Origin of the sequence: Photobacterium profundum (genome assembly GCF_003026285.1) — a bacterium.
GTDB classification, from domain to species: Bacteria; Pseudomonadota; Gammaproteobacteria; order Enterobacterales; family Vibrionaceae; genus Photobacterium; species Photobacterium profundum.
Genome location: NZ_PYOD01000008.1, coordinates 1 through 57671 on the forward strand (window position 1 = coordinate 1; position 57671 = coordinate 57671).

At 42.8% G+C, this 57671-nt stretch carries 46 protein-coding genes and 1 tRNA gene; 42 read left to right on the plus strand and 5 right to left on the minus strand.

The annotated features are described in order from the left end of the window. The first annotated feature begins 133 nt into the window (after positions 1–133). The 39 genes from C9J48_RS17725 (at position 134) to C9J48_RS17915 (ending at position 47523) form a co-directional block, all read left to right on the plus strand. On the plus strand, positions 134–577 hold the full coding sequence (locus C9J48_RS17725; RefSeq protein ID WP_146151660.1) for an acyltransferase family protein: 444 nt from the start codon (positions 134–136) through the stop codon (positions 575–577). 16 nt (positions 578–593) lie between these two features. Then, positions 594–1754 carry a hypothetical protein gene (locus tag C9J48_RS17730; protein ID WP_006232913.1) on the plus strand — a complete coding sequence of 387 codons (1161 nt, stop codon included), beginning with the start codon at positions 594–596 and terminating at the stop codon, positions 1752–1754. A 75-nt stretch (positions 1755–1829) separates the two neighbouring features. Further along, positions 1830–2939 carry a glycosyltransferase gene (locus C9J48_RS17735; RefSeq protein ID WP_006232914.1) on the plus strand — a complete coding sequence of 370 codons (1110 nt, stop codon included), beginning with the start codon at positions 1830–1832 and terminating at the stop codon, positions 2937–2939. Continuing rightward, on the plus strand, positions 2932–3942 hold the full coding sequence (locus tag C9J48_RS17740; protein WP_006232915.1) for an ATP-grasp domain-containing protein: 1011 nt from the start codon (positions 2932–2934) through the stop codon (positions 3940–3942). The genes C9J48_RS17735 and C9J48_RS17740 overlap by 8 nt, the downstream gene beginning before the upstream one ends. 3 nt (positions 3943–3945) lie before the next feature. Further along, a complete protein-coding gene (locus C9J48_RS17745) occupies positions 3946–5043 on the plus strand; it encodes a CapA family protein (RefSeq protein WP_006232916.1) in 1098 nt (365 codons plus the stop codon). Between the two features lie 2 nt (positions 5044–5045). Further along, on the plus strand, positions 5046–5873 hold the full coding sequence (locus tag C9J48_RS17750; protein WP_006232917.1) for a glycosyltransferase: 828 nt from the start codon (positions 5046–5048) through the stop codon (positions 5871–5873). 4 nt (positions 5874–5877) lie between these two features. After that, positions 5878–6882: an NAD-dependent epimerase gene (locus C9J48_RS17755; RefSeq protein ID WP_006232918.1), complete on the plus strand. Its 1005-nt coding sequence runs from the start codon at positions 5878–5880 to the stop codon at positions 6880–6882. 18 nt (positions 6883–6900) lie between these two features. Continuing rightward, on the plus strand, positions 6901–8067 hold the full coding sequence (locus tag C9J48_RS17760; RefSeq protein WP_006232919.1) for a nucleotide sugar dehydrogenase: 1167 nt from the start codon (positions 6901–6903) through the stop codon (positions 8065–8067). 270 nt (positions 8068–8337) lie between these two features. Further along, complete coding sequence (galU, locus tag C9J48_RS17765; protein ID WP_006232920.1) at positions 8338–9258, plus strand: UTP--glucose-1-phosphate uridylyltransferase GalU; 921 nt, start codon at positions 8338–8340, stop codon at positions 9256–9258. Between the two features lie 91 nt (positions 9259–9349). Then, on the plus strand, positions 9350–10450 hold the full coding sequence (gene wecA / locus C9J48_RS17770) for a UDP-N-acetylglucosamine--undecaprenyl-phosphate N-acetylglucosaminephosphotransferase (protein WP_006232923.1): 1101 nt from the start codon (positions 9350–9352) through the stop codon (positions 10448–10450). Positions 10451–10554: 104 nt separating this feature from the next. Then, complete coding sequence (gene glmU / locus C9J48_RS17775; RefSeq protein WP_006232924.1) at positions 10555–11913, plus strand: bifunctional UDP-N-acetylglucosamine diphosphorylase/glucosamine-1-phosphate N-acetyltransferase GlmU; 1359 nt, start codon at positions 10555–10557, stop codon at positions 11911–11913. 45 nt (positions 11914–11958) lie between these two features. Next, positions 11959–13299 (plus strand): phosphoglucosamine mutase, encoded by a 1341-nt coding sequence (gene glmM / locus C9J48_RS17780; RefSeq protein WP_006232925.1) that lies wholly within the window; start codon positions 11959–11961, stop codon positions 13297–13299. Between the two features lie 687 nt (positions 13300–13986). After that, positions 13987–14553, plus strand: a complete 567-nt coding sequence (locus C9J48_RS17785; protein WP_006232926.1) for a hypothetical protein — start codon at positions 13987–13989, stop codon at positions 14551–14553. 8 nt (positions 14554–14561) lie between these two features. Then, positions 14562–16871, plus strand: a complete 2310-nt coding sequence (locus tag C9J48_RS17790; protein WP_006232927.1) for a hypothetical protein — start codon at positions 14562–14564, stop codon at positions 16869–16871. Next, positions 16864–19839, plus strand: a complete 2976-nt coding sequence (locus C9J48_RS17795) for a tyrosine-type recombinase/integrase (protein ID WP_006232928.1) — start codon at positions 16864–16866, stop codon at positions 19837–19839. Before C9J48_RS17790 ends, C9J48_RS17795 begins: the two co-directional genes overlap by 8 nt. After that, entirely contained in the window at positions 19836–21068 is a 1233-nt protein-coding gene (locus tag C9J48_RS17800) for a hypothetical protein (protein WP_006232929.1), read from the plus strand. Before C9J48_RS17795 ends, C9J48_RS17800 begins: the two co-directional genes overlap by 4 nt. 86 nt (positions 21069–21154) lie before the next feature. Continuing rightward, positions 21155–21246 (plus strand) — tRNA-Sec (locus C9J48_RS27955). A 94-nt stretch (positions 21247–21340) separates the two neighbouring features. After that, complete coding sequence (gene selA, locus C9J48_RS17810) at positions 21341–22711, plus strand: L-seryl-tRNA(Sec) selenium transferase (protein ID WP_006232931.1); 1371 nt, start codon at positions 21341–21343, stop codon at positions 22709–22711. A 7-nt stretch (positions 22712–22718) separates the two neighbouring features. Continuing rightward, positions 22719–24569 carry a SelB domain-containing protein gene (locus C9J48_RS17815; protein WP_006232932.1) on the plus strand — a complete coding sequence of 617 codons (1851 nt, stop codon included), beginning with the start codon at positions 22719–22721 and terminating at the stop codon, positions 24567–24569. A gap of 328 nt (positions 24570–24897) precedes the next feature. Continuing rightward, a complete protein-coding gene (locus tag C9J48_RS17820) occupies positions 24898–25512 on the plus strand; it encodes a 4Fe-4S dicluster domain-containing protein (RefSeq protein WP_006232933.1) in 615 nt (204 codons plus the stop codon). Further along, positions 25509–27449, plus strand: coding sequence for a proton-conducting transporter transmembrane domain-containing protein (locus C9J48_RS17825; RefSeq protein ID WP_006232934.1), 1941 nt, complete (start codon positions 25509–25511; stop codon positions 27447–27449). The genes C9J48_RS17820 and C9J48_RS17825 overlap by 4 nt, the downstream gene beginning before the upstream one ends. 2 nt (positions 27450–27451) lie before the next feature. Further along, entirely contained in the window at positions 27452–28405 is a 954-nt protein-coding gene (locus C9J48_RS17830; RefSeq protein ID WP_006232935.1) for a respiratory chain complex I subunit 1 family protein, read from the plus strand. 9 nt (positions 28406–28414) lie between these two features. After that, positions 28415–30169 carry a hydrogenase large subunit gene (locus tag C9J48_RS17835; RefSeq protein ID WP_006232936.1) on the plus strand — a complete coding sequence of 585 codons (1755 nt, stop codon included), beginning with the start codon at positions 28415–28417 and terminating at the stop codon, positions 30167–30169. Positions 30170–30180: 11 nt separating this feature from the next. Next, the gene (locus tag C9J48_RS17840; RefSeq protein ID WP_006232937.1) at positions 30181–30729 is read left to right on the plus strand and encodes a formate hydrogenlyase complex iron-sulfur subunit; all 549 of its coding nucleotides are present in this window, start codon (positions 30181–30183) and stop codon (positions 30727–30729) included. After that, a complete protein-coding gene (locus tag C9J48_RS17845) occupies positions 30726–31559 on the plus strand; it encodes an NADH-quinone oxidoreductase subunit B family protein (protein WP_006232938.1) in 834 nt (277 codons plus the stop codon). The genes C9J48_RS17840 and C9J48_RS17845 overlap by 4 nt, the downstream gene beginning before the upstream one ends. Beyond that, positions 31556–32005, plus strand: a complete 450-nt coding sequence (locus C9J48_RS17850) for a formate hydrogenlyase maturation HycH family protein (RefSeq protein ID WP_006232939.1) — start codon at positions 31556–31558, stop codon at positions 32003–32005. Before C9J48_RS17845 ends, C9J48_RS17850 begins: the two co-directional genes overlap by 4 nt. A 26-nt stretch (positions 32006–32031) precedes the next feature. Beyond that, positions 32032–32490, plus strand: a complete 459-nt coding sequence (gene hycI, locus C9J48_RS17855; RefSeq protein ID WP_036804128.1) for a hydrogenase maturation peptidase HycI — start codon at positions 32032–32034, stop codon at positions 32488–32490. A gap of 225 nt (positions 32491–32715) precedes the next feature. Beyond that, the gene (locus C9J48_RS17860) at positions 32716–33264 is read left to right on the plus strand and encodes a 4Fe-4S dicluster domain-containing protein (RefSeq protein WP_006232941.1); all 549 of its coding nucleotides are present in this window, start codon (positions 32716–32718) and stop codon (positions 33262–33264) included. 25 nt (positions 33265–33289) lie between these two features. Beyond that, positions 33290–35434 carry a formate dehydrogenase subunit alpha gene (fdhF, locus tag C9J48_RS17865; protein WP_081450125.1) on the plus strand — a complete coding sequence of 715 codons (2145 nt, stop codon included), beginning with the start codon at positions 33290–33292 and terminating at the stop codon, positions 35432–35434. 211 nt (positions 35435–35645) lie between these two features. Then, positions 35646–37715, plus strand: coding sequence for a sigma 54-interacting transcriptional regulator (locus C9J48_RS17870; RefSeq protein ID WP_006232944.1), 2070 nt, complete (start codon positions 35646–35648; stop codon positions 37713–37715). Positions 37716–37798: 83 nt separating this feature from the next. Continuing rightward, positions 37799–38623: a formate dehydrogenase accessory sulfurtransferase FdhD gene (gene fdhD, locus C9J48_RS17875; protein WP_006232945.1), complete on the plus strand. Its 825-nt coding sequence runs from the start codon at positions 37799–37801 to the stop codon at positions 38621–38623. A 36-nt stretch (positions 38624–38659) separates the two neighbouring features. Further along, positions 38660–39250 carry a HupE/UreJ family protein gene (locus tag C9J48_RS17880; RefSeq protein WP_006232946.1) on the plus strand — a complete coding sequence of 197 codons (591 nt, stop codon included), beginning with the start codon at positions 38660–38662 and terminating at the stop codon, positions 39248–39250. Positions 39251–39302: 52 nt separating this feature from the next. Continuing rightward, on the plus strand, positions 39303–41630 hold the full coding sequence (hypF, locus tag C9J48_RS17885; protein ID WP_036804019.1) for a carbamoyltransferase HypF: 2328 nt from the start codon (positions 39303–39305) through the stop codon (positions 41628–41630). Between the two features lie 36 nt (positions 41631–41666). After that, positions 41667–41924 (plus strand): HypC/HybG/HupF family hydrogenase formation chaperone, encoded by a 258-nt coding sequence (locus tag C9J48_RS17890; protein WP_006232948.1) that lies wholly within the window; start codon positions 41667–41669, stop codon positions 41922–41924. Further along, complete coding sequence (gene hypD, locus C9J48_RS17895; RefSeq protein ID WP_006232949.1) at positions 41921–43039, plus strand: hydrogenase formation protein HypD; 1119 nt, start codon at positions 41921–41923, stop codon at positions 43037–43039. Before C9J48_RS17890 ends, hypD begins: the two co-directional genes overlap by 4 nt. Before the next feature lie 11 nt (positions 43040–43050). Continuing rightward, positions 43051–44043, plus strand: a complete 993-nt coding sequence (hypE, locus tag C9J48_RS17900; protein WP_006232950.1) for a hydrogenase expression/formation protein HypE — start codon at positions 43051–43053, stop codon at positions 44041–44043. Between the two features lie 44 nt (positions 44044–44087). Further along, positions 44088–44429: a hydrogenase maturation nickel metallochaperone HypA gene (gene hypA, locus C9J48_RS17905; protein WP_006232951.1), complete on the plus strand. Its 342-nt coding sequence runs from the start codon at positions 44088–44090 to the stop codon at positions 44427–44429. Between the two features lies 1 nt (position 44430). Continuing rightward, positions 44431–45444, plus strand: a complete 1014-nt coding sequence (gene hypB / locus C9J48_RS17910; protein ID WP_036804022.1) for a hydrogenase nickel incorporation protein HypB — start codon at positions 44431–44433, stop codon at positions 45442–45444. Between the two features lie 564 nt (positions 45445–46008). Next, on the plus strand, positions 46009–47523 hold the full coding sequence (locus C9J48_RS17915) for an EAL domain-containing protein (RefSeq protein WP_006232954.1): 1515 nt from the start codon (positions 46009–46011) through the stop codon (positions 47521–47523). A gap of 258 nt (positions 47524–47781) precedes the next feature. On the opposite strand, the gene C9J48_RS17920 is transcribed toward C9J48_RS17915, so the two are convergent. The 4 genes from C9J48_RS17920 to C9J48_RS17935 all read right to left on the minus strand — a co-directional run bounded on the left by C9J48_RS17920 (position 47782) and on the right by C9J48_RS17935 (position 52152). Next, entirely contained in the window at positions 47782–49278 is a 1497-nt protein-coding gene (locus C9J48_RS17920) for a glycoside hydrolase family 18 protein (RefSeq protein WP_006232955.1), read from the minus strand. A 649-nt stretch (positions 49279–49927) separates the two neighbouring features. Continuing rightward, entirely contained in the window at positions 49928–50221 is a 294-nt protein-coding gene (locus C9J48_RS17925; protein WP_006232956.1) for a hypothetical protein, read from the minus strand. 144 nt (positions 50222–50365) lie between these two features. Further along, complete coding sequence (locus C9J48_RS17930) at positions 50366–50998, minus strand: hypothetical protein (protein WP_006232957.1); 633 nt, start codon at positions 50996–50998, stop codon at positions 50366–50368. After that, on the minus strand, positions 50998–52152 hold the full coding sequence (locus tag C9J48_RS17935) for an Arm DNA-binding domain-containing protein (RefSeq protein ID WP_006232958.1): 1155 nt from the start codon (positions 52150–52152) through the stop codon (positions 50998–51000). Before C9J48_RS17935 ends, C9J48_RS17930 begins: the two co-directional genes overlap by 1 nt. 970 nt (positions 52153–53122) lie before the next feature. Here C9J48_RS17935 and wecA (C9J48_RS17945) point away from each other — a divergent pair. Beyond that, positions 53123–54229, plus strand: coding sequence for a UDP-N-acetylglucosamine--undecaprenyl-phosphate N-acetylglucosaminephosphotransferase (gene wecA, locus C9J48_RS17945; protein ID WP_036804135.1), 1107 nt, complete (start codon positions 53123–53125; stop codon positions 54227–54229). A gap of 126 nt (positions 54230–54355) precedes the next feature. Here the strand turns inward: wecA (C9J48_RS17945) and wecA (C9J48_RS17950) are convergent, their stop codons facing one another. Further along, on the minus strand, positions 54356–55432 hold the full coding sequence (gene wecA, locus C9J48_RS17950) for a UDP-N-acetylglucosamine--undecaprenyl-phosphate N-acetylglucosaminephosphotransferase (protein WP_006232961.1): 1077 nt from the start codon (positions 55430–55432) through the stop codon (positions 54356–54358). A gap of 356 nt (positions 55433–55788) precedes the next feature. Here wecA (C9J48_RS17950) and C9J48_RS17955 point away from each other — a divergent pair, with 356 nt between their 5' ends. Together C9J48_RS17955 and C9J48_RS17960 are read left to right on the plus strand one after the other, a co-directional pair. Further along, positions 55789–57144 carry an MBL fold metallo-hydrolase RNA specificity domain-containing protein gene (locus tag C9J48_RS17955; RefSeq protein WP_006232962.1) on the plus strand — a complete coding sequence of 452 codons (1356 nt, stop codon included), beginning with the start codon at positions 55789–55791 and terminating at the stop codon, positions 57142–57144. Between the two features lie 103 nt (positions 57145–57247). Beyond that, on the plus strand, positions 57248–57541 hold the full coding sequence (locus C9J48_RS17960) for a hypothetical protein (RefSeq protein WP_242610865.1): 294 nt from the start codon (positions 57248–57250) through the stop codon (positions 57539–57541). Positions 57542–57671 lie beyond the last annotated feature (130 nt).

Here is a 57671-nt window from a genome sequence, read left to right on the forward strand (position 1 = left end):
AAAGTACTGATCTCTTGTCTTTAATTTCTTATGATTTCTTTGCTGTATTTTTATTTTATCCTACTGTATCCAGCATTGATTACTTCGGTCGAAGATACGTGAGAAGAGTCATATGTGTATAAGAGACTGCTATTTGTATAGGAATTTTTTATTTTTTGGATTGCCATTTTTTATTTTAGGTAATGTGTTAGCTGAATATGAGGTTTTTTTTCGTAAAATAAAACCATTAGTTTTACCAATGCTAATTGTAAGTTTTATAATAATGCTTATTGAAACTTATTTTAACTATAAACTTTATGGGGATGTAGTTGGTGTTGATATCTTATTGTCATTACTAATATTATGTCCTTTTATTTTCCTGTTTGTATTGATGGGGAATAGCATAAACACTGAAGTTTTTTTAAATTTAGCTCAATTATCATCTGCAATTTATTTTATACATCAGTTTGTTTTGATTGTGGTGCGAAAAACATTCATCTTTGATGAATCAATGATTTCATTAATCGCCATTTTCATATCAGCAGTAGTTGGTGTTATAATTGTGAAAGTTAATAAGATTGTGAAAATATTAATCTAAATGCAACGGGGCTAAAATGCTATTGCTTAAATCACCAAAGTTTGTATTGGAGCTTTTGATTCTATTTTTTTTTACATTAATAAATTACGGAAAGGAAACTCCATTAATATCGTTACTTCTGTGTATTTTCTACATGTTAATTTACAGGAAGAGTTACAGTGTTAATTTTAAAGTGATTGTTTTTTTATCATTTCTATCGCTTGTTACTTTGTTTTACACTGCTTTGAGTTTGTTTTTTCCTGATTATTTCTTAATTATGGATTTTGATAAGGGGCTTTTACTTAATAAGTATTTAGGACGTGTTGTCTTAATTGTTAGTATTTTAATGATATTTGTAGTGTTTGATAAAAATAGACTAATTCAAGCTATTAAGGCTTTGTTGATTTTTCATGTTACTATATTTTACATACAAGTGTTAGCGTTCTATATTTTTAATATTCAAATTGACATAGTTGGTTTTTTTACTGGTGAGTCACAACGAAGTCTTTTTTTAGGTTATTATAGAGCAACTGGTATTTTTACCGAACCGTCTAATTATGGGCTGGTTGTTTTGTCCTTATTGTCAGCCCTTTTTATTATTGGTTATAATCAGACTAAATTTTATGCATTCGTCCTATTTTCGGTTTTTCTTACATTTTCTACAGCGTCACTAATCAGTGCTTTGTTTTTTTTATTCGGCTATTTAGTCAAGGTTAACGTATTTAAAAAGCCAAAGTTATTAATTATCATGTTTATGCTTTTAGCTCCTATTATAGTAGCATCGTTTAATTTTCAGCAGGAAAGATATTCTTCAGTAGATAATGTATCTGAAGCGGGCTCGTTCATGATTAGGCAGTCTATTGTAAATATGATTTTAACCAGAAGTATTGATGATCCTCGTTTTTATTTCGGGGAAGGGATGTATTCGTATGACTTAAATAAACTTATAAACCTTTCAAAATTTAAAGATGTAACTGCTGCAATAGATGATGCCGGTTTGTTTATTTCATTTATTTTAAGGTTTGGTTTGTTAGGCGTGGCGTTTGTATTAGGTATCTATTTTATCTTGCTTAAAAATATCTCTAGCCGTATTGTTTACACATCTTTAATTTTTACTAAAATGAGTATATTTAGTGGTATTTTCTTTATTCCGTTAATATCATGTTTGTTTTTCTATAAAGAGAATGGGGATGATTGAATATATCATTTTTATTCTTTTTAGGTTAGTGAGTTTAAATCTAATTGTCAATTATAAACATTATAAAGTGTATGTATGAAAATAATATATTTAATCAATTCTTTCGGTACTGGTGGTGCTGAAAAACAAGTTTTTTCCCTTTGCAATGAAATGCATAAAGGTAATCAAGTCCTATTAATAAGGCTCAAAGATGATCCTTCTGATTTAGTTCAATGCCTTGATAGGATAGATGTTAAAACGATAAGTCTTAATATGAACACAATTAAAGGGCTATTGTTATTCTTTTTTTCTTTAGCTAAAGAAATTAAAGCTTTCTCTCCGGATGTAATTCATGCTCATTTACCACACTCAATCATTGTTGCTAGATTGTATAAGTTAATATTTAATTCATCTGTTAGATTGATAAGTACTGCTCACACATCAAATATTGGTTCTAAACATTTTAAAATGTTATATAAAATGACAGAACGATATTCTGATTTAAATACAAATGTTAGTAAGTTAGCATTAAATCGATATGTTGATAGTGGTATTTTTAATGGAAATAAAAGTTTTTCTGTTCCAAATGGTTTCCATATTCCTGATGTTGATAAATATGATAGGAGGGAATTAAGAAAAGAGATTGTTGAACGGTATGCCTTTAATGATAATGACTTTATATGTTTAGCAATTAGTCGGTTAGCTAAAGTTAAAAATCATGAATTTATGATTAAATCTATCAAAAAAGCTTTAAATGATAATAAGACAATAAGGTTGTTGATATTAGGTGATGGACCAGAATTGAAGAATATTAAAAAGATGATTTCAGAGTTAGATGTTGGGAATAATGTCAAGCTTGTTGGTAATGTGACTGATATATATAGATATTCATTGGCTTGTGATTTGTATTTAATGTCTTCAACCTATGAGGGAATGCCTCTTACTATATGCGAGGCTATGCTCTCGAATTTACCTATACTAACAACACAATTTGATGGGTATGAAGAGTTTATTTGTGATTTTTATCCTTCTGTTGCTCAAGGGGATCTAGAGAAATATTCAAAATTTATTAATGAGTTTTCTCTTGGGATGTATAGAGATAATATAAATATAGCTAAAGAAAATGTACAGAATAAGTATGATATTAGGTCAATATCTAAATATTGGTTAACAAAATTTTATCAGAAGGAATGTAGTAATGAATAAAGTAGTATTTGTAACCAATTATAATAATATAATACCGCAGAAGCTTCATGAAACTATTGGTATTGACCCTTCTGTTATGGTTAATTTTTTTTCTAATGATATTTCTAGTGAAGTATTATCATTTGATGACATTGCAAATAAAGTAATAAATAATTCAATTGATATTGATGGTGTTTATTTTTTCTTTTGCTCATCTCAAATTGAGCAGTATAAATTGGCTGTTATTGATGTTGCTTTTGAAATAAATGCCCGTGGTGGAATATTATTACCAAGTATTGAACATTATCTTTCTCATGAGAATAAGTATTATCAAGAACTTTATAAATCTAGAGTTGGAATTTCAACTCCAAAGTCAAAAATACTATCTCATTATAATAGTGAAAAATTAAAGTCAAATCTACCTGTTGTTGTAAAACCTTATGCTGGTTTTGGTAGTAAAGGAGTTACTTTGGCTAAAACGTCAGGTGACTTGAAAAAATCGATACGAACTAATATGGGGTACTATATATTCCATAATAAAAGTATCATTGAAATAGCAAGAAGCTTTATAAAGCAATATATTAAGCACCCACAATCTTACCCTTTAAAGTTTGGTCGTGTTGTTCTTCAGGAATTCATTCCTGATTTAAAATTTGATTGGAAAGTTCTTGTTTTTGATAATAAGGTTTTTGTTTTAAAACGCTTTACTAGAGATGATGATTTCAGAGCATCTGGAAGTGGGAAGTTTGATTATCACTGTGTTGCAGATGATAAACTCATAAAGTTTGCAGTTGAAACTCGAAAGAAGTTAAATACCCCGTTTGTTTCCTTGGATATATCAGAATCTAGTTTAGGATACTCAATAATTGAATATCAATCTGTTCATTTTGGTCTGGCTACAGCTATTAATGCACAATATGAATATGTCTATAGCCATGAATCAATAATAAAAAGAGATAAAAGTTTTGATAATGTTGAGATGTTGTTTGCTCAATCAATATCTTCATTTATTAGAGGTCGATAGGCTATGAAAGTATTATTTATAGGTGATATCTGTACTGATTCATATTCAATTGATGATATTGACAAATTTAAAAAAACCAAATTGTATTTTTTTTTGAAAAATTATGATGGTTATATTGTGGCAAATTTGGAAGCACCTCTTCTTAATAACAAGATTTTTGATAACAAAAATAAATTTTCACTTGTTAATCTCAAAGAGCTTTCTAGTTTATATGATTTCTGTGATTTCTTTAATCTTGCAAATAACCATATCCTTGATCAAGGTGAACAAGGATTAAAAGAATCGATAGAAGAGATAGATAGGTTGTCTTCCAACTTTTTTGGAGCTGGCAATAATATAAATGAAGCTAGAAAGCCAGCTATTCTTGATCTGGGAGGGAAAAAAGTAGGTTTACTCAGTTATTGTTGTTATTCTTCTAACTCAGAATCATATGCAAATATTAATACCAGTGGACCTTCCCCATTAATATTCGAAAATATAAAGGAAGATGTAATTAACTTAAAAAAACATGTTGACTATATTTATATATTACCACACTGGGGAGTTGAAAATGAATTTTTCCCTACGTATGATCAGGCATCCTTGGCAAGGAAAATAATTGATTTAGGTGTGAATGGAATTATAGGCGGTCATACGCATACAATTCAATGTTTTGAGAGATACTCTAATCAGTCTATATATTATTCGTTAGGTAACTTTTTATTTAATGATTTTATAATTAGTGATGTGGATAAATATTATCAAGGTGCCTTTAATAAAGAGGGTTTACTAGTGGAAATTGATTTTAGTGATATTTCTCCTAAGTATAATGAATATTATGTTTCGTTATCAAAAAAAATGATTCCTGAGTTTAAATCTGTAGATAATTTAATAACTCCTGTAGGTTTGAATAATTTAAAGCTAGCTGATTCTCTAAAGGGGTTTAGCCACAAACCTTTGCTGGATAATTTAAATTTATTATTAAAATACAATGGAAAATCAATGCAAGTAATTAATGATAGCCCATTTGTTGGTTCTTCATTTAAACCAAGACTGGAATCTTATAAATCTAAGATTAAACGTGTTACAATGTTCACATTAAAACGATTGTTTTTAAAATAATTATGAATATATCTAATAAAATCGCAGTTGCTATGTCTATATATAAATCAGACAGTGTGAACTTTGTCGAAGCTTCAATCGATAGCATACTTCATCAGTCATATTCTTCTTTTGATTTATTTATTGAGGTTGACGGTGAGGTTTCAAATGAACTAAAGAAGTTATTAATCAGATATAGTTGTTTTAGTAATGTTTTTATTAACTTTAATGTAACTAACTTAGGGTTAGCCTATCGATTAAATGAGATAATAGAAAAAGTAATCCTAAAAAATTGTTATACTTTTCTTGCTCGTATGGATGCTGATGATATTTCAGTGACGAAACGTTTTGAAAAACAAGTGCAATTTTTGTTAGATAATCCAGATATTTCTGTTGTTGGCTCTGATGTTGTTGAAATAACAAATGATGGAGTTGAGATTTTCTACAAAAAAATGGCATCGAAGCATGAAGATCTTAGTCGGAATATAATAAGAAAATGTCCCTTTAATCACCCTACAGTTATGTTTAATTTGCGAGTGTTTAATGAAGATGGGTATAGATATAAATCTGAATTAAAAAACACTCAGGATTTCTATCTTTGGGTTGATTTACTATCTGGTGGTAAGCGTTTTGCTAATATAAACGAACCCTTATTAAAATTTCGTATTGACGCTGATTTCCACCATAGACGAGGTTTTAATAAGGCCGTTAATGATTTTAATTCGCGCTTGTATGCTTTTAAAAAGCTAAATGTTTTAACAGTTAGAAATATCTTTCATACAGGCTTATTATTTATATTAAGGATCTCTCCTGCATTCATCAAATCTCTAGCTTATAAATATATGAGGTGACATTGTGAAATATTTAGTAACTGGTGCATCTGGTTTTATTGGAAGTCGCGTTATTGAGATGCTGATTCATAGAAAACATTCCGTTGTCGGCATTGATAATAACAATGATTACTACGATACTTGTTTGAAGTTTGCACGACTAGAACGAATAAAAAATGATAACTTTGAATTTGTAAAAATAGACTTTTCAAATAAAACTCCTTTAGACGCTTTGTTTGAAGAACATGAATTTGACCGTGTGATTCACTTAGGGGCCCAAGCTGGCGTGCGTTACTCTATCGAAAATCCAATGGCTTACGCAGACTCAAATCTTATTGGTCATTTGAATATACTTGAAGCATGTCGTAATCATAAAATTGAACACCTTGTGTATGCATCATCAAGCTCTGTCTATGGTCTTAACGATAAAACACCTTTTGAGACATCGGACTCTGTTGATCATCCTGTATCTTTATATGCAGCGACGAAAAAGTCCAATGAGTTAATGAGTCATTCGTATTCACATCTTTATGGTATCCCAACGACTGGTCTTCGTTTTTTCACGGTTTATGGCCCTTGGGGCCGCCCTGATATGGCACCTTTTATCTTTACTAAAAAGATTCTAGACGGTGAAGCAATTGATATTAATAACAGTGGTAATATGTGGCGCGATTTCACCTACATCGATGATATTGTCGAAGGTGTAGTACGTATTGCTGATGTTATTCCTATGCGCAATGATGAATGGAAGGTTGAAACAGGTACACCGGCATCAAGCTCTGCGCCTTATGCTGTATACAATATTGGCCATGGTAGTCCGATCAACCTTATGGAGTTTATTTCTGAGATTGAAAATGCGCTCGGTATTGAAGCGAAGAAAAACTATCGCGGAATGCAAGCTGGCGATGTTTATAAAACCTATGCTGATACTTCTGATTTGTTTAAAGCTACGGGTTACACACCCAAAGTGGGTGTGAAAGAAGGCGTTGCGGCGTTCGTGAAATGGTATAAAGAATTTTATGACAAATAAAAACTAGGCTAGGTTTAAATGAAAATTGCTATTGCGGGAACAGGCTATGTGGGTCTGTCTAATGCTATGCTGCTTGCGCAACATAATGATGTTATTGCTGTTGATATTATCGAAGATAAAGTTAACATGCTTAACGATCGTACTTCTCCGATTGTTGATGTCGAAATTACCGAGTTTCTAAATAATGATGCGCTTTCTTTTATCGCAACGTTAAATAAAGAACTTGCGTACAAAGACGCTGAATATGTGATCATCGCGACGCCAACCGATTATGATGTTGAAACCAACTACTTCAACACCTCATCAGTAGAAGCCGTCATTAAAGATGTGATGGCAATTAATCCTACAGCGGTGATGGTGATCAAATCCACGGTACCTGTGGGTTATACCGCGCGTATTAAAGAAGAGTTGTGTTGTGACAACCTGATGTTCTCCCCCGAGTTCTTACGTGAAGGGCGTGCATTGTATGATAACTTGCACCCGTCTCGTATTGTCGTTGGTGAACGCTCAGAGCGCGCCGAAGTCTTTGCAAATTTGTTAGTGCAAGGTGCGATTAAACAAGACATTGATGTGTTGTTTACCGATTCAACGGAAGCAGAAGCGGTTAAGCTGTTCTCGAACACGTATTTGGCATTGCGGGTCTCGTACTTTAATGAGTTAGATACATACGCAGAAAGCCATGGTTTAAATTCCCGTCAAATCATTGAGGGGGTGTGTTTAGATCCACGTATTGGTAGTCACTACAATAACCCATCCTTTGGTTACGGTGGTTACTGCTTACCAAAAGATACCAAGCAGCTGCGTGCTAATTTCGCGGATGTACCTAATAATATTATTGGGGCGATTGTCGATTCAAATACCACGCGTAAAGATTTTATTGCCGATTCGATTATTAAACGCAACCCACGACGTGTCGGTATTTACCGCCTGGTCATGAAGTCAGGCTCCGACAATTTCCGTGCCTCAAGTATTCAAGGCATCATGAAGCGCCTTAAAGCGAAGGGCATTGAAGTCGTGATCTTTGAGCCGGTAATGAACGAAAAAGAATTCTTCCGTTCGTTAGTACTAACCGATTTAGAGCAGTTTAAATCATCGTGTGATGTGATTGTCTCGAATCGCATGGCCGAAGAGTTGGCAGATGTGGTCGACAAAGTCTACACCCGCGATTTATTTGGTAACGACTAAAACACTGCGTGCCGCCGCCAATAGTTGAATCTATTGGTATCGATACTATTAAGTAGCTAGCCCCTTGTTATATTTCCCCCTAATAACAAGAGGGCTTTCTAGTGAGTCATTCTTGAGACACTTTCATTGTCTTAAAAAACAATATTCTTTATAATCTCGACAGGTAAGTGAATGCTTGCCGGTAGTCATATCTCACATTAAAACAGTATGCTGATAAGCACCTTATTAATAGAGTGCAGCAGAGCTGTTATCCCTCAAAAGGATTTATACATGCACCACATCACCAAAGCCGTTATTCCTGTGGCAGGACTCGGCACACGTATGCTACCTGCAACTAAAGCTATCCCCAAAGAAATGCTGCCCATCGTTGATAAGCCGTTAATTCAATATATTGTCAATGAATGTGTGGCGGCAGGCATTAAAGAAATCGTGTTAGTGACGCACTCATCGAAAAATGCCATCGAGAACCACTTTGATACGTCGTATGAGTTGGAAGCCACGCTTGAAAAACGCGTCAAACGTCAATTGCTTGACGCCGTCCAATCGATTTGCCCGAAAGATGTAACCATCATGCATGTGCGCCAAGGTCATGCAAAAGGGTTAGGCCATGCGGTCTTGTGTGCAAAACCGTTAATTGGGGATGCGCCGTTCGTGGTGGTATTACCGGATGTGATCTTAGATGAATATACCGCGGATCAATCACGTGAAAACTTAGCGGCGATGTTAGCACGCTATGAAAGCACCCAAGCCAGTCAAATTATGGTGGAGCCAGTACCGATGCACGACGTGTCGAAGTACGGTGTGGTCAATTGTAATGGTGCTGCTCTAAAAGGTGGCGAGTCTCATCCAATGACGGCGATGGTTGAAAAGCCGGCGATGGAAGAAGCACCGTCGAATTTAGCTGTGGTAGGACGTTACGTCTTATCGGCCAAAATTTGGGATAAGCTGGCGATGACGCCTCCTGGCGCCGGTGATGAAATTCAGCTGACTGACGCGATTGATATGCTAATGGCCGATGAAACGGTGGAAGCGTTTCACATGACGGGTAAATCTCACGATTGTGGGGATAAATTAGGTTACCTGAAAGCCTTCGTTGAATACGGGGTGCGCCATGAGTCATTAGGTGATGACTTTAAACAGTACCTACAAACGTTAATGAAAGAAGATGACACCTTAAAACTGGTCAGCTAACAACCATTGTTGAATTAATAATGCGTTTCTAGTGTCTAGTTTCGCGTTATCACAACCTTTACCCATCTCCCTTTTTAGTAAGTTCACTATTATGATTAATGCATTTATCTTTGTTTTTATAACATCGTTTTGCAGTTTGTTTGTATTTCGAAAAGTCGCCAAGGTTGTAGGGTTAGTGGATAAACCCAATGCCCGTAAGCATCACCAAGGCGTGGTGCCGTTAGTCGGTGGGGTGTCTATCTTCTTTACGCTCGCCATTACTTTTTTGCTCTTTACGGAAATTGATTCTGGCCTCGTGCTGTTTTTGATCTGTGCCACGATTTTAGTCGTGATGGGCGTGATTGATGACCGTTATGACATCAGTTTTAAAATCCGTTTGGTGATCCAAGCGGGGGTCTCGCTCGCCATGATACTCATTGGTGATAAGAGCTTACACAGCCTGGGTTACCTCATGGGCAGTGAAGCGATTGAACTATCACCCATTGCCAGTGCATTTATTACTATTTTTGCTGTTATTGGAGCCATCAATGCGTTCAACATGGTAGATGGTATCGATGGTTTACTGGGGGGATTAGCGTCAGTGACGTTTGGTGCCCTAGGTTATTTATTCCTTATCGACGGTAATACCGAATTGGCCTTGGTCTGTGGTTTATTGGTGACCGCGATGATCCCGTATATTTTATTGAACCTTGGTTTTCCATTGGGTCGCCGCTTTAAAGTCTTCATGGGCGATGCGGGCAGTATCTTTATTGGCTTTACCGTTATTTGGTTGCTAATTGAAGCTACTCAAGGGGTGAATTCGACGCCGATCCGTCCTGTGACGGCATTGTGGGTTATCGCCCTACCGTTGATGGATATGGCTACCATCATGGTACGTCGTATTCGTAAAGGACAATCACCGTTTAAGCCGGATCGTGAGCACCTGCACCATATTTGTCAGCGTATTGGTCTGTCATCACATATGTCATTGTTTGTGATTTGCCTGTGTGCGTCAATCATGGCCGGTGTGGGGATTTGGTCTGATATTACTCAAATTAATGAAACCGTGATGTTTGGTAGTTTCTTAACGGTATTTGCGGTGTATTTTTGGACGATCAGCCACATTTGGAAAGTCACCACTTGGGTACACAAACTATTCGGTAAAACAGGGCCTATCCAGCTTAACCTTGATGAGAGTGAAGCGAGCAAATAATCACAGAGTGTGAAATGGGTAATGAAAGAGCGATAAACCGTATAGGGTTATCGCTCTTTTTGTTTTATAGCGTTTTATAGTTGAAAGCGAATGAAGGATTAAATATGAGCTTTAGCGCGGTTATTCTTGCGGCTGGCAAAGGCACGCGGATGTATTCAGACTTGCCAAAGGTTTTGCATACTTTGGCGGGTAAGCCTATGGTCACGCATGTGATGCAAACCTGCCGAGAATTACAGGCCAATCAATTGCATTTGGTTTACGGTCATGGTGGTGAACAGATGGAGGCTACTTTATCTGATCAACCTGCAAATTGGGTGCTACAAGCGGAACAGCTCGGAACTGGGCATGCGGTTGATCAAGCGTCCCCGTATTTAGCCGATGATGAAAAAGTCCTGATCTTGTACGGTGATGTACCGCTTATTAGCTGTGAGACGTTACAAAACTTGTTGGATGCACAACCAACAGGTGGAATTGCGTTATTAACCGTGGTGCTTAATGATCCGCAAGGTTATGGACGCATTATTCGCCGTAATGGCCCTGTAGTTGCGATCGTTGAACAAAAAGATGCAACAGAAGAGCAAAAATTAATTAATGAAGTGAATACCGGTGTACTGGTTGCCAATGGTGGTGACTTAAAGCGTTGGTTATCACAATTGAGCAATGATAATGCCCAAGGCGAGTATTACCTGACGGATATTATAGCCATTGCTCATGATGAAGGTCGTGCGATTGATGCGGTTCATCCTGTTAACCCAATTGAAGTCGAAGGAGTAAACAATCGCGTTCAGTTAGCGAGATTAGAACGCGCCTACCAAAGTATTCAAGCAGAGCGTTTATTGGCTACAGGTGTGATGTTACGCGATCCTGCCCGCTTTGATTTACGCGGTGAATTGATCTGCGGCACTGATGTTGAGATTGATATCAACGTGGTCATTGATGGTGCGGTTACCCTCGGTCATAACGTACACATTGGTGCAGGCTCTATACTGAGCAACTGTACTATTGCTGACAATACGATAGTGCGTCCATACAGTGTGATTGATAGTGCGACGGTGGGGCAATCTTGTACTGTCGGACCTTTTAGCCGCCTACGACCTGGCACGAAGTTGATGGATAATGCGCATGTGGGTAATTTTGTGGAGACCAAAAATACGCAGCTAGGCAGTGGCTCTAAAGCGAACCATTTAACGTATTTGGGTGATAGTCATATCGGTGAGCGTGTCAACATCGGTGCTGGGACGATCACCTGTAATTATGATGGCGTGAATAAATTCAAAACCACGATTGGCAATGATGTCTTTGTTGGTTCTGATTCTCAATTGATTGCACCTGTTACCATCGCAAGCGGTGCGACTATTGGTGCGGGCGCCACGATCAGTAAAAATGTCGGTGAAAATGAATTGGTGATCACCCGTATTCCTGCTCGAACGATTCAAAATTGGCAAAGACCGATTAAGAAATAACGTTAGATGGCAATTAACATTCCACATGAAGAATAGATAATTATTATGACTAGAAAATATTTTGGCACTGATGGTGTTCGCGGAAAAGTGGGTGACTACCCAATCACACCTGATTTTGCATTAAAGCTTGGCTGGGCTGCTGGGCGTGTTCTATCTCGATTAGGCACAAAGAAAGTTATCATCGGTAAAGATACCCGCATTTCAGGCTACATGCTGGAATCAGCATTAGAAGCTGGTTTAGCCGCCGCTGGGATTAATGCGGTGTTAACGGGACCATTACCCACGCCTGCAGTGGCGTATTTAACCAAAACATTCCGTGCGGAAGCGGGCATTGTGATCAGTGCATCACATAACCCGTATTATGATAATGGCATTAAATTCTTTTCTGCGTTGGGCGAAAAGTTACCGGATGAGATTGAGTTAGCGATTGAAGCGGAACTTGATAAGCCAATGACGTGTGTGAGCTCTGATCTGTTAGGTAAAGCCATGCGAATGGATGATGCCGCAGGTCGTTACATTGAATTCTGTAAAGGGACATTCCCCTCAGAGCTTTCGTTAGCTGGATTAAAACTGGTTGTCGATTGTGCGCATGGCGCGGCATACCATATTGCACCAGCTGTCTTTAGTGAGCTAGGCGCTGATATTCACGTTATTGGTAATCAGCCGAACGGCTTGAATATCAATGACAACTGTGGGGCGACATCGTTGGGCTTATTACAGGCAACGGTCGTTGAAAAGGGTGCAGACCTAGGCATTGCAGTCGATGGTGATAGCGATCGCATTATGATGGTGGATAGCCAGGGCAATGTGATTGATGGCGATCAGCTGTTATTTGTATTGGCAAAACAAGCGTTGATCAAAGGTGAGCTTAAAGGCGGCGTGGTAGGCACCTTGATGTCGAACATGGGCTTAGAAGTGGCGTTATCGAAACTGGGTATTCCTTTTGTTCGCGCGAATGTCGGCGATCGGTATGTCATGGAACAACTGCTGGAAAGACAGTGGTGGTTTGGTGGTGAGAATTCCGGTCATGTAATTTGTCGTCAGCAAGTGACAACGGGGGATGCCATTGTGGCGGCACTACAAGTGTTAGCAGTGATCATGAGCAGCGGCAAAACGCTGGATACCTTGGTCGCTGAAATGCCAATGATGCCGCAGGTATTGGTGAATGTTCGATTCAGTGGTGATACTGATCCATTAAGCTCTGAAGCGGTACAAACTGCGTTGCGTGAAGCAGAAACAGCGTTGGAAGTGGGGACTGAGACACCTACAGGTCGCATTTTGTTACGCAAATCAGGAACCGAACCCTTAATTCGCGTAATGGTTGAAGCGGAATCTGATGCGCAAAAATGGGCGCAACATATTGCTGATCAAGTTAGTGCTGCCTAAATAGCATTGAATCATTAAAAAGCGGTGTCTTCGAGAGAAGGCGCCGCTTTTTTCGTTTCAGAGGGAGAAATTTCTGATGTCTAATAAGAATGGCTTAACTGCTGGATAAGCACTCGTCATTATACTTGCCTTAGAATTGTTAGGTATCATAACTGTAGGCTAGCGCGCTTAGCGTACGAGTGGCATGTTGATGACTGATATTTCTGCTGCTTCATAATGTTTAAACAGTGTTGATAAGAGCATTGTTTCTACAACGTCATTTATTCATATTAAAGATGGTAGGAAATTGATTCAATGATGAACAAACAAGATAGTAAACTTATTCGAGATAAAATTAAAAGTCAGTCACAGCGTCATATCTCACTCGTACGTGTTAAGTTTTTGAAGTCATTATCAACGAAATCTTGTTAATACGCGTGATGATTGAAGTAGAACCTGATACTCAAATGGACGCATTATATTGCTAACCAAATAAATACAATTTAAATAACATCGAATTATTGAAAAGCGGTGTCTTCTTTGAAGGCGCCGCTTTTTTGCTTTAAGGGGGACTTGCTTTTACTTTTATTCATTAACGCGTAGAAATCGATATTTTTCTCACAATAATCACAATTTTCCATATCGGCATTGCAACGTGTTGACTATTGTCCTATCTGTTAATATATGGGGCCTTTGTAAGAGGTAGTTATGGGAAAACTGGTAATCAAAACATTATCTGTGAGTAAGCTCGAATTATTACCGTCGTCACTGCGTGATGAGGTCCATGTTGACCGTCTAATGTCCGCTTTTCGTGTATCTCCCACATTGTTTTTTGAGCGTTTGCTTGATGCTATTACTCCCGTCCCTGTGATGACATTTAATCGGCACTATTACCCCGTGCGTTATCTTGCCGAATTAGCAGTTCTGACCCAATATCACCCCGATGAACAGCTATCTGTGGTGGTAAAGGGAAAGGCACAAAGCTTACAACAAATCCAACAACATAGTGCATCAACTCAATGGATTGATTTGCTTCATAGTCATCGCAGTATGGACTTAGGCAGGCTTGATAGCGAGTGGGAGCAGGCGTTTGATTACCAGCCCATCTTGAGTAAAACAGAATTATCTCTTCTACTGAACTGTGATCGTTCCTCACTTTACAAACATCCTCAGAAGCTAAGACCGCGCTGTCAGCCGAGTCGTGATGAAATGTGGCCTGAACCTCCATCGAAAGTGGATTTTTCAACCTCGACCAATAATATTCCTGATAAATAGGGGGGAATATGTACCCGAGTCAGCACGATGCTACTGAATGTCGCGAGCAGCCCCATGACGGGATTTATATTGATGTTCCAGAGGGTACCTTACTGTGGTCGCTGTTTCGAATTCCCCCCGATTGCCCATATATCTCCCACGCGATTTCACTATATCAACACTTCCATCATTATTGCTGCGTCTTTGAGCCGGAGGTCAATGTTTACTATCAACGCCAACGAGAACAGTTGGCGTTACAGCTTGAAGCTTTATTACCTGATGAGCTTGATGAGTGTTCCTCACTCCCCCAAGATCGTCGCCAACTTCATGCTTATCTAACACATTACCCACTTTTCTGTAGTCTGCTGTTGATTGGCAATGAAGACGAAATGATGCAGGTGTTCTGGTTATGTTTGCTAGTCAGAATTTTTCGTGCGCTAGGTCCTGATGTATATGAAGCCTATTTATTGTTTGATAAGTTGCGAGCAGCATATCCTGCAGATGTCCCCTTCATTGATGTAGGCGTGCTGACTCATGGTAGCCAACATGGATTGATACAAGCATTAAATACGCATTCTTTTCTTGCTCCTCTAACACCGTATGTGAAAAATCGAATAAAACGTACACGTCAATTCCCGTATCAGGGAGTCAATATTCATACTGCTACCGTAGTGGATAATGAGGATCTGACCGTAACGCTGAATACTGCCTGTGACAAAGAAGGGAATGAGGGAGAAAGTTGGATAACATTGACGGCTAATCAGGTGTTGAATGATAAGGCCGCCAAACGGAAATTTTCGAATCAAGGAAGAGGCATCGTGCGTGCTATTGGGCGAGCGAATAAAGCGTTACCTGCCAGTCAAACTGTTTTGACCCCTAGCGAGTGCCGCGTTTTTCTTACCTTGACATGTCCCCCCTTGTTGGAAGGGAAGTGGCTGTCAATAACCAAAGCAGAACGTAAATATTGGCTGCTGTTTTGGCTTAATCTATTGGGGCATTCTAGTTGTGATACCCCGCTACATAATCGTCGTAGCACTACGGGTAATGAGCCGTCGCCGCCTTATTTTAGCTATGAATTTGACACCCGTGAAGGCTGTAATGTGGTCTTGCAATTACCTGCGGATCTCGTCAAGGGAAAACAACCAGAGGTAGGGGATAAACGGTATTATACTCATCAACCAAGCTTTTCTTTGTCCCTACCTTGGCCATTGCAGAGTTTGTTTAATCTGGTTTTACGTGATGTACCGAGCCATCAACGTCACGGTACCTCTTTAACGAAGACGTTGTCTATTTCATCCGAGCAATACCGTAAGTGGCTGAGCATGCATATTCGGGCAGTAAAGCCGCTGGTGCCTTTTCATCTCACGATATCGGCTTTACACCGGACGTTTCTGCATTTTTCTCATGGGCAGGTACCTGATTCCACGCTAGGTCAGTTGATCAGTCAAGGTTGCATGCAGTCGTATTATATCAACCAAGAAGCGACTGCCTCTAATCAACAAATTCGCCGGTATTGGCAAGTATTCTTGGATGAGATAGGTGCGACGAAAGCGTTTGATTCAAGCCGTGAAACTCATACGAGTGAGAGGCTGGGAATGGGGAGTTTTCATGATCAGGTCGGTTCGGCGTTGACGTTACGCGAAGAGCTTCTTCCTCTCATATTGTCTGCTATCTTAATGCCGCTGCAACACCGCCCTTCGTCTTATTTACAGTTACCTTCTAATCACCGGCAGATGTGGAGTGAACGTTTAACGCTTTATCTTCATCTACGCGCGGCGATGACACTCGCATTAAGACCAGTAGAACACCCGTACCCGACGTTGGATCATATTGCGTTCCAGACCGGATTGCTCACGGTGCAAGATAAACGAAGTCATCATCATGATGAACGACGGGTATTAGTGGCGGATCCCAAATTATTGCAGCTACTGAGTCAATATCAGTGTTGGCAGCAGCGATTGCTTCCGCTTAGTCAATCTCGAGCACTGGTTGGTTTAAATGTATTTGATGGTGAGCAATGGCAACCCCTTGATCAAAATATCGTTAAACGCTTACTTAATACATATGTTGGAGAGTTGGATCTAGGCGGTTTACGCCATATAAGTGCATCTTTGTGGCTTAAAGCAAATCAATCTCATTTTGCGCAAACGGATTTAAATGTCTTGATGAACCACTTTCAGCGCGGACAAAGTCCGATAGGGCTGTTCTCATTGCTTTCTCTTAACCAATTAGCCTACCACCAACAGCTGCGATTAAAACGGGTGGTCGCGAGATTTGAAGAATATGATGAGCAAGCTGAAGCGGCTCTAGATTGGCTGTTAGGGGGGAGAGATGCGTGATTGGTTGGCGTATTTTGAGGAGCGTTTAGCCCGTGAGCCACGGCTGGTACGTGAAGCGCTCCCTGCTGCCTTGACCTGGCTTACCCAGAATGCCTCGAAAACTCTCGGTGAAGTGCCACTGCCAGATAATGCACTTGTAAAAGTGGCGGGCGATTTCTATCGCACGGCAGCGACCAGTGACGCGTTAACGGCTTATCACCAAGTACTGCTGTTGCTGTGGGAGCAACAAGTCTTGACGAATCCATTACTGCGTCAGCCTGCGGTTTGGCGTCCTCTCCCTTTGGATACGCCGACAGTGGCCCAATATCACCTGCCTGTAGGGTGTGTTGAACGTTTGACCGCAGACTTGTTACGCTCACCCATTGAAGGAAAAGAGCAAGATACGGATGAAGCAGCTTGTGGGCGGTGGTTGTTATTGGTGGCTTGGGAAAGTGGGATAGAGTCGCTAGGTACCCTCAAGGCAATGTGCCAAGCACCATTATCACAATGGATCGGGCTACAATCACCTGCGGCGTTAACCCTTTATTTGCCCGATGAAGTGACACGTATTTGGTTGGGACCGATCGGCAGTGCTTTACTGAGTTATTTATCCCCACAGCCTATTTGGACGACACTCAAACGTGATCCCCAACGCTGTATCAAGGCTTGGCTTAAGCGTGTTATTCAACGTACTGTCGAATCGTGGGAGCGAAAGCTGCTGGGTCGTATTCGGGTGAGTGAGCTAGTGAGGGATATTGGTTTGCTAACCCGCAGTATTGGGTTACGTGGAGTATGGGCGAGCTATACCCCCTTGCTAGACCCTATCATGGTCCGTGCCTTTACTGGGCATTGTTTACCGGTGTCAGCCATTAAAGGGCATACTTTATCTGTTACGCCATTACCAGCTATTGAGGGATCCTATTCTTTCCAACAAGAGGCGGCTCTCCATCATCAATTTCGTATTTGCCTTTCTGACTATCAACGACTTAACCCTAAAGATAACCGTCAAAAGCGATGTTACCGACAAACTCAACAACAACTTATTGCACTGACTCAACAGCCAATGTCTCGTGCGAGCCTATTGGTACTTCGTTGGCTGACGGCATTGTTTGCACATGGCTCGGCATGGAAATCAAAATTGGCCGCCAGTACCTTGCTGACTTACCATTCTAGCCTGAGTACTTTTATTAGAACGACTTGGGATGAGGATGCTGTTTTTGAGTTATCTTCCGAGGGTTTTACCGAATGTTGCCAGAGTGGGTTAACGCAGTTTGAACAAACAGACTCTCAGTATACGGTGCTACGATTTTTACAGTTTTGCCAACAGCATCAGGGTTTGCCTATATTAGATTTGGATGAATTGACGGTGTTGAATTCACTGGGGCGGGTACGTGCTAATTATTTACCTCCGGCTCTTTTTGATGAGGTCTGCCTGCATTTTGTGATGAACAAAGGGCGATATGAACACCAAATTGTGTTGTTTATGCAGCTCTGTTATTACGCTGGATTGCGTGAAGATGAAGCATTATCACTGAATTGCAATGAGATCTGTTTTGATGCTGGAATGCTCTATATTACGAACGCCAAACGTCGTAAGTCACCACATGCAGAGCGTAAAATCCCGTTGGCGTTATTGCCGCCCTTTGTGGTGAAGGCGTTAAGTGCTCAGTGCGACAAACAATGGGAACGACATGCCGCCATGAGTACACCATTGTTTGATGATTGGCATTATGCAAGCCTAGAGACACAGTTTATCGACTTTCTCCGTCAGGCGATGAATGATCCAACAATAGTGACGCATAGCTTGCGTCACAGCGGTGCAAATAACTGGTTGGTGATGTTAAGTATGCTGGCATTTGATTTTAAACCGCCATCTCGACCGTACTTTTTGCGTCATGCTCTGTTTGAGTCGCCTCAATTGGAGGAGATTCGAGCGATGTTAGTGTCACTTGGTTCACCTGTGTCACTGTACTTCCCCATTTTAGAGTGGATCAGTGAACGTATTGGACATGCGGGACCGGCAACAACCCTGACAGTCTATCTACATTTACTTGACTGGCTAGCACTACAGTTGACTGCAGCGTCATGTCAATTAAGTAAACGTGAGGTGCGACGTTGGCTATCGAATTCTAATTATTCTTTTACACAGCAAAAGCATGTTTTTGTCTCTCCATTGATAGGTGAAGAAGAAGTCGTAGGCTCAATGTCTAATCGCTATCTCGGTGATGACTATCGCAGAGCACCTTCACTAAATGACTGTAAAGTAGGAGAGATTGTTCCAGAAGTCTTATTGAGCATTGCGATTAAGCGACTTGTCGGCTGCCAATGCTTTTCGCAGGTGGATGCGCCTTCGGTGACGACATCAGTGGCGACTGTATTACCTTTTAGTCTCTTCGCTTTAGAAGTGCGTCATGTTTCTTTAGGGACGGCGGATTGTAATTTGTCCCCCTGCTTTTTGGCTTGGTTACAACAGTCTAATACATCATTACCTTCACTGACAGTGATTGCTCGACAGCAACCGGCTTGGTTGCGTTTGTGTCAATCTCTCGAGATCGCTTGGCCTACTCGGACGCGTGTGGCATTGAGGGGATTGTCGACCTTGCGGCATTATTGTCGTACCGAAAAATCCATTATGGCGATTAGGGTACTGAATCGCGTGTTATACGGCTACCGAGTGTTGGGGCTTCAGGGCTTGACACTTGCCATTCATGCGCAAGATACACAGAGTCCAACGGCTTCTATGTGGCATCGAACCATTACTCGACATGGTTATAAAGTGCACTGGGTGCCTAGCGAGAGTAAGCGTGTCAGTGCCACAGTTAAACCTTTCCGTTTTGCTTGGCCATTATGGAATGATATTGATGCGATTGCAGGGTTGATTATGGCTTACGAGGATTATTGTCGCACATCCTTGCTGATTTCACCTTCAATGGTCAAAGAGTTAAAGGTGAGTGAGAAAAAGGGACATGAACAAGGAGTCATTCGATGACAATAACGCTGACATTAGCTTCGGATTGGGATAAAAAGGTGCTGCATTTCTTGCATAAAGTGATCACTGATTCAGAACACCCATTTGTCATGCTAACGGTACAACCTGGCGATAAGGTGCTCTCGTTGATTAGCAGTATAGGGGCGAAGAGCAATATACAACTGCATTATGTTTGGCAATTACTGGGCCCTCCCATGCTACAAGCCTTGCACTATAAAGTAAAAGCTTCGGGTCTTAGTAATATTCTAAAAAAACTGCAGTATGGGTTGCCTGTTCAGATGACCATCGAAGATGGGAAGATTGATATTAAGTCTCTTCAACCTAAAAAACAGCCTGATTTATTCGATCATTATTTAGCGGATGATAGTAGTTCTAAATATTGGTTAGAGATTCTTTCTGACGAGTATAGCCGTGAATTTGAGATGTATCAGGTCGATAAAACCTTGTCAGTTAGGCTTGCAGCAGCAGTTTTTGGGGAGCACCTGGAACGCGTAGGGAAGTACATCAAACACAGTCCACTTAATATTGGTGATGTGCCTAATCTTCATTTGAATTTTACCCAAGAACAAGTGTCGATACAGGGGCAAGTCTCGGGAGATGCTGTGTCTATCATTCAACCTTGCCGTATTGATGCTTACTTGCTGTCGGAGCGGTTTTTCTCACCCACTATTGCATTGTCATATGAACAGGCTATGAAATTGGAGCCGCTATTGCAGCTTTGTCCAGGGAGTATCACTGTAAGTCTGCTAGAAAATGCCATGTTGATTGAACGTCCTGATTGGGCCTTATTACTTAATTTGGCGAGACCGACGATTGACGGTCAAGCATTAGAAAAGAGACTTGATGCGAGTTTTTCTGAGGTTGGGTGTGCATTGCAGGCTCCGATATTACTTAATACACTGGAGGATATTGCCATTGCCGATCGTGTAGAAAAAGAACTTGTGCATGTGGTTGCATTTAGTCATTCTCATCCTAATTTTCATAATGAATTTAGGCTTGGAATGAATCAGGATGGTGTGGGGGCGCTGTTTCCAATTAAAATGGCTCATCCTTTAACGGCAGATCTGAAGATTTGCTGCAATCTTGTGAACCTTAAGCGTGTACTAGAGAGCTTACCGAGTCAGTCCCGTTGGATATATCTTCCTGCTCAGCAAGCTCTGTTATTCTACGATGATATAAAAGCAATGCGCTTTGTGATGGCATGCCGGCAATCTTGTCTCAGTTATTGATCATAATTAATCTTTGATGATTTGTATGATGAATGATGCAGATCAATAAAATATTCACGCCCTTCGCATAGTATGCACGCAGTTTCGGAATGAGATGAGGTCTGGTGGCCTTCTCGGTCTTCAAAACCGATGTGAGCTGAATAGGCTCTGGCAGGTTCAATTCCTGCCTCTTCCGCCATTTCAAGCGCTTAAAATGGCTCCTTCAGTACAAACTATGTTTGAAATAAAAGCATAGTCATTGTTATGTCTGGACCAGTTCAAGGAATGCGCCAATGGCTGTCAACACCGCAATTAATTATCGTCTCCCTCAAGTCGAACAACTTCTGCAATATCCTTCTCTACAGACATACATTTTGGCCTTGAGCCGACCTGTTGTGACTGACATTATTCGCTCTCAGTTTGCCCTTCTTCGCCAGTCTGAGCGATTTCAAGAGCAAGGTGTTGAAGGCGTTGATGTGCTCGCTGTGGTGATAAAAGCCTGTGAGGTTCAGCAGGGTAAGCGCCAAGTGAGAGTGATTAATGCCACCGGCATTGCAGTACATACCAACTTAGGCCGCTCGCCAATTGCAACGGAACTCTGGGATAGCGCACGAGAGGTGAATACAGGCTACAGTAACCTCGAGCTAGAACTTGCTACGGGTAAGCGTGGTGGCCGTAATGGTTTGTTACCCACGTTAGTGAATGCATGGCTGGGTGCTGAAGATTGTGTCATCGTCAACAATAACGCGGCGTCTCTTTATTTGATTTTGCATGCACTGGCCGCAGGCAAAGAAGTAATTGTTTCTCGTGGTGAGCAAATACAGATTGGTGGTGGTTTTCGTATTCCCGATATTCTGGCGTTGTCTGGTTGTAAATTGGTTGAGGTGGGCACCACCAATATCACCACCAGCGATGATTATATCAATGCGCTCACCGATAATACCGCGATGGTATTAATGGTGCACCAGTCGAACTTTTCGATTCAAGGGTTTACCGAGTCACCGGATATTCAGGATGTGGCCAAGCGTTTACCTGAGCATGTTCAGTTGGTGGTTGATCAAGGCTCAGGCTTGTCATCAGAACAATACGCCAATAGCGAAACGTCACTTTCCCGATATTTGCATATGGGGGCTGATCTGGTGTGCTTCTCTGGCGATAAGATCCTCGGTGGCCCACAAGCTGGGATAATTGCTGGGCGTCAGGGTTTAACTCAAGTGTTGTTGAAAAATCCGATGATGCGGGCATTCCGAGCCGGGCGTATTGTTCTGGCGTTGCTGGAAGAGTTACTGGTTAAAAAGCTCAATCAAGAACCTTCAGGTGAAGGTGTTGCACAGCATACTCTTCTGCGTTGCCGACATACCCGTATTTTGGCTGATCGCCTCACAGTAAAATGGTCACCGTATGCTGAGGTCGTTTCGATGGAAATGCAGGTCGGCGGGGGATCTATTCCATCCGAAACCTATGCTTGTTTCGGTCTTGCCTTGTCGCTTCCGGGGAAGGCACAACAACATCTCGATGCCTTTCGGGTAATGCCGACGCCGATTATTGCTTATTTGCATGCTGATCGGTTGATGTTGAATTTGGCGACGCTGCTTGATGATGATCTTCCTCGCTTTGAAGCGCAAATAGAACACTACCTGCAACGTTTCCTGTCAATAGGTTGAATACACGATGATACATACAAAAAATGTGGTGCCTACCTATCAGGCTGTCATTGGGTTAGCAGGCCATGTTGATCATGGAAAGACCGCGTTGATTGAAGCGTTGACAGGCATTGTTACTGCACGGCCTCATGAACAAGTATTGGGGATGACCCAGGACTTGGGTTTCGCGCATTTTCAAGATGATCATGGCAATACGATTGGCGTTATTGATGTGCCAGGACACGAGCGGTATTTGCGCAATATGGTTGCTGGGGTATGGCATCTCAATGCGTTAATTCTGGTGGTGGCAGCCGATGAAGGCTGGATGCCGATGACGACCTCCCATGTTCAGGTTGCTCACGCAATGGGAATTGAAGAGATCATCTTGTGCATAAACAAGCGAGACAAGGTTTCGCCTGAGCGGTTGAGTGAAGTAGAAGAACAAGCGCTGGAAAATGTCATGGAGATGACGGATCTGGTGCCGGAATTGATATCAGTCTCGGCGCTGCAGCAAGATAATATATCTGCGTTACGGCGGTTAGTTATCGAGACGATTACCCGGACATGCAAGGTACCAATGCCTAGCGAACCAGAGTCTGAATCGTCTGTCGGTAGAAATTCACCGTTGCTATATGTTGATCGGGCCTTTGTTGTTAATGGGATCGGCACTGTTGTGACTGGTACCTTGGCACAAGGTTGTTTGCGTATTGGCGATAAGGTGCGCTGCTATCCTCAAGGAAAAGTTGGGACTGTCCGCTCGATTCAGGCTTATCATCAACAGTTGGATTCGGTATCGGGAACTTGCCGGGTTGCAGTCAATGTCAAAGGCCTGACTCGTAAGGATGTCGGGCGGGGCCATCTCCTGACCGGTTGTGAGTTGGTGATCCCATTGACCGAACACTGCATTGTGCGTATCAGTCAAACCAAGACGATACTGCCGGTTAGGCGTCAGCGTGAGGTTGAGGTGGCCATCGGCACATGGCACGGTGTTGCCAAGCTTTGTTATATCCCCGATACACAATTGGCACGGTTAGTTTTTAAGCAGCCGTTACCCCTTCAGTTCGCTCAGCGTGTTGCGATTATTCTCAAAGGAGGAAGTCGCTTGCTGCATGGCGGCGAGGTGGTTTGGTGTGACTTTATTCCATCTGGACGCAAACGACAGATCTATGATGAACTTGACCAACTGCCGGCGGTTTTGGCTCCGGAACTTAAATTCCAGATCTTGCTTAACCTTCAGGGATATTTTGATACCAGTAAGGTCGGGATGATCAAGGAATATCAAGGCCGTTATCTTGCTCCATTCATGTTTCAACCGGAATGGCTGGTAGATATTGAGCATACTCTACTTACCATGCTGGCCGAGAAAGGCGCAATGGGGATCGGCGAGATTGGCAGCCGACTACGGTTGGATGAGGCAGTACTATCGGTGATTGTACAGGCAATAAAGCAACAAGATAAAGTGCATTTAAGCCAAGGTAAGTGGTGTCTTGGTCAGGGTGATAATGAGGACGATCTGCCTGCCGAGGTATTGGCATTGTTAGAGCAAATTCGAGCGTTGGGAAAGACGGGTTTAGAGCTGAATAAGGTATCGGTGGCAGGCGGGAAGAAATGGCTGCGTCAGCTGGCACACTACAAGTATATTACAGCGCTAGATGAAACGATTTATTATGACATGGCCTTGTATCAAGATATCGTCCAAGCGGTGGTTGCGGATCATCAGGCACTGGACCGTATCACAATGAATGATATTAAAACGCGTGCTGGACTAAGCCGAAAATATGCGATTCCACTTGCCAATCGAATGGAAAAAGATGGTTGGGTAAGGCGTGATGGCGACGAGCGGATTATTCTCCGCGCTTGGCAATCGGTACCTGTATAAGTGGAAGAAAGACTGATAAAAAATATCGGTAAAAATGACAGTGTAAAGGGTAGAAGAATAATTGAGAGAAAGGCGGTAGGCACATCGGTGTCTGCCGCCTTTTTTGTTGCGTGGAAGGTACTGGTCAATAAGGGGCTTGGTTGGAGAACCTCTGTCATTCGACACTATTGTCGACATCGACTGTCGATGACAGTTAGTTGTTGACCTTAGGCCTATGACACAAGTGAGTAATGCGCTTAAGTTGTTGATTTTTAGTTTTTAATTGGTATTTCTAATAGATGGCATAGTACTTGCTATTTAAAGGCTTTAGCAATTGACTAGGAACGTCATGAAAAGCTTTGTAATTGCAGATCCTATGAAGTGTATTGGTTGTGGCACCTGCATGGCTGCGTGCTCAACGGTACATAAAAAAGAAGGTCTGCAAAGCCATCCCCGGCTGACGGTGATCAAGCATGAAGATGCAACAGCACCTGTTATGTGTCGCCATTGTGAAGACGCCCCTTGCGCTAAGGTGTGTCCTGTTCAGGCTATCACCAAAGAAGGCGATCGGGTTTTACTGAACGAGACCCTGTGTATCGGTTGTACATTGTGTGCCGTAGCCTGCCCGTTTGGTGCGATTGCCTTTGATGGTAGCCGTCCTGTGGCGATGGCAAATAGCTACGATACGTTTATCCCTTCTACTCCTCGATCCAGTAACCCATCTACCTCGGTGCCCAGTACGTTCGGTCAAGATATTTTGGCTTGGGAACCTGGGGTGAAAAGCATTGCCGTGAAATGTGATTTGTGTGGTTTTCGTGAGGATGGCCCAGCCTGTGTGGAGGTCTGCCCGACTCAAGCGCTGGTCGTGGTTGATGAAGCGAGTATGACCAAAGCACGTCGAGTGAAACGCCAGTGTGCTGCAGAAAGTTCTGCATTAGTTAAATGTGGAGTAGTAACAGAATGAATCCATTAATTTTAGTTCTATTTGCCTTAATTTGTTATGCCATTGCCGCACTAGTCTCGTTGGTGGGACGCAAGCAGGAACAAGAAAGTTTACGCATTGCAGGGGTGATCAGTGCCTTCGGCGGGTTATTTGGTGTGCTTGCCGGTTTAACCACCATTGTTTGTGGTGATGACTTGGCCGATAAGCTTGGTCGTATTGTCAATATGGATATGCTGTCTGCCTTGATGGTGGTGGTGATATCTGTTGTGACCATGGCAGCTTCTGTCTATTCCATTAATTACCTAAAAGAATATTTAGGTAAAGGCGGTTGGAAAATAAATATTCTGTTTAATGTTTTTGCTGCCGCGATGACAGCCTTAGTGGTGTCAGCCAATGTAATGCTCTTTATCGTATTAATGGAGATCATTTCACTGGCTTCTTGGCTGATTGTTATCAGTGACGGTAGCGTGGCAAGCAAGAAAGCGGGCTTACAATATTTTATTGCTGATCATGTCGCCAGCGTGTTGATCATGGCGGCATTTTTGATTTTATCGCTGCAGGCTAATAGTTATAACTTCAGTGCATTTACCCATCACCCTGTTACAGGCACTACCGCATCACTGGTGTTTTTATTGGCTTTGGCCGGTTTTGGTATCAAAGCGGCCGGTATTGGTTTTCATGGTTGGCTGGCAAAAGCGTACCCGATTGCACCATCGTATTGTTCAACTTTGATCTCTTGCGTCATGGTGAAAATCGGTATTTACGGCATTCTAAAGGTTGGTGTGTTATTTCTGGGGGCAACCCAATTATGGTGGGGCTTTCTGGTACTGATTTTTGGGGCTTTATCGTCTGTTCTTGGGGTGATGTATGCCCTCGCTGAGCATGATATTAAACGGTTATTGGCTTATCACACGATTGAGAATATTGGCATCATTTTAATTGGTGTCGGGGTGAGCATGATTGGTATTGCCTCTCATCATCCGACGTTGGCATTACTGGGTTTATTGGGTGCCTTGTATCATCTATTGAACCATGCCGTATTTAAAGGTCTGTTGTGTCTAGGCTCCGGTTCGATTGTCTATCGGATGCACACCAAAGATATGGATAAGATGGGTGGCTTGGGCAAAACCATGTCAAAAACCGCTATTACATTCTTAATTGGCACCTTGGCCATTTGTGCGTTGCCGCCACTTAACGGATTTGTCTCTGAATGGTTTATCTACCAGTCGTTATTTAGCCTCGGAAAAACCGGTAGCGTTGTGAATATGCTAGCTGGGCCTTTTGGCATGGTGATGCTGGCACTAACCGGTGCATTGGCTTGTATGTGTTTCGTTAAGGTTTACGGCATCTGTTTTGCCGGCGCACCCAAAACGGAGCAAGCCGCGACAACCCGTGAAGTGGGGCCAGCCATGATCACCGCAACATCGGCTCTTGCTGTGTTGTGTGCTGTCTTAGGGATCGGTTCGCCATGGATTGCGCCTTATTTCTCCGCGATAGCGTCTTCAATTTTGCATATCGCGCCAGTCTCAGTCGCGAATGGTATGGCGGTTTATCCTGTCGCTGCCGATCAGGCGATTCTGTCTACTCCTGTTATTGCCATCGCACTGGTCTTGCTGACTTTGGTACCTGCGACTTTGCTATATGCCTTTCGTCAACGTCGCTTGGCTCGTCGTCAGCAAGGTGACCCTTGGGCCTGTGGCTATCAATATGAACACCGTATGACCGTTTCTGCAGCAGGTGTTACGCGTCCAATGCGCCATATGTTTGGTTTTATTTATAACAATCGTCCTCAACATTCGTTGATTGAACGCTACGTTTTGCCGCGTCTTTGTCTTACCACTGATGGCAGCCAAAGCGCAGAAGATAACGGCCTTGATAGCCGTAAGGTATATTTCTTGTGTAGCACTGTTGCGTTATTTGTCGTGTTGTTCTTTCCCTTCATGTCAGGAGTGAGTTGATCATGTCTCCACTTGAAATGCCAACTGCCGGCTGGATTGTATTAGCCGTCGTACAAGCCATGCTCATGTTAGCGCTCGCGCCATTAGCCACTGGATTTTCGCGGGTCATTCGCGCCAAAATTCACTCGCGTAAAGGGCCGGGGGTTTTGCAGGATTACCGTGATATCGGCAAATTACTCCGTCGACAGTCTGTGGCTCCCTCCAATGCAGGATTTATATTTTGGATCATGCCGTGGGTGTTAATTGTCACCATGCTACTGATTGGCATGGCACTGCCAACCATGACTCAGGTATCCCCATTCCCTATTTCAGGCGACATTATTACCGATATCTATTTACTGGCCATTTTCCGTTTCTTCTTCGCGCTAGCGGGTATTGATTCCAACAGCATGTTTGGTGGATTGGGCAGTAGCCGAGAGCTCACCCTCGGTATTTTGGTTGAACCTATTTTGATCCTGTCAATTGTGGTGGTGGCACTGGCTATCGGAACAACGGACTTGGGGTATATCAGTCATGCGATGGCAACGACCCAATGGCAGCAACCGTTAACGATTATCTTGGCTGGCGCTGTTTGTGCGTTTGCGCTGTTTATAGAAATGGGCAAATTGCCGTTTGATAGTGCAGAAGCCGAGCAGGAGCTGCAAGAAGGACCGGTGACTGAATACTCTGGTGCCAGTCTGGCGATGGTAAAGCTGGGCCTTGGTCTTAAACAGCTTGTTGTTGCTCAGCTATTTTTGGCTATTTTTATTCCTTGGGGAAAAGCTGCGAGCTTGAGTACTGAAGGGTTGTTTGCTGCCTTCGTCATTTTGTTCATTAAATTACTGGTGGTGTTCTTGATTGCCGGTATTGCCGAAAACACCATGGCGCGTTTTCGTTTTATGAAAATTCATCGTGCAATTTTTCCTGCTTTTCTAGTGGCCGTATTGGCGCTGGTCTTTTTAATTTTTGGTTGGTAAGTAATGATAATGACAAACAATACAGTTGAGGAATATAGCACCAAGCCGCAACAAGGTCGGATTGGTAAACAGTATGTCGATGGGGTAAATCATTTCTTTCCGTCAGCCATTATTGATGAAGAGTGGCAGACCGAAAATCAAGTGACGATTACAGTAAAAATGACGGCACTGGTCGAGGTGATGAAATGGCTTTATTACGATCAGGGCGGCTGGCTAGCGGTGACCTTCGGTAACGATGAGCGTAGCCTTAATGGACACTTCGCGGTTTATCATTCGCTTTCTATGGAAGGTGAGGTGAAGAGTTGGGTCACAGTCAAAATCTTGGTTGACGCTGACAGTCAGGAATTTATTTCCGTGACGCCGACGATCCCTGCTGCCGTGTGGGGCGAGCGTGAAGTGCGCGACATGTACGGTTTACGTCCGGTGGGGCTGCCAGATGAGCGTCGTTTGGTCTTGCCTGATGACTGGCCTGAGGATCTTCATCCACTTCGTAAGGATGCGATGGATTATCGTCAGCGTCCGCAACCAACGTCAGAAACTGAAACCTACCAATTTGACAATCAGCTAGGTAATGACAGTAACCGTATTGTACCGGTAGGCCCACTGCATATTACGTCTGATGAACCGGGACATTTTCGTTTATTTGTTGATGGCGAAGACATTGTTGATGCCGATTACCGCATGTTTTATGTTCATCGCGGAATGGAAAAACTGGCAGAGACTCGAATGGGTTACCAAGAAGTGGCCCAACTCACCGATCGGGTCTGCGGTATTTGTGGCTTCACACACAGTGTTGGTTACAGCAATACGATTGAGAATGCCTTGTCGGTGGATGTCCCGTTTCGCGCCAAGATGATCCGAACGGTATTGCTTGAAGTGGAACGTCTGCATAGCCACTTGCTCAATATTGGTCTATCGAGCCACTTTGTCGGTTTTGATTCGGGCTTTATGCAGTTTTTCCGTATCCGTGAAAAAACCATGGAGCTGGCCGAATTGCTGACTGGTGCCCGCAAGACTTACGGAATGAACCTCATTGGCGGTGTTCGTCGTGACTTCTTAAAAGAGCAGCGCCTAAAAGGTATCGCGTTAGTACGTGAAGTACGTAAAACCTTCTCTGAATTAGTCGATGTACTGCTTGCCACCCCCAATATTGAGAGCCGTATTGCTGGGGTTGGTATTCTTGCCAAAGATATCGCCCGTGACTTCAGTCCTGTCGGTCCGCTTATTCGCGCCAGTGGGTTTAAGCGTGATGCGCGTATTGTTCACGGTCAGTCGCTGGAGTCTTACGGTGATGTCCCCTTTGAACTGCAGAGCATGGAAAACGGTGATGTTCAATCGCGCGTGATGGTACGGATAGGTGAAGTCTTTGACTCATTAAATATTGTTGAATATGGCCTTGATCACCTGCCTGCGGGAGCGATCTTGACCGAAGGGTTTGATTACGTGCCAAACAAGTTTGCGCTCGGTTTTACTGAAGCACCGCGTGGCGAGAATGTTCACTGGAGTATGACGGGGGATAACCAAAAACTCTTCCGCTGGCGTTGCCGTGCTGCAACCTACGCTAACTGGCCAACGTTACGCTATATGCTACGTGGTAATACCGTGGCCGATGCACCGTTGATCATCGGTAGTCTTGATCCGTGCTATTCGTGTACCGACCGCGTCACCATTGTTGATACCAAGAAAAAGCGCAGTAAAACCATTCCGTATAAAGCGATTGAGCAATACAGCATTAACCGCAAACACTCACCATTCAAGCTGTAGCAGGAGGCCATGTGTTTAAGCTATTAAAAACGGTAATTAAAACCGGTGAGGCAACAACGAAGTATCCGTTTGCCCCGCTTGAAATCAGTGGCGATTTTCGCGGCAAGCCAGAGTTGGATGCCAACCAGTGTTTGTCTTGTGGTGCCTGTACCCGTGCCTGTCCTGCTAATGCCTTGATCATGGAAACGGACGTGAAAGCCGGCACTCGCCGGTGGGAGCTGTCAATGGCGCGGTGTATTTACTGCGGTCGTTGTGAAGAAGTCTGCCCGACGAAGGCGATTACCTTGTCGCAGAATTTTGAGTTGGCGGTAACGCGTAAAGAAGATCTATATGAAGACGCCGTGTTTAGTCTTGCCGACTGTGGTCAATGCGGACGCCCGTTTGTCGCCCAAAAATTACTCGAGTATGTGTTAGACACCTTGGCACAAAGTGGGGGCACGGAGGAGCAATTGAAGCTGCGTCGCCAACAGTTGGAAACGTGTCCTGAATGCCGTCGCCGCAATAATATGCTCGACAGCGAAAATATCAGTCACCTACGCTATCTTGAGGAGGAATTGTGAAAGGTATTAAACAGCTTGTCGGGACTGCCCATACTCAAACAGTGCCCGTTGCTCTAGCACCAAACAGCCAGCAGCTGAAAGATGCACTGATCAAGCAAATTCGCCGTTCGGCTTACGTTTACCGTGTCGATTGTGGTGGCTGTAATGGTTGTGAAATTGAAATTTTTGCGGCAACAACGCCCGTTTTTGATACTGAACGCTTTGGTATCAAGGTTGTTGCTTCCCCGCGTCATGCCGATATCCTCCTGTTCACGGGAGCCGTTACCCGTGCGATGCGTGCGCCGGCTCTTCGTGCCTATGAGGCAGCACCGGATCCTAAAATTGTGGTGTCTTACGGGGCGTGCGGTTGCGATGGCGGTATCTTTCACGATTTGTATTGTGTATGGGGCGGAACCGATAAAATTGTTCCGGTCGATGTTTATATTCCGGGCTGTCCACCAACCCCCGCGGCAACCATTTACGGTTTTGCTGTGGCACTTGGCCTACTGGATCAAAAGCTACACGCCAAAACCCATCAGCCCGAAGAGCAGAAAGCAAGCCTGAAACATACCGCTATTCCGTTGGATATTAAGGTGATGATTGAGCGCCAAGCCCGTCTTTTGGCGGGCTACGTGCAAGGTCAGCGTATTGCTGATGACGTCATGGATGTGCTGGCAACCTGCAGTGCAGATAATGTCGATAGCAAGATAGCGGCTTATTTAACTGAAAAAGACGATCCGCGTTTAACGGAGATCGTCAATATCCTATTGAGTCAAACCATGGAAGCATTGACGGGGCAGGGTGGTTGTTCGAAAAGCACAGAGACTAAAGCATGTGAGGTAATGGCATGAGTGAGGTAATGGCTGAGCTGGCACAGTCACGGCATATCAAGGGGCATGTTTACTTCTATAGCCTGAGCCGTAAGTTTGTCGATGAAAACTATGATGTGCCAGAAGAAGCCAAACAGATCATGTATTACAGCTTGGCTATTGGTCACCACCTTGGGGTGGTGGACTGTTTAAATGCTGTGCTGGAATGCAGTGGCGAAGAATATCTGGCATGGATAAAGGGGCTGCCTGAAGACAGTGAAGCATTCCGGAAAATGCAGGGGTTCTTAGGGTTTGGTGAAATTACTATTTATCCGGAGCACCTTAATATGCTGGCCTGTGCTTTTGATGCCATTTCACCAGACGAACAGACAGCAACGTCAGTACGTCTAACGAAGGGGTTTATCCGTGCTCTGACGGCGATTTACCATGAGCCGAGTATGTACATGATGATCCGGGGGGGCCAGTGAATAAAGCAACAATCAGTAAAGAAACGATGAGCAAGCAGATCGTATTGACCGTGGGTAACAGCATGATGGGGGATGATGGTGCTGGACCGTTGTTGGCCGAGAAATTAAAAGAGAAGCCAGTATTTGGTTGGGCGGTGATGGAAGGCGGGGCAATGCCCGAAGATTGTTTGCACTTGATACGCGCGGCAATGCCAGAGCGTGTGGTCGTGGTGGATGCTGCAGATATCGGCGAAACAGCAGGGACGGTACGGATTATCGACCCGGATACTATTGCTGATATGTTTATGGTATCGACCCACAGCTTGCCATTGAGTTTTTTGATCGACGAGCTAAAAACCTTTGTTCCCGAGGTGGTGTTTGTCGGTATTCAGCCAGCCATTGTTGCCTTTTCGTTTCCGCTGACAGAGATGGTTGAAGAGGCGGTGGCTGCTATTTATACCAAGCTGTCGAACTGGCAGGGCGCTGATAGTTTCGAACATTGCTGACGAAGTGTGTCGATAACCTTCGACATTTTTGACGAAAGCTGTCGACATTGTGTGTCGACAATCATGAAAAGCTCAGCATATGCTGAGCTTTTTTTATTTAAACATTACTATTCAAATGGTTATGGTTTTTATTTGAGTTTTTAAATTGTTGGCACACTACCTGCTTTATAGGGGGCGAGGTCACAGTTTTGGCTTCAATGTATCGATTTCAACAAGGGATACACCATGAACCGATTTGTATTTGCAGATCCAAATTTGTGTATTGGTTGTCGAACCTGTGAAGTAGCGTGCGTGATTTCTCATCAAGCAGACAGCTCGCTTGCCGCTTTGGATCCGTCTGAATTTTCACCGCGATTGACGTTGGTGAAGAATGCGCAAGTGACGACACCGATAATGTGTCGCCAGTGTGATGATGCTCCGTGTGCTCAGGTTTGCCCCAATAATGCAATTGTCCTTGAGGATGGCCATGTCAAAGTGGTGCAGTCTCGCTGTATCGGTTGTAAAACCTGCGTCATTGCTTGCCCATACGGGGCGATGAATGTCGTGACTAAAATGGTTGAAGACACCAAAGGGTCTGCGTTGTTTAAGCGTCAGGTGCCTGAATCTCAGGCATTGAAATGCGATTTGTGTAGCCACCGTGAAGAAGGACCTGCCTGCGTGCAAGTTTGTCCGACGGGGGCAATACAGATCATTGAGCCCAGCACCCTGAATAAAACCAACAAACAGAAACGTGAAGCAGCTGCTTTGAGTGCTGTTGTAGTTCCTTCTCTTTGATAAATAGATGATTTAATAGGCTGATATGAAAAAATCAATTGTTGTTTGTCCCTACTGTGGAACAGGGTGCAAACTGAAGTTGGTGGTCGAAAATGACAAAGTGGTTGGTGCCGAGCCTGCTGACGGCCGTACCAACGAAGGTCAACTTTGCTTGAAAGGCTACTATGGTTGGGATTTTCTTAATGATACCAACTTACTGACACCGCGACTCAAGCAACCCATGATTCGCCGTACTCGAGGTGCCGATCTGGAAGCGGTATCGTGGGATGAAGCTCTGGATTTTGCCAGTGAGAAGCTTCTCGCCATCAAGGATAAATTTGGTCCTGATGCGATCATGACAACAGGCTCTGCCCGTGGTCCGGGCAATGAAGCTAACTATGTTATGCAAAAATTGGCAAGGGCGGTCATCGGAACCAACAATGTCGATCACTGCGCTAGGGTGTGACACGCACCATCAGTCTCCGGTCTGGAGACAACAGTAGGTAATGGTGCAATGAGCAACGCCATTCCCGAAATTCAAGATACAAAATGTTTGCTTATTTTCGGTTATAACGCGGCTGATTCTCATCCGGTTGTAGCAAGACACATTCTTAAAGCTCGTGCCAAAGGTGCGAAAATTATTGTGTGCGACCCGCGTAAAACTGAATCAGCCCGCGTGGCAGATCAATGGTTGCAGCAGAAAAATGGTTCGAATATGGCACTGGTTAATGCCTTAGCCAATGTCATGATTACAGAGAACCTATACGATAAATCCTATGTTCAAAAACATACTGAAGGTTTTGACGACTTCCGTAAACTGGTGGCGAACTATACACCAGAATCGGTTGAAACGATCACAGGCTTGAGTGCTGCAGAAGTTCGTCAGGCTGCACGTACCTATGCCGCCGCACCAGAAGCCATGATCCTATGGGGAATGGGCGTGACGCAATACGGTCAGGCTGTTGATGTAGTACGTGGCTTGGCTTCGTTGGCCTTGATGACGGGGAATTTTGGCCGTCGTGGCGTGGGCTGTGGCCCTGTTCGTGGTCAGAATAATGTGCAGGGCACCTGTGACATGGGGATGCTGCCACACCAGTTCCCAGGTTACCAAGACGTTACGGATGACAGCCTTCGAGAAAAGTTCGAAAATGCTTGGGGCGTTAGCCTATCTGGCAAACCGGGTTACCGTTTGACTGAAATTGGCCATAAAGTCGATGAAGGGATCTGTAAGGCATTCTATGTCTTTGGTGAGGATCCAGCTCAAACCGAAGCTGATTTGTCTGCATTGCGAAAAACGATGGGCAAGATGGAGCTCGTCATTGTTCAGGACATCTTCATGACGCAGACTGCTGAAATGGCAGATGTCATCTTCCCAGCAACCAGCTGGGGCGAGCATGAGGGGGTTTATAGCAGTGCCGACCGCGGTTTCCAACGTTTCTACAAAGCCGTGACACCACCGCCGAACGTTAAACCTGATTGGGAAATCTTCAGTTTATTGGCCACCCGTATGGGTTATCCGATGTCCTATAGCAATACTGAGGAAATCTGGGATGAGATGCGCGTCCTATGTCCGCTGTATACCGGTGCGACTTATGAAAAAATGGCAGGATTGAAGTCGGTGCAATGGCCTTGTCCGACAGAAGATCACCCAGGGACGTCATTCTTGTTCGAAGGGAATAAGTTCACCATGCCGTCGGGCAAGGGCAAGCTAATTGCTGCTGAGTGGCGTCCACCGCATGAGCAACCCGATCACCAATACCCGTTGGTATTGTCAACGGTTCGCGAAGTGGGTCATTACTCGTGTCGTTCTATGACAGGTAACTGTGCTGCATTGCAGACATTAGCCGATGAACCGGGCTATGTACAAATGCACCCAGATGATGCACGGGCTTTGGGTATCGACGATCAGCAATTAGTTTGGGTGTCATCCCGTCGCGGTAAGGTCATTACCCGCGCTAATTGTAATGACCGTATTAACCTTGGTGTGGTGTATATGACCTACCAGTGGTGGATAGGAGCCTGTAATGAACTCACTATCGAGCATGTGGATCCTATTTCCAGTACGCCTGAATTCAAATATTGCGCGGTGAAAGTCGAGCAGATAGAGGATCAGGCATGGGCCGAAAATTATGTACAGACTGAGTACAGTAATTTGAAAGCCCGCTTGAAAAATCATGTCGTGAATGCGTAATGATTAGTGTGTTTCCTTGGTATTGATTTACCAAGGAAACCACCTTTTTTGAGTGGAAATGTATAAAGATACTTAAATATCAGATAGTTGTGCTTTGTTCTTGTTGATGCAGATCAATGCCTATCTTGATAGATAGCTCAGAATTGTATGATAAATAAAACTGGTCGGTATTTGCCTGCCATTTGAATGAACAGTACGAGATGACCGAACCATGGAACATTTTGAAAGTGATTTGATGAATTTATCGAAAGCCTTGCTATCGAGTAATGATATTTCAGGTTTGATGACGTTTCTAAATAGTGACGACCTATCGTTTATTCAGGTAGAGCGTGTCAATATTATTCTGAAAAATGATCATGATGCATCGCCTATGTTATATTTCTTTGACCAGGAAAAAGATCTTCAGTGTTACCAATATAATCAGAATAGTCTTTTATTGCATAGTATTGTTAATGATGGTTGTACTCATCAAATACAAGGCGAAGCATTATATTTCAGTTATCCTCAGCTAATTGATCATCCTGCTTATAATAATGTGGATAACTATTGTAAAGTGCCGTTAATTTCTGCCTGCAAGCAACTTGGTTCGATAGAGTTTATTAATGTCGAGCTAAAAGATGATAGTTATTCAGAAAAGCAATTCAAACTGTTCACTAATATGATTACCTCCATGGTTGAACATATTATTGAACATGAATTGGCGTCTAATATTGCGCAGCAGATAAGTGATGAGCGTAATAACTTTCAAATGTTAGTTGATGTCACGAATGCAGTGATAAGCCGTAGTACAAAAAAAGAATTAATTACATCATTGTTGAAGTTTTTATATCAACATTTCTCTATGAGTGACTTATCAATTATTCAGACCCATGACGGCCATTACGGGCAACACTCTTGTAGTTATAGTCACGGAAAAATTGATTATCGCTGTCACTTTTTTTCCAATGATGACGTGATTAAAGATGCGGTGGAAAAGAATAAACCCGTAGTCCTGAGTGCTAAGACAATACAGCAGCTGAGTCTCGATAGTAATGTGCCTTTTTTCCCTCTAGCGGTAAAGAGTGCATGCGTTGTACCGATGGTTTTTCGTAACAGTACAATCGGTTATATCTGCTATATGCAGCGTGAAGATAAACCTTATCCACCTCAGGACGTCGAATTGTTCTTGCAGATAGCGGCTCGGGTTGCCTTGGCGATGCATAGTTTGAAGGTTCATGAGGCGATTTCGAAAACCATTCCGACAACTGACTATATCAATATCGAAGAAAGCTATATGGATCATGCTATTTTCGATGACATCATCAGTCAGAGTGAGGTGATGAACAAGGTACTGGATCAAGTCGCGATGGTTGCTGACTGTGATAGTACGGTATTGGTTTTAGGAGAGTCTGGAACAGGTAAGGAGCTTATTGCGCAGGCGATTCATAAGCTTAGCCGACGTAGCAATACTCGAATGGTCAAAATGAACTGTGCAGCAGTCCCTGCCGGTTTGTTTGAAAGCGAACTATTTGGCCATGAACGAGGGGCCTTTACCGGGGCGATAAGCCAACGGGTAGGGCGATTTGAGCAAGCTCATAAAGGGACGCTTTTTCTCGATGAAATTGGTGATATGCCACTCGAGTTGCAACCGAAGCTCTTACGGGCACTGCAGGAAAGTGAGATTGAACGTGTTGGTAAGAACCAGTTGATATCGGTTGATGTACGAATCGTGGTCGCAACCAATGCCAACCTTTTATCGATGGTGGAATCTAAAGCTTTCAGAGGGGATCTGTATTATCGACTGAATGTTTTCCCGATCAAGATCCCTCCTTTACGTGAGCGTCCTGAAGATATCCCGTTGTTAGTTAAACATTTCACGCGGGTTATCTCAAAAAAAATGGGTAAAGATATTACTGCGATTGCTGCTGAAACATTGGATACATTGTCTAATTTTCCATGGCCGGGAAATGTACGTGAACTTCGTAATTTTATTGAGCGTTCGGTGATTTTAACGAGAGGTCATGTACTGAGTGCGCCTATCGATGAACTAGTTACGGCCAGTTCGGTGAATAGCCAAAATAATATAATCAATTCTAAACCCATATTGGCAGCGACCGAAAATATATTTGATCGTAATGCGGTTATTTCGGCATTGCGAGAGAGTAACGGAATAATTGCCGGTCCTAGAGGAGCGGCAGTTAAATTAAATGTAAAGCGAACGACCTTATTATCGAGAATGCAAAAGATGGGTATTAAAAGTCATGACTATTTGGCTGAAATAAACAAAAGTCATTCAGAGTAAATGATGACTATTGCTTCTGGTTAGTACCGTTATTTATTTTTAAAGCCAGCCTTGGTTGTAAATAATATTAGTTGAGTTTAAGTATGAGCGAATTACTTTCATTTTCGGCGTTCACTAACGCCAGTGAATTGCCTATTGTCCGTTTTCGAAAAGGAAAACAGAGTTGGCATGACATGGATTATATAATTGAAGAAATGCCGGTAGCGATAACATTTAATGGTGTCGCATATACGGTAATGATGTGTACCCCCAATGATTTGGAGGATTTCGTCATTGGCTTTTCATTGTCCGAAGGCATTATTCAACATCACCGTGATATCCATAATATTAATATTTCCTCGGGCGAAAACGGTATTACCGTGGATGTCAGTGTGGCTAACCGTTGTTTGTTTAACTTGAAACAAAAACGTCGTTCGTTGGCGGGAATGACAGGTTGCGGTATTTGCGGTGAAGAGAAGTTGGAATCGGTGTGTCGTTCCCTGACACCGCTGGCCACCAATACCCAGTTTGATATTTGCTTCCTTGACGGAGCATTGAATCAGCTGTTGCTGAAGCAACAGTTGAATCAGCTGACGGGATCGGCACATGCGGCGGTCTATCTCGATAATAACGGGCAGATTTTGGCGATTTTCGAAGATGTCGGACGGCATATCGCACTCGACAAGTTAGTGGGGTATATCCACCGTCATCACTTTGAAGGTGGGGCGGTATTAGTAACCAGCCGAGCTAGTTTTGAAATGGTGCAAAAAGTGGGTGCCGCAGGCGTTGAAATCCTTTTTGCTATTTCGTCTGCAACCAAGATGGCAGTTGAGTTGGCTGAGAAACTCAATGTGACTTTGCTGGGCTATTGTCGCCCAGGGCGCGCCGATGTCTATGCCCACCCCGAACGTATTTTCGGTGTTATTTAACGTTATTTTCTCAATTGATTAAGGAAGACATTCGACATGAAAAAGAAATATTTATTAGCTGGCTTATTTACGCTGTTCTCACCATTGGCACTGGCTCACCCAGGTCATATTGGTACACATGGTTTTGAAAGTGGTTTTATTCATCCGCTAACCGGTATAGATCACCTGAGCGTCATGCTAGGTGTGGGTATGCTGGCTGCACTTTTGGGTGGTAAGGGGCGATACCGTCTGCCGTTAGCTTTTGTTGCCATCATGATTGTTGGCGGTGTTATGGGGATCTCTGGACTTGTGATGCCGGGTGTTGAAATTGGTATTGCATTGTCTGTGGTAGCTATGGGGATATTGCTATGCTCCGGTGCTCGCGTATCAGAAAAAGCCACGTTGGCCTTGGTGATGGGTTTTGCCTTATTTCACGGAATGGCTCATGGGATGGAAATGCCGCTCGATAGTCAGGCGCTGTATTACTTCTCAGGTTTTGTACTGGCGACAACAATGCTGCACATGTTTGGGATCTTTTTAGTACAGGTTGCTGTCAGTTGTATGAAGAACCGAGTGATCCTAAATGCGGTTGGATTTGGTATCGGAATGAGTATGACGGCATTTGGTGGCGCATTACTTTTTTCTTAACTGGGATCTCATGTGAATCTATCAACGGTTGGTCAGCAAGCGAGTGGCAAGTATGAGGCAGCGTAGGTTTATCCATATTACAGGCATTGTACAGGGAGTCGGATTTAGACCGTTTGTCTATCAATTGGCAATCCGGCATCAGTTGGCAGGATCTGTGATTAATGATTCCGAAGGCGTCAAAATAGATGTGCAAGGGAAACTTGAAGAGCTAGATGTATTCATTTCTGATTTAACGTTGCAAGCTCCACCACTCAGTCGAATTGATCAGGTGGCTGTCTGGCCACGCCCGTTGCACCAAGTGACATCGTTTTGCATCAAGCAAAGTAAAGGGCGGGCATTGACCAGTGTGTGTCTTTCGCCAGATCAGGGCATATGTAAGGAGTGTCGTGCAGATATTGCCGATTCAGCCTCGCGTTATTATCGTTACCCGTTTACCAACTGCACCCATTGCGGTCCCCGATACACCATTGTTGAAGCACTTCCTTATGATCGGGCGGTTACCGGAATGCGATCATTTTCGCTGTGTCAGCCTTGCCAGCAAGCTTATCAAAACCCGCTGGATAGACGCTACCATGCTCAGCCAATCAGTTGTGAGCACTGCGGCCCATCGGTTCGCTACGTGTCGGGTTCCGGCAAGGTACTGGCACACCAAGCGTTAGCTATTGATAAGACAGCGAAAACCTTGCAACGAGGTGGGATTGTAGCCATTAAAGGTCTGGGTGGTTTTCATTTGGCTTGTAATGCCAGTAATAGTGATGCCGTTACGCGTTTGCGCCAAATCAAACGTCGACAGCGCAAGCCGTTTGCGATCATGGTGGCTGATGGTAATGCAGCCAAGCAACTGGTATGGGGAGAAGCAAAAGAATGGGACATGTTGCATTCCCAACCGAGTCCGATTGTTTTAATGAAGAAAAAGGCCGTACCTCAATCTTACTTAGCTGCCAATGTCGCTCCCAGCGTACCGTATTTGGGGGTAATACTCCCTTATACACCGTTGCATGTTTTGCTATTAGAACATCTTGATCAAGCCATCGTGCTTACCAGTGCTAACGGTTCAGGCATGCCGATAGCGACGGAATATGACGAGGTCTACGATCAGTTCGACGGTTTGATTGACGGCGTATTGGATCACAACCGTCCGATCGTTCAGGCCTGTGATGACAGCGTGGTTCATTTTGCTGGTGGAAAACGCCGAGTACTGCGAATGGCTAGGGGATATGCGCCCTATAGTCAGGCTGGTAACGGTTCAGAATGGCCCATATTAGCAATGGGAGCCCAGCAGAAAGCCGCAATTGGTCTGTCTTTGGCTCAGCAGTGGATCCTCTCCCCCTTTATTGGCGATATCGATGATCTTGATACCCAGCATCGCTATTTGGATGTGATCCGTCACTTTGAGTCTTTGTATCAGGTTGAGCCAACGCAAATCATTTGCGACAGGCATCCGGGATATGTTTCAACGCAGTATGCTATTGAGCGTCAGCAGCTGGCCTCGCAAGCCATAACTCTGCATCAGGTTCAGCATCATCATGCTCATGTCTTGGCCGTTATGGCTGAGCATAAAATTAATCAGACTGTGTTGGGTTTTGCCTTTGACGGAACGGGGTGGGGCGATGACGGGACTGTGTGGGGCGGTGAGGTATTGTTGAGTTCTTCTCAGCATTTTGAGCGGGTTTTTCATTTGCGTCCATTTCGTTTGCTGGGCGGTGATCGTGCCATTAAATCTCCCGCCCGTATTGTGTTTGCGATGCTGCTTGAATGTTACTCCCTGAATGACATTAAGCGTATGGAACTCGCGGTATTTAAGAGGTGGTCCGAGAGCAAGATGGATAACCTATTTTTGCTCTGGCAGTCAGGTAATAGCTCGCCTTATACCTCTTCTATGGGGCGATTAATTGATGCATGGGCAAGCTTGTTGGGGTTGGTTGATTCTGTTGACTATGAAGGTGAATGTGGTTTGTTACTTGAACAGGCTGCATTGGCGGCGACGGGCTCCGTTGCGATGGAGTTTCATCTTACCAAAACCAACATGATCGATTGGCAACCTCTGCTTGATAACGCTTTGTCACTGATTGCAGCTGCCCCATCTGATTTATCGTCAGATACACAGTCAGGCACATGGTCGCTACTGGTGACTTTTCTCAGCCGAGGTTTGTTTGAGGCTATTGCGCATAACATCAAAATGGTCGCGGCCACTTTTCCTGCTTATCCCGTCGTGCTTTCTGGTGGGGTATTTCAAAATCGAGTTTTGCTCGATCTGGTTTATCAACAACTGTCTACATTAACGAATTCTATTTATTGCGGTGAAACCGTCCCGGTAAATGACGGGGGGATTGCCGCAGGGCAACTTTGGTATGCCACCCATGAGCCTGAAAGGGCGTGAGCGGTTATTCCGTACTGCATATATAACGAGGCAACAATGTGTTTATGTATTCCTTCTAATGTTTTGGAAGTTTATCCGGATGAATCTTCGGCGCTGGTCGACACCTTGGGTGTTCAGCGACAAGTTAGCACCCATCTGATTTCGGCCCCTTTGGTTGCTGGCGATCATGTTCTGATCCATGTTGGTTTTGCCATTAGTAAAATCGACCAACAGGAGGCACAAGAAAGCCTCGAAACCTATCGCCAGCTTTTGGCTGAAATGGACGAAGATGACATAAAGGTGCTATTACAATGATGCCATTGAAAGAGCTGTATCAAGGGTTTCGTCAGCCGGATGTTGTTAAGGCTATCGCGGAAAAAATTGCTCGGCGGGCCACTGAGCTTCAACAGCCACTTTATATCATGGAGGTGTGTGGAGGGCATACTCACACCATCATGAAGTATGGTTTAAAACAGCTATTGCCAGGTAATCTCCAGTTTGTACATGGTCCTGGGTGCCCTGTGTGCATTATGCCTAAAGAACGGATAGATCAGGCGATTGCATTGGCTCGGTTGCCAAATGTTGTGCTGGTTACTCTTGGCGATATGATTCGAGTGCCTGGTTCGAAAAGTACTCTGGCTCAGTGCCGTGCTGAGGGCGGTAATATCGAAGCCATTTATGATCCGATGGATGTGCTAAAAATCGCCCGTAACAATCCAGATAAACAGGTGGTCTATTTTGCTATTGGGTTTGAAACGACAACCCCGATGACAGCTGTGCTGGTGGAATGTGCTGAACAGCAGCAGTTAGATAACCTATTTTTCCACATTAACCATGTGCTGGTGATGCCGGCGATGGAAGCGGTGCTCGCTGGTGGCGAGTCTCCAATCAACGCATTTATTGGTCCGTCCCATGTGAGTGTGATCAGTGGCGCTAAAATCTACCAGCCCATTATCGATAACTACCGTGTGCCGTTGGTTGTAGGTGGTTTTGAACCTGTCGATGTCTTGGAGTCGGTTTTGATGCTGGTAGAACAGGCAGTATCTCGCCAAGTGGCCTTACAGGTGCAATACAGTCGTGCAGCGACCTATGCGGGTAATGAAACGGCCCAGCGTCAGGTTGACCGTGTTTTCGATGTTCGCGATCAATTCAACTGGCGAGGGCTGGGTAATATTCCTCGATCGGCTTTACAGCTTAAACCGTCCTTCCAGCATCGCGATGCTGAAGTGAAGTTCGCTGGACATTTCACCCATATTGACACACCAGATCATAAGCAATGTCGCTGTGGCGATATTCTCAAAGGTCTAGCCACACCACAAGAATGCAAAGTGTTTGGTAAAGCCTGTAAACCCAACCGCCCGATGGGCAGCTGTATGGTGAGTTCTGAAGGTGCTTGCAATGCTTATTACCGCTATGCTGACCGATGCTAAAGGACAGAAAAATGAAACGAGTACAACTTAGCCATGGTGGCGGTGGTCAAGAGATGAACCAACTGATCACCAAGCTTTTTTTTCGCCATTTGGGCAATGACATTCTTTTGCGCAATGAGGATGCAGCGGTACTGAGCTGCCAGGGCGAGATAGCAATGACGACAGACTGTTTTACCGTATCGCCGTTATTTTTTGCTGGAGGCAATATCGGCAAACTGGCCGTTGCCGGTACAGTTAATGACTTGGCGATGATGGGAGCTGAACCGCAATATCTCAGTTGTGGCTTTATTATCGAAGAAGGTTTTTTGTTTGATGATCTGGAAACTATCGTCAAGAGCATGGCCGAGGAGTTGAAAATTTCTGGTGCCAAGGTTGTGTGCGGTGACACCAAGGTCGTGCCGAAAGGATGTGCTGACGGACTGTTTATCAATACCACAGGTATCGGGCATATTCGCCAGTCGGGGATCTCGGCTCACAATGTTCAATCGGGGGACGCAATTCTGGTTTCTCGAGATATTGGCTGCCATGGTGCTTGTGTTTTGTCGGCGCGTGAATCCCTAAAGTTAGTGAATCCGATTGAAAGTGACTGCGCTACATTATGGCCGGTGATCAAGAGTTGTCTTGAACAACAAATCCCTATTCATAGTTTGCGGGATGCCACTCGAGGTGGTATTTCAGCGGTGCTCAATGAGTGGTGCGAGGCTTCACGTGTTCAATTGGTACTCGAAGACAAAGCAATTGCAGTGAGTGATGATGTGCAGGGTGTTTGCGAACTGTTTGGCTTTGAGCCTTATGATTTAGCCAACGAGGGTACCTTTATCATGGCTGTACCAGCCGATGCTGCCGAAGATGCATTAGCCATTTTGAGGCAGTTTTCTGAGCATGCAGCACTTGTTGGCTATGCGACTCAAGATACGCCTCATAAAACCATCTTAAATAGTCCATGGGGAAGCCGTCGTTATTTGGATTTCCCTAATGGCGAGCTGTTACCACGAATCTGCTAATTAGCGGTGAAGCAAGAGAAGTCGGTGGAATAAGAGAGTATGCAATGCATGAATTATCTATCAGCTTGAATACCGTTGATACGGTTGTTGAGCATGCGACACGCCAAGGATTCAAACGGGTAACCGCTGTCACTCTCGGGATAGGCACTTTGTCCTGTATTGAACCACAAGCGCTGGAAACGGGATTTGAGTTTGCCTGTCGTGGAACGATGGCTGATGGGGCAACGTTAGTGATCGATATGATTTCGGCCCGAGCATGGTGCCAGAGTTGTCAGCAGTCAGTCATATTAGCGGCTCGGGGAATATGTTGCCCGAGCTGCCAAGGTTACCAATTGGCTATTGAGACTGGCGATGAATTAATGATTAAACATATAGAGGTCGAGTAAAATGTGTAACGTCTGCGGCTGCGGAGATAGCCAACTTGAAGGTCATCACCATGATCACGATCACCACCACCACCACGAACATGCACATACTGCGCATAACCATAGTGAACACCATATTGCCAAGGAAGTCACCTCGCAACCGGTAGTGATCCATCATCATTATCATCACCAAGGAGATGTTCATCATCATGTTCATTACGGTGTAGTACCGGACGAACATCAACAGCATTCTCATTCACACTTAGCGTCTGCACAGCAGGAGCATTCTGAGGTAGAACATCAGCCGAAGATGTCACAGCAGGGTGACTTACATTACGGCAAGGGTGAAGCTGAGGTACATGTTTCTGGTGTGTCGCAGCGACAGCTACTGACACTCGAGCAGGATATTCTTGGTAAGAATAATCATCTGGCCGCGCACAATCGCGAGCATTTCAATGCAAACCAGCAGTTAGTACTGAATCTGGTTTCTAGCCCCGGCTCAGGTAAAACAACGCTGTTGACGGAAACGCTTAACCAGCTGAAACATCAGCATATCTGTGCGGTTATTGAAGGCGATCAGCAGACCAGCAATGATGCTGATCGGATACGTGCGACCGAGGTGCCTGCGATTCAGGTTAATACAGGTAAAGGCTGCCATCTGGATGCTAAGATGATTCATGACGCTTATCATCAGTTAGCGATGAATGAATCTGGCGTGTTGTTCATCGAGAATGTCGGCAACCTAGTGTGCCCGGCTAGTTTTGACCTTGGTGAAACCAGTAAAGTGGTTATTTTGTCGGTGACGGAAGGGGAAGATAAGCCGCTTAAATACCCTAATATGTTTGCAGCAGCAGAGCTTATGCTAATCAACAAAGTGGATTTGTTGCCGTATGTTGATGTAAAAATTGAAGACTGTATTGAAAATGCCCGCAAGGTAAATCCATCAATTCAGGTGATTAAAGTCTCGGCCAAAACCGGAGAAGGAATGGAGGCTTGGTTAAACTGGCTTAATGAGCAGCTTGCTAATCAACAGTAATTATCTGGATTTGGAATAAAAAATGGACAAGTAGTTAAATTATGTTGTCATAACAATGACTTTGATGAATGGAAGCACCAAGAAATAACATTATGTCTCCCCCTGAATCATATGGTTCAGGGAGTACTGTGATTAATTAAATACCTGTTTGTTACCGGCTTTTAGTCGTTGAAATTGATTTTCTGGTTGGGACACTTAGTACAACAAGGTTAATTAATTTATACCTTATAGGATTAGATTCATATAAGGGCGGTCCGACGATCAAAATATCTTATCTATTAACGGCAGGACTGGGTAAATTACCGAGTCACCTCGCTGAATATTTATTCGAATCTAACAACGTCTATTATTCCACTGTGGTATAAGAATAATATATTTTGTGATAGCATGCAGACTAACATTGCTGAGTTATTGCTGAATAAAAGCTTTATCGAGAAAGGTTAATATAATTTTCAAATCTGTACTGATTAGACTATTGTTATAATCTTAAATAGATTGGATCACAGCTGCAAATGTAAGCGTGTAATCCAAATCAGTATCTACAATAGAAATGGTATTTACTGGATGAATAAAAAGTCGCTAAAGTATCAGGAAATTGTTGTTTATTTACTTCCCCTTGTAATCATCTATATTACAGGTTCATATTTAATCCGTAGTAGTATTCACGAAACTTTGGTAACTACTGCAAATAGATATATTCAAATATCAGATGATATTTTTTCTGATGTTGAGAACGAAAATAAGACTGCATTACTTGACCCTACAAACTGTGTGCTGCACGAGCAGAATTTGCGTTATGAGCATGATATAGAAGAGATGCAGGTATTTCTTAACCAAGATATAGTTTGCTCATCGCGAGGGGATAGAGTCGATATGAAGGCAATGTATGTTTCTAGTGAGGAATTGTCTTCAACGTTATTTATAACACCAGCTCCTTATAGTGATACCGGCACAGGTATTTCAGTCATTAATAAAGATAAAGCGGGTAACGGATATTACGCGGTCTCATCTATTGAACGAAATTATATGAGATCAACAGTAGGTTATTGGCTAAATGAGCGATTGAAGCGAGCTGTAATTTTTATTGATGGTGCTAGTGCTCCTTTGGGGCAAAAAAAGAGTGGAAGTAATCCCCAGTATATTGCTATATCAGATTTATACGGATATGAAATGTTGCTTGAAGCCAGTGATACATTCGTATCCGAACGTAAAACATTTTATTTCCTTTTATCTATCCCTATTACATTGGTTTTATATCTAACGCTGTACTACATGCGATATTTATTTAGTCGTGAACGTAGTATGTATACGGAAGTGAAACTTGCACTTAAAATGCGTGAGTTCTTTCTTCACTATCAGCCACATATTGATGCCTCTTCTGGTAGTGTCTTTGGTCTAGAAGCTTTGATTCGTTGGCAACATCCTGTGCGAGGGGTGATATATCCCGATGTTTTTATTCCACTTATGGAGGAATACGGGTTGATAAATGAGATGACTGATTATGTGTTGGAAACGGCTTATCATGACTTGGTTGAAAAGGACTTAACGGCTGGTTTGCACCTAGGTATTAATGTACCGCCAGGCTATTTTTCTGACAAAAAAAATATCAGTTTGCTAAAAAAATATAAGCAAAAATTTGACAATATTGGTATACGTCTTGGCTTGGAAATTACAGAAAGACAGTTTCTCGATGATTTAGCTCGAGAGAGCATTAGTCATCTACGTACTGCTGGTATAGATATTCTTATCGATGATTTCGGAACAGGGCAAACGTCACTTTCTGTATTGGAACAAACTAATATTGATTATCTGAAAATTGATAAATGTTTCGTTGATTCGATTGGCCATGAAAGTGTTAATGCACCAATTCTTAACGCAATAATTAATTTAGCAAAAGAGCTTAATGTTGGTCTTATTGCTGAAGGGGTAGAAACTGAGGTTCAGGCGCAATATTTACTTGCTCAAGAAGTCACTCTTCATCAAGGTTACCTTTATGCTAAGCCAATGCCAATAGAAGAGATGTGCTCATCTGAAGGTAAATTAAAAGAGTTGAGTACAATCAATCCCCTGCGAGCTTAGGGGCTAGTTGACTGGTATTGATAATATTTCATTCTACAACTGGTGAGGCTTCATCCTGTTGAACCAAAATGCTCTAGTTGGGGGCTGCAAAAAATGTAATTGATTACGCACTAATTAAGAAGCTGACTTTCGCTTCTGGTGGATTCAATATACGTCTGGTCAACGTTTCTGGAGTGCGGATGATAAATAAGGGGCTGTTTGATTTATGGCTGAGTAATGATGAATAGCCCCATTTATAGTTTTCTGGTCGGTGAATGTTTAGTTACAAGGACCTAGTGGTTTCCACCAATGATCAGCGCTACCTGGTGTAACATTGAATAGGTTATTTGCCAAAGCCTCATATTTATTACCTTGATAGTGAACTTGATCACCTATCATGTAATACCCATTGCCCGTTTTAGCCTCATAGCTCTGATAAGCAGCAAGGCCATCACAAGAGATAGGGTCTGATACCGTAATAGTATGCTCTACCATATCAGTATTACCTTCTCTATCAGTGACCCTTAATGAGAAAAGATTTTTTCCGATATGTTGTTGCTTAAAAGCAACTTCCAGCTTAACTAGATCTGCGCCTACCGAGTTACCATTCCAAGTCCATTGGTAACTCACTGAGCCAACGACACTATGTGAACCTTGACCATCCAATATTACGGTATCATTCACTTGTGCACTATCTGGTGCGTCAATAACAGCTGATAGTTTATCAATCGGATCTGGATTATTGGTTGTTTCAATCATCTTAGATAGGGTCTGATTAGTATCATCCTGCCCAATTTCCCAAACAGCAATCCCGCCATATCCTGCTTCATTGGCATAGTTGATTTTTGCTGCTACATTGCTTGGACTATCGTAGAAAACAATGCTGTTGTCTGAATCGGAGTAAGCGTGAGTGCCTAGCCAGTCGTCTTCAACTACTTTGTAGCCTTTTGCAAGAAGATCTTGTAATTGACCGAAAGTAAGGGCTTTGAAATCAGAAAACGTCGAGCCCACTGTTGTTGCATTGGTATAATGGTTAGCATAAAAAGGGACACCAACATGCATGCTTTCAGGTAAGACTCCTCGACTTTCCCAGTATTGAAAACCATCCTGAATACTTCTTTCAAGGCCTGAATGGTGTCCTGTTGTTTTTGACCATGCACCATTATAGCTATATGACATGATAACTAAGTAGTCCGAATCAATAAGTGCTTCCACTGGCGTATTATCACCAAAATATGCACTGGGTGATATCGCATTTGAGATTAACAACCCATGTTTATCTGCTTCAATGTTCAGTTCTTCCATAAGTTTTATATAGGCATTTTTATGCTCAGTGGTAGAAGGTCGGTAGCCCCACTCCCAATCGATATCAATACCGTCGGCTTGCCAGTCTAGTGCTAGTTGTATGGCATTGGTAACAAATGCAGTTCTCGTGACTGTATTAGACGCCATCTCAGGAAAATACTTCGAGCTTCCTTCAGAGGTTCCACCAAAAGTAATCATCATTTTCGCATCAGATGCTGCTTGGTTTTTGAAGTCTGTAAAGTACTGAGCCATCGATGCTTTGCTTTTGCCTGAAGGCCAACCCAAGCGACCATCAGCCAGAGGGGTCACTGAAAAAAAATGGATATGTGTATACATAGTGATATCCATTTTTTTGACAGCATCAAATCTATAATCAGGAATATAACCGATTACGTTAACGTTGCTTGCAGCAACTTGTCCGCTAAAAAGTATCGCGATAGATAAACATGAAATTAATGTTTTTTTTGTCATTTATTGATTCCTTTGCATTCTATTTTTCAGATTTATTAGGGAGTATTGTAATAATTAAAGTGAGCAGATTTAGCCCGAGGTTGACTCTAAACAGATTGGATAAAACCCTCAATATTAAAGGGGGTACTTATGAAGGAAGATCTATTGGGCTGTTGCAAAAAAAGTAACTACGGATCAAAACTGGACTTAATGTAATAAACCATACCACCCTATAACGTCTCGTCAGATGGTTTTATCGTAGAGTTATGAAGAAGTACAAAGGTACTGATTTATAAATATAATTAGGCTGCAAACGTGTAAAACTCAGTCATCGCTCAGAATTCTTTTCTTCCCTAACAAATTTAGTGATTCAATGTTCAACTCTGAATTAAAACGGAAGCACTTTGCCCCGAGATCATTCCTTGGTGCCTACGCTAGTATGGAACGATATCAATGAATTATGTCAACCTCAGCGACATACTGGAAAAGCGAGTCTAGTCAACTATCCAAGGGGCTGAATTATTACGGATGTTGAATACGGGATAATTTGATTGTTGGTTACGTCATAATGGACAGTGAACTTTTTAAAACAATTGTTCAATAAAAACTGAACTGAACTGAACTAGAGTCTAGGAAAACCTAGAACAATCATGAATGCCTACTTCAATACCTATGACAGGTTGAGATGGTAGTGTAAGGAAAAGTCACAAAAGACTTTTGGATTTCTTGCAATACAAGACCACAGGATGGGCGCAAATTTCTTAATCTGTTCAACGTCGCTGCGAATACTGGAGTCAGCCCCTTTTTTTTCCTCTTCTAGCCATTCATCGGGCGTAAGACAAGTCATTCCTTGTTGTAAAAATTTAGGGATTTCTTGAGATATTTTTGCTTCAGAACCAGTACTGACGATAAAGGTGTGTCCTTCGCCTGTTGCGAAGTAATCGACCATAGCAATTTTATACATATAAACCTCGATTCAATAGAACCAAACGCAGATAAGAGCAGGTCACAACTGATACAATTCAGATAGTTATCTGATGGTGAGTGTGAGATTTGCCCAACGGTTAATACTCTCCCCTGAGCGATATCGCTCAGGGGAGAGTGGTGATTAATTAAATATTTGTTCGCCGATAAATAACGGACCGAGTCGCTGCCAGTGTTGTTGGTAACCCGGTTTATTAATTGTTAAATATTGTTCGCTGAGTAAGAGAAATAATTGAGTGTGATGATCGACAGCAATAATGCCGTTAGGCCCTTCATAGATTTCATCCCACAAGCCAGAATCAAATAACACTTGCAGTGCAATGAGGCGGATCGTTCGGTGTAAATGGTGGTGCCAAAGTTGTTCGAAAGAACAGGGCGAAGCCCTAAGAATATGCTGTGAAACGTGTTGGTAATACACCAAGAGCGGTAGATCGGGATAGGCATAATGATACGGTATCCACAGCGGTGTTTCCCACAATGAAGGGCTGTGCTGAAATCCATGTGTCGCGTGCTGTAGCCCATGTTTACCTGACTCTTTTTGAACAACTGGGTAGCGTTGCTGAGCATAAAGGCTCAACTCACATTGGAGGCGAGGAGAAGGCAGATCCCCTAGCGGTTCGCCGCTGGCTTTGAGCAAGTGCAAAAGATCGGCTGATTGCCCTCCCAACGCAACAAGGTGAACGAGACTGATTGGATCTCGTTGGCCACTATTGACTAAATGATGCGCCAAGGCGCGAAGACTGATATAACCAGACATTATTGACCTCCTTGCATCATCGCATCGAAGGCACTGCCATCTTGTCGAGCAGCATTGATGACGTAAGGGGCATAGACTTCATACAGCATGCGGGTACTGCTGTGTCCGAGCAGGCGCGAGACATAGAGTGGATTTTCGTGAGCTGCCAAGTGAAGCACGGCTGCGGTATGGCGCGTTTCATAGGGGCGACGTTTTGCTAAGTTGGCTTTTATGAGGGTGGGATACCACAGGTATTTATTCACATAACGGGTATCTAACGGGAAACCTTTTGGGTGAGTAAAGACAAATTGCCCATTCGTTTTCTCGACCGCCCGTTGCAAAGCGGCTTTAACGGTCGCAGTCATCACGATTTCACGGTTTGATTTTGGGGTTTTGACATCGGTGAGTTCACCATTGACCCAGTTACGTCGAACACGAATTAAATCATGGGTAAAATCGACACAGTCCTTCATTAAACCATGCACTTCACAGCTTCGCATGCCCGTATGAAATCGGATTAAATAATAATCGCGCCATTGAGGGGCGACGGTTGCAAGAAAGCTGTTCACTTCGTCTTGAGTCATCGGGTTCGGATCGCTGGCTTCTTCACGTAAAGGCTTGAGTCGTTCAAGTGGATAGGGGAAATCATGTTCGTCAGCCGCGATATGCAAAAGGCTGATCAATGGGACCAGAATGATATTAATCCGCTTATTACTTAGTTTTCGACTGCCATCCTTTTTTGTCAGTTCACAAAGCTGACTACGTAGCGTCTGTACATCCTTGAAGGTGATGGTATTCATTATTTTGTCACCGAAAGCGGGCAACAGATAGTTCTTCAAGATACTGATCACATTGATGCGGTAGCTATTTTTCCATTCGTGCGTTTGGCGTGCGAGCCACTCTTGACTGAACGTATCAAAATAAGGAGTACTTAACGCGGGGTTTTTGGCGCGTTTCAGTAGCTGGAATTTCTCGACCTTTTTACTGTCAGGAAAGAAATCTTTATAGTCAAAAGAGCCCAAAGCCAGCTCGGCATTGAGGCGCTTAAGGACTGCTTTGGTTTTCTTCAGATTGTAAGGGGTAGCGGATAGGCCGGAGGTTTCGCGGAACCTCACACCATAGACACACAAGTCGTACTGAATTACCCCGTTGGGGCGGACACGTATTTTCGCCATCGGATATCTCCATGAATAGGTTTTACCGACAGGTTCACGTATACTGATTCCGTCGGCTGGGGGTTGCTTCTAAAGGTGATGTTCAGCCGATACGGGTCAGAGTGGTTGCCGCCACTCTGGCCCAGCTGCGTTATGCGCCGAGTTTTCTATCACTCGGTCTCTTTACCGTAGTAAAGTACTGTGTATTTATCCAGTTTTATTTTTGCTTTATATCCCAATTCTGCAGTTATACGTTGTACAGGTTTGCTTACAATCTTCCGGTAAAGACCTAATTCATTAGCTTGAAAGCACTTGATGAGCGTGAATAGTGAGGCTTTTCGGCGACCAAGGTGTTGAAATAATTCAACACAAAAAATCAGTTCTATTTTATTGTTTATATAAACGTGTTTTGTCTCAATGAGCATTTAATATGGCTCATTGATGACCAAGGTTTTAATATAGTGTTTATTTTTAATGAGTTAGGTGTGGTAGGCGAGAGGGGTTAATAGAGAAGGCTATTTGTGTTTTAATTTGAAGTTGATGATTCATATTTAAATACCTGAAAGCGTTGTATAGAAAACTGTCAATATTTTGTCCTACTTATTCGGTCAATATCTCATTTAATACCGTCGCTTCTCGCTGTTTTTTAAGGGCGTGGGTGATTGTGCAATGTTAATATCTATAACCTCTGCAATAATAGACATTAAAACCTGAAAAGTTGATTTTTTTAATGAATTTCAGTGTGAAATGTCTGATATAGCTCTTTTTTGTATTACCTATTTATAGCGTCATGCTTTTGTAATACAGTGTAGCTAGATTATGCTAGTGAGCGTTCTGTTGCATATTTGTGTGGGTTAATATGTGGTGAGTAAATAACATTATTTTATGGTTAGCCTCTCTGGGGTTGGTTAAAGAGTAATGCTATTTACTTTCTATATGCCAAAGCGTTTGGATGCGCTTGGGCAAGTTTAAAATTTATAAGGTCATTGTTATGACATCTGCATTTTTCTTTGTTTTTATAACATCGTTTTGCATGCTTTTTATCTGTCGAAAATTAGCCAAAGCTGTTGGATTGGTCGATAAGCCAAACGCCAGAAAACACCATCAAGGTGTCATTCCTTTGGTGGGTGGCGTTTCAATATTCCTAACATTGATCGTGACATCCTTTTTGTTCCCTCAACTTAAGGTTGTTTCACCGCTCTTTCTAAGTTGTGCCACAATTTTGGTAGTAACGGGGGTGATCGATGATCGTTATGACATCAGTTTTAAAGCTCGGTTGATTATTCAAACAATTATCTCGCTAGTTATGATTGGTGTAGGTAATAAAAGCCTTCATAGCCTTGGGTACTTGATGGGAAGTGATGTCATTGAATTATCGGTAGTATCGAGTGTTGTTATTACTGTTCTAGGGATAATTGGTGCGATAAATGCGTTTAATATGGTTGATGGTATTGATGGGTTACTTGGTGGGTTAGCATCGGTTACCTTTGGCGCTTTAGGCTTTGTATTTTTAATTAACGGTAATCGTGATTTAGCAATATTTTGTGGTTTAATGGTGACCGCTATGATGCCCTATATTCTACTTAATATGGGGTTCCCTTTAGGCCGTCGGTTTAAAGTTTTCATGGGGGATGCTGGCAGCATATTCATTGGTTTTACGGTAATTTGGTTACTGATAGAAGCGACTCAGGGGCCTAATGCAACACCTATCCGACCTGTTACAGCATTGTGGATGATCGCGATCCCATTAATGGATATGGCAACCATTATGATACGCCGTATTCGAAAAGGACACTCACCATTTAAGCCTGACAGAGAACACCTGCATCATATATGCCAGCGTTTAGGTATGTCGAATCATATGGCTTTATTTATTATTTGTTTAATGGCTTCTATTATGGCAGGTGTGGGCATTGGGGCTGATATGGCACAAATACCAGAGTCGGTGATGTTTATTAGCTTTCTGTGCATTTTTTCAGTGTATTTTTTTGTTATTAGTCATATATGGCGTATTACGACACTTGTACATCGTATCTTTAAGGTTAGAAAGCCTGCGATATCAGAACCGTCTAGCAGCGATAGTGTAACGAATCTGTAACGCATTAAATTAATTATAATAGCAGAAACGAAGCTGCAGCCGATAGTCAGTTTTAAAGAGCGCCCTTTATTGGGCACTTTTTGTATGTGGGACGTTATTTGACTTTTGTTTATTAATTAACGAACTTTATTCTGTAGGTGATGTGCTGAGTGAATGTAAACGGGCAAAAAATACCGACAGATGTGAAAGGTATGACACTAAAATAAAATACACCACAAACAAGCTTGAAAAACTAAACAGCATTACTACTTCAGAGGTATCATTGATTTCGCTCCAAATACCAATGCATGCACAAAAAGCAGATAAACCACATAGAATTAAGAGTATGAGTTGATTAGGTACCCCTAATACCTGAAGTTTATGATGAAGGTGTTGTTTATCTGGCTGAAAGGGTGATCGACCATTTTGTATGCGACTTACTATAATCGTTGCCATATCCATTAATGGGAATGCGATTAACCATAAAGCCGTTACAGGTTTAAATGATGGAGAACTATTGAGTTGAGTGCCATGTAATAGCAGCCAAATAACGGTAAAACCAATAAAAAGGCTACCAGCATCCCCCATGAAAACCTTTGAATTTTCACCAAAAACAAATTCAAGGTTTAAGATAAGGTAAGGTATTACTGCAATAATCATAATGGAACAGAAATAATAGAGTTCAACGTTATTGTTTAGCCAGAATAAATAGCCTAAAGCCGAAAATACGACAATTGTTACTCCGCCAAGTAGCCCATCGACACCGTCAATCATATTAAATGCATTCATTGCGCCTACTATAGCCAATATGGTGACTATATTGCTTACTAGTGGTGCTAGCGTTAATTCTTTTGGGCTAAATATAGCGCCTAAGTTATGTATGCTTATATCTCCAAATTTCATTACCGTTATTGATACAAGTATTTGAATGGCCAAGCGTATATTTACCTGTATGTTATTTTTATCATCAAGAATGCCAGTTAATACTAATATTGATGAGCAGAGTAAAAAGATATTATATTTGATGGTGAGTGCTGGATGTAGAAATAAAACCATTGATAAAGTTAAGAAAATAGAGATCCCACCCACCAGAGGGATGAATCCACGGTGTGATTTTCTTAATGATGGTTTATCAACGAGACCTACATTTTTAGCGATACGCCTTAGTATAAAAATCAAAATAAACGATAATAAGAAAATAACAATTAACTCAATAAATATCATGAATCAAGGCCTTATTAATCATGTTATCAGTCGATATATTTCCTAGTACTGTTATATCAATGGGTTATACATGTCCTGATACATTTATTTTGAATTTTTTAATCAGTATTTTACTGACTTTCACTGTATTGAGCTTAGTGTCAGTATTACGAGTATGTCAAAGTAAAGAGCAAAATAGTCATATATCTCTATGATTATTTTATGCTGTATTAGGATATGTGTGTGTTTAACATAGATTAATGCTTTATTTTTAAAGTTATTTTCGTGATGTGACTCGAGCAATTTTTCATCTATTTACTTTCAACGCATCAGCTTTGGCATCATTCAGATCTTCTCAAGTTCATTAGGAGATGGCAGTGGAGATCTTACATCACGGTGCTAAGGTGGGTGTGACTGGCTCATGTCATGAAATTAAGCTAGGAAAGCATGGGTTACTTATCGATTGTGGTATGTTTCAGGGGAGTGAGTCTAAAGATGTGTTAGATATCGACTTTCCTATCGAACATATTCACGCATTGCTTTTAACCCATAGCCATATTGATCATGTTGGGCGTATTCCTTGGTTATTGGCGGCGGGTTTTAAAGGGAAAATCTATGCATCTGAAGCAACGGTGGCTTTATTACCTTTAATGCTTGCTGATGGGTTAAAAATTCAACTTGGTTTTAATCAGCAGCAATGTGATCAATTTACGCTATTAGTCAAATCACGTTTAAAAGCGATCCCTTATGATTGTTGGGCTCAAATTATTTTACCATCTGGTGAATTGGTTAAAATTCGATTTCAACCTGCAGGTCATATTCTAGGTTCAGCGTATATTGAAATCATGCTTTCAACTGGCGAAATAGTGGTGTTTTCGGGGGATCTAGGGTCGTGTAATACACCATTATTAGTTGATCCTATTTCGCCTGAAATCGTTGATACATTAGTCATTGAAAGTACTTATGGTGATCAGGTACATCATGATGTTGAAAGGCGAGAAGCCCAGATTAAGGGAATTATCGAGCGTTCGTTAATCGATGGTGGAGTAATACTGATACCTGCTTTTAGTGTCGGTCGTACACAAGAGCTATTGTTTGATATTGAAAATATTATTGCGGCGTCTAACGCCAAAAATGAGGCGGTTAATTGGCAAGAAATTCCGGTCATACTCGATTCGCCTTTAGCCGGGGACATTACAGCGCAATACCGGAATTTTAAAATGCTATGGGCAAAAGAAGCGAAAGAACGAAAACAACAAGGGCGTCACCCGTTGTCTTTTTCTCAATGTATTACGATTGAGCAGCATAGCGATCATCAGGCGTTAGTAAACAGGCTTAAAATTTCGGGTGAACCTGCGATAGTTGTAGCTGCCAGTGGCATGTGTTCTGGTGGGCGGATTGTTAACTATCTTGAAGCGTTACTGCCAGATAAAAGAACTGATGTCATTATGGTCGGTTATCAAGCTAAGGGTACGTTAGGGCGTGATTTATATAGTGGTAAGCGCATGATTACAATCAATAACACAGTTATAAACGTTAAAGCCCAAATACATATGATGTCAGGTTATTCAGCTCATGCTGATCAGGCTGACTTATTAAAATTTGTGGGTGGAATTAAACAAGGACCAATACAAATTAATGTTGTGCATGGTGATAAACAAGCTCAGTTAGCCTTCGCAGAATTACTGCAGCAAATAAAACCACAAGCTAAAATAGTGACTGGATTTTCTTAAAAATAATAAAAAAGTACAATTAAAAACCCGTTTATTTTATCTCATCTATAATTTTATCAGTAATTAATTACGAACGATGTTCGTCGTTACTGATAGGGAATTGATGATGAAAGCGTGTTCAATAATTCTTTTGTTAAGCAGTATATTCACTTTTTCTGTGAATGCCGCCGATGAAGTGGTGACAAAGTCTACTGCGAATACAGCTAATACAACAACCGAAGCTGCAGCGTCTAAAGGTACAGCCGCGGGTATTGATACAGCATTTGCTGCATCAGCGGGGGGTATTACAGCAACAGTGGTGGCTGTCGGGGTAGCGGCTATTGTTATTGGTGTCGCAGTCTCTGATTCTGGCGGTGGGGATGATCCGGCACCACCAGTAACCGCTGCTGTAAATTAAGTAGGTATATTAAGCGGGTAAATTGAGCTGGTATATTAAAAGCGAATACGGCATTAAATCTTACGCCGAATCGACAATTGTATTCGGCGCAATGTACGTTTTTTATACGCTAGCCATTTAACGTCTAACC

Excerpts from the sequence above, each read along its gene's own strand:
- C9J48_RS17730 (WP_006232913.1), top strand. The coding sequence starts at position 594 with ATGCTATTGCTTAAATCACCAAAGTTTGTATTGGAGCTTTTGATTCTA.
- C9J48_RS17735 (WP_006232914.1), top strand. The coding sequence starts at position 1,830 with ATGAAAATAATATATTTAATCAATTCTTTCGGTACTGGTGGTGCTGAA.
- C9J48_RS17740 (WP_006232915.1), top strand. The coding sequence starts at position 2,932 with ATGAATAAAGTAGTATTTGTAACCAATTATAATAATATAATACCGCAG.
- C9J48_RS17745 (WP_006232916.1), top strand. The coding sequence starts at position 3,946 with ATGAAAGTATTATTTATAGGTGATATCTGTACTGATTCATATTCAATT.
- C9J48_RS17750 (WP_006232917.1), top strand. The coding sequence starts at position 5,046 with ATGAATATATCTAATAAAATCGCAGTTGCTATGTCTATATATAAATCA.
- C9J48_RS17760 (WP_006232919.1), top strand. The coding sequence starts at position 6,901 with ATGAAAATTGCTATTGCGGGAACAGGCTATGTGGGTCTGTCTAATGCT.
- galU (WP_006232920.1), top strand. The coding sequence starts at position 8,338 with ATGCACCACATCACCAAAGCCGTTATTCCTGTGGCAGGACTCGGCACA.
- wecA (WP_006232923.1), top strand. The coding sequence starts at position 9,350 with ATGATTAATGCATTTATCTTTGTTTTTATAACATCGTTTTGCAGTTTG.
- glmU (WP_006232924.1), top strand. The coding sequence starts at position 10,555 with ATGAGCTTTAGCGCGGTTATTCTTGCGGCTGGCAAAGGCACGCGGATG.
- glmM (WP_006232925.1), top strand. The coding sequence starts at position 11,959 with ATGACTAGAAAATATTTTGGCACTGATGGTGTTCGCGGAAAAGTGGGT.
- C9J48_RS17785 (WP_006232926.1), top strand. The coding sequence starts at position 13,987 with ATGGGAAAACTGGTAATCAAAACATTATCTGTGAGTAAGCTCGAATTA.
- C9J48_RS17790 (WP_006232927.1), top strand. The coding sequence starts at position 14,562 with ATGTACCCGAGTCAGCACGATGCTACTGAATGTCGCGAGCAGCCCCAT.
- C9J48_RS17795 (WP_006232928.1), top strand. The coding sequence starts at position 16,864 with ATGCGTGATTGGTTGGCGTATTTTGAGGAGCGTTTAGCCCGTGAGCCA.
- C9J48_RS17800 (WP_006232929.1), top strand. The coding sequence starts at position 19,836 with ATGACAATAACGCTGACATTAGCTTCGGATTGGGATAAAAAGGTGCTG.
- selA (WP_006232931.1), top strand. The coding sequence starts at position 21,341 with ATGGCTGTCAACACCGCAATTAATTATCGTCTCCCTCAAGTCGAACAA.
- C9J48_RS17815 (WP_006232932.1), top strand. The coding sequence starts at position 22,719 with ATGATACATACAAAAAATGTGGTGCCTACCTATCAGGCTGTCATTGGG.
- C9J48_RS17820 (WP_006232933.1), top strand. The coding sequence starts at position 24,898 with ATGAAAAGCTTTGTAATTGCAGATCCTATGAAGTGTATTGGTTGTGGC.
- C9J48_RS17825 (WP_006232934.1), top strand. The coding sequence starts at position 25,509 with ATGAATCCATTAATTTTAGTTCTATTTGCCTTAATTTGTTATGCCATT.
- C9J48_RS17830 (WP_006232935.1), top strand. The coding sequence starts at position 27,452 with ATGTCTCCACTTGAAATGCCAACTGCCGGCTGGATTGTATTAGCCGTC.
- C9J48_RS17835 (WP_006232936.1), top strand. The coding sequence starts at position 28,415 with ATGACAAACAATACAGTTGAGGAATATAGCACCAAGCCGCAACAAGGT.
- C9J48_RS17850 (WP_006232939.1), top strand. The coding sequence starts at position 31,556 with ATGAGTGAGGTAATGGCTGAGCTGGCACAGTCACGGCATATCAAGGGG.
- hycI (WP_036804128.1), top strand. The coding sequence starts at position 32,032 with ATGAGCAAGCAGATCGTATTGACCGTGGGTAACAGCATGATGGGGGAT.
- C9J48_RS17860 (WP_006232941.1), top strand. The coding sequence starts at position 32,716 with ATGAACCGATTTGTATTTGCAGATCCAAATTTGTGTATTGGTTGTCGA.
- C9J48_RS17870 (WP_006232944.1), top strand. The coding sequence starts at position 35,646 with ATGGAACATTTTGAAAGTGATTTGATGAATTTATCGAAAGCCTTGCTA.
- fdhD (WP_006232945.1), top strand. The coding sequence starts at position 37,799 with ATGAGCGAATTACTTTCATTTTCGGCGTTCACTAACGCCAGTGAATTG.
- C9J48_RS17880 (WP_006232946.1), top strand. The coding sequence starts at position 38,660 with ATGAAAAAGAAATATTTATTAGCTGGCTTATTTACGCTGTTCTCACCA.
- hypF (WP_036804019.1), top strand. The coding sequence starts at position 39,303 with ATGAGGCAGCGTAGGTTTATCCATATTACAGGCATTGTACAGGGAGTC.
- C9J48_RS17890 (WP_006232948.1), top strand. The coding sequence starts at position 41,667 with ATGTGTTTATGTATTCCTTCTAATGTTTTGGAAGTTTATCCGGATGAA.
- hypD (WP_006232949.1), top strand. The coding sequence starts at position 41,921 with ATGATGCCATTGAAAGAGCTGTATCAAGGGTTTCGTCAGCCGGATGTT.
- hypE (WP_006232950.1), top strand. The coding sequence starts at position 43,051 with ATGAAACGAGTACAACTTAGCCATGGTGGCGGTGGTCAAGAGATGAAC.
- hypA (WP_006232951.1), top strand. The coding sequence starts at position 44,088 with ATGCATGAATTATCTATCAGCTTGAATACCGTTGATACGGTTGTTGAG.
- hypB (WP_036804022.1), top strand. The coding sequence starts at position 44,431 with ATGTGTAACGTCTGCGGCTGCGGAGATAGCCAACTTGAAGGTCATCAC.
- C9J48_RS17915 (WP_006232954.1), top strand. The coding sequence starts at position 46,009 with ATGAATAAAAAGTCGCTAAAGTATCAGGAAATTGTTGTTTATTTACTT.
- C9J48_RS17920 (WP_006232955.1), bottom strand. The coding sequence starts at position 49,278 with ATGACAAAAAAAACATTAATTTCATGTTTATCTATCGCGATACTTTTT.
- C9J48_RS17925 (WP_006232956.1), bottom strand. The coding sequence starts at position 50,221 with ATGTATAAAATTGCTATGGTCGATTACTTCGCAACAGGCGAAGGACAC.
- C9J48_RS17930 (WP_006232957.1), bottom strand. The coding sequence starts at position 50,998 with ATGTCTGGTTATATCAGTCTTCGCGCCTTGGCGCATCATTTAGTCAAT.
- C9J48_RS17935 (WP_006232958.1), bottom strand. The coding sequence starts at position 52,152 with ATGGCGAAAATACGTGTCCGCCCCAACGGGGTAATTCAGTACGACTTG.
- wecA (WP_036804135.1), top strand. The coding sequence starts at position 53,123 with ATGACATCTGCATTTTTCTTTGTTTTTATAACATCGTTTTGCATGCTT.
- wecA (WP_006232961.1), bottom strand. The coding sequence starts at position 55,432 with ATGATATTTATTGAGTTAATTGTTATTTTCTTATTATCGTTTATTTTG.
- C9J48_RS17960 (WP_242610865.1), top strand. The coding sequence starts at position 57,248 with ATGATGAAAGCGTGTTCAATAATTCTTTTGTTAAGCAGTATATTCACT.